Genomic DNA, 57,671 nt, shown 5'->3' with positions numbered 1-57,671 from the left:
GTTCGTTCGCGGACAGTATTCTCGGCCGACTAAGGTTCGAAACGATGAAGCCGAGACGAGCGAGAAGGACGAGATGTTCGCCCATCCGTTCATCCTGTGCAGCGTCAATTCCACGGAGCATCACCGCAAGACGCTCATGTTCGACTATGTCGAGCGGGAGTATAAATACAATGTGTTCGTCGATCCGATTATCAAATTGAACACGCCGGAGCAAGGGTTCTTCTTCCCGAGCGTGACGGACAACTATTCGGACGTTAATCGAGTCCTGTACTGTTCGGGGAAAGCGAATGAGCCGAATTGGCATTTTATCGATAAAGTATTGAATGCCGAGAAAACCGTGACGGCGTATGAAGAGCGGACGATGTTTGAGGACATCGTGAAGGAAGTAGCGGGAGAGGTGCTCGACGCTTCGACGATTGCGCAGGTATACGAGGAAATTCACCGGGTCATCGAGGAGCATGAGGGGGAAGAGGCTCCTAAGCTGGATTATACCGATGTGGAGCGCGTGCTGACGGTGAGCGGCATAGAAAATGTGACGAAGGAAAAGGTGGAGCAAGCGTTCCAGACGGTCGCCGACGACAAATATTATGAAATGAAAGCGAGCAGCGTCATTCCGAAGTTTACTTCGAAATCGATCAAGATCGAAACGAAGGTCGCGACGATTTCGATCAGCCCGCAGGATTTGAAATATGTAAGGCAAGTGAATTTTCAAGGCAAACGATGCATCATGATCGAGGTCGACGAGGATACGATCATCGAAGGGTTTACGCTAAATACGGAGACAATGTAGCTTTTTCTTTACCGTGAACACAGCCTCGGCGCTCATGCGCCGGGGCTTTTTATCGATGCGTCCACGACGGATCTATACTATTTCAAGTAAGATCTTTAATTAGTCAAGTGCCTAATGTATGCGCTTACTTCTATAATTTTCTTAAGAAGGAGGTGGTAAGCAGCGATCACGGAATATGGCACAGGCTAAGTTATATACTGCACAGCGAGACAGGCGGCAAGTGGTATGTAGGGAAGTAGTGGCATGACCAATCAATCCAATCACTTACTTTTGGGAGGGTAAATGATGTTCAAATGGAATAAGAAGTTTTTGACGGCGGTTCTTGCAGCTTCACTTAGCTTTAGCGCGCTTGCGGCAACGACGAATGCGGCGGCAACCGATTACTGGCAAAATTGGACCGATGGCGGCGGAACGGTCAACGCGGTGAATGGATCCGGCGGCAATTACAGCGTGAACTGGTCGAACACCGGAAACTTCGTTGTCGGCAAAGGCTGGAATACCGGATCGGCTTCCCGGACGATCAACTACAATGCCGGCGTCTGGGCGCCGAACGGCAACGGCTATTTGACGCTGTATGGCTGGACGCGGAACTCCCTCATTGAATATTACGTGGTAGATAGCTGGGGCACTTATCGTCCTACGGGAACGTTCAAAGGCACGGTGACCAGCGATGGCGGCACGTACGATATTTACACGACGCAGCGAGTAAACCAGCCTTCGATTGATGGCACGGCAACGTTCACCCAATACTGGAGTGTCCGGCAGTCGAAGCGGGCGACCGGCAGCAACGTCGCGATTACGTTCAGCAACCATGTTAACGCATGGAAAAGCAAAGGCATGAATCTGGGCAGCAGTTGGTCGTATCAGGTGCTTGCGACAGAGGGCTATCAAAGCAGCGGCAGCTCGAACGTCACGGTGTGGTAATCAGAAGGCGATAGGCAGGCAGCATAGGGGCGGCTGGGTATCCGGCATCGCCCCTGGCTTTTCTTTATTTAAAGGAGACGGGTCCATGCGAAAACGATTGGTTTTTCTACTAATCGCCATGATGGCGATCGCCAGCGCTTGTTCGCAAGAAACGCTAGAGAAAGCTGAATCGCCAGCTCAGAAGGCCGACGCGGCAGTCCGGCTTGACGGTATGGTTTTCGTTGAAGGCGGGGCTTTCAAGAATGCCAAGTCCAGCTATTATGGAAAAACGGTCACCCTATCGAACTTTTATATCAGCCAATACGAGGTTACGCAGCAAGAGTGGGTTGAGGTGATGGGAAGCAATCCCTCCCAATTCAAGGGCAGCGCTTTGCCAGTCGAGATGGTCAGTTGGTATGACGCTGTGGCGTACTGCAATAAGCGGAGCATAAGAGAGGGCTTAACCCCCTATTACAATATAAACAAGAGTAAACGGGACCCGAATAACAAGAGCGAGTACGATAGTCTGAAATGGACCGTAACGATCAATGCGGGAGCGAATGGCTACCGATTGCCGACTGCAGCGGAGTGGGAATATGCCGCAGGCGGAGGCCGGAAGAGCAAGGGCTACACGTACAGCGGAAGCAATAATGCAGATGAGGTGGCCTGGTATTGGCGGAACGCTGGAGACAAGCGGTTGTTGGGCGATTGGAATTGGCCGGCGATCGAGCAGAACCACAATCAAACGCAAACGATAGGCGGCAAGAAGCCTAATGAGCTGGGACTATATGATATGTCGGGCAATGTGAGAGAGTGGGTTTGGGATTGGTACGAAGACGAGGCAGCTGGAATTGCTAGCGGCGTTTACCGGGCGCTGAAGGGCGGCGGCTGGATGGGCGACGTAACCAGCATCGAGCTAACGTATCGGGGCAAGTTCGAGGCGAATGGATTCGGCCCGGATCAAGGGTTTCGCGTGAGCCGTGGCGAGTAGGTAACGAGCGGAAGGCCGAAGTATTTTATTTTATGAAATTGAGATAGACCTAGAGTCCTATATCAAGGGCTCTTTTTTGTCGCTTTTTGTCATATTGAGGTGATAGGGTGTGCTATACTTACTTTTAGCAAATGATGAGCGTTTTGAGGGGGATGAAGGTGCGTTTGATGTGGAAGAGAGGGTTGTCCGTCATTCTAGTGATGCTGATGGTGCTGGGCGGCGTGACGGGATTGCTGGCTCCTGGGCAAGCAACGAAGTCGGCGGCAGCGGCTAACGGCAGCTGGACCTATTGCGCGGATGAAGGGGATTATTGCTATTTTCAAGGTGAGCAGGAAGTGCGGTACGGCAATGGGGATTATGCGTCTGACATCTTCATAGGGGGAGTAGATTGCTCCAATACGGTGTTCGGTGACCCGGCGCCCGGAGTTCCTAAAGTCTGCGAAGTAAGAGACGTGCAGCTGGATAGCGCAATGAAGGTAACGACTAGCGCGGACCATAAGACGGTTACGCTAACGTTCAATGTGTTTGCGAAGCAGGCTATCGCTGATTTGAAGAGCGGCATTCTTATTAAAAAAGCTAGCAACGGCAGCGTATTCGCGAATCTAGATGCGGACGACACGGTGGCGATTACGGAATCTACTGCTGCGTCGAGCAAGCTTGTCATTACGTTCAAAGATGCGTTGGCGGGCGCGGATGACAGTGTCATCAAGATTCAAGCAGGGACGTTGATGGATGAATCCGACAATCCTTACGCTTATGACGTAGAGTCGAGCAGGATCGTATTCGGAACGGGCACGCCAGATGATCCTTATGAGATTGCGACTGCGGACGATCTCAACGCGGTCCGGTATAAGCTGGATGCCAGCTATAAGCTGACTGCAGATATTGACCTGGACGTGAGTCCGTATCGAGACGGAGACGGATGGGCTCCGATCGGTACGTTGATTGCTTCGTTCGGAGGCGTTTTTGACGGCAATGGTCATGTCATAACGGGACTAACGATTAACAGGCCGAGCGAGTCTTCCGTCGGGTTATTCGGTTCCGTCTATAATGGCACAATTAGGAATGTAAAGCTGGAAAATGTGTCCGTTACAGGCGATTTGTATGTAGGCGGACTTGCCGGCATTACGCAGTTCGGAACCGTCGAGAATAGCTCTACCACGGGGAGCGTTCATGGGACCTATTTTATAGGTGGGATCGTTGGCATGAATAGCTATTACACGCCGATCCACAGCAGTTACTCCACAGCCGAGGTTACGGGATCTGCGGACATAGGTGGTTTGGTTGGCGCTAACAATGGCGGCTTGATTGACCTTAGCTATGCTACAGGCGGTGTTCATGGATTAGAGCGTGTCGGCGGATTAGCCGGCAGCAATTACTCTCTTATTGATCATAGCTATGCCACCGGAGCAGTGAGCGGAACGGTTATGAGCACGGTAGGCGGTTTAATCGGCAACGAGCTGGGGACGACAACGGCGAGCTTCCATGGCTGGGACTCGGCAGGCTTCTCCCAAGGAAGCGTCTCCGGCACGACAAAGCTGAACAATGTCGCGCTTGGCATGGAGTACAGCGTGAATAATGGGCCTTATATTCCGATTATTACAGATGTGAACAGCGCTAATGCGGTCGACAACATTGCTGCTAATGCGGGGGACATCCTTCATGTCCGCGTGAAGGTGACGCCTGCAAGCGGGACAACCTTGACGGTCGGCCTTGCGGATATTAAGTCAGCGACGGCGCCGACGGCAGCTGCGCTGGGAACGGGCACGACAGCAGGCGCGACGAAGCTGAGCAATGTCACGAGCGCGATGGAGTATCGTGTGAATGGCGGCAGCTACACGGCGATTGCGGGTACAGCGGTTGATGCGATTGGCGTCAACGCGGGAGATGTTATTGCGGTTCGGATTGCGGCAACCGCGCAGCAGCCAGCATCGGAGGCTCAAACTTTGACGGTCGGCCTTGCAGACATTAAGGCAGCGGCGGCGCCGGTGACTGCGGCTTTGGGAGCGGGAACGAACGCAGGCACAACGAAGCTGAGCAGCGTCACGAGCGTTATGGCATACAGCGTGAATGGCGGCAGCTATACGTCGATTACGGGCACAACGGTTGATGCAATTGGCGTCAATGCCGGGGATGTTATCGCGGTGCGAATCGCGGCAACTGCGCAGCAGCCGGCATCGGACATTCAAACCTTGACGGTCGGCCTTGCGGACATCCAGCCTGCGGCCGCGCCGACAACAGCGGCATTGGCCGTTGGCGCAAGCGTTGGAACGACGAAGCTGACCAACGTGACGAGCGCAATGGAGTACGCGGTGAATGGCGGCGGCTATACCGCGATCACGGATACGTCCGTAGACAATATTCGTGCGAATGCTGGCGACGTGATTGCGGTTCGCGTGAAGGCAACCGCGCAGCAGCCTGCTTCATTCGCCCAGACCCTGACGGTCGACGCTGGCAATATTAAGCTGGAGACGGTTAGCGGCGGCGGTGGATCATCAACGCCAAACCCGAATGCGGAAGAAACGCCGAGCACGGATCCGAAGCCGACGGTCAGCTTCAGCGATATTGCTGGACATTGGGCAGAGGCTAACATTAAGCAAGCAGTGAGCGACGGTATCGTGAAAGGCTTCGTAGACGGCACGTTCAAGCCGAATCGAACCGTGACGCGCGCGGAGTTTGCGGTGATGCTGACGAATGTACTGAAGCTGCAAGGCGAAGGAGCGGAGCTGGCGTTCACCGATACGGCGAGTATCGGAGAATGGGCGCAGGCCGCGATTGCGCAGGCGGTGCATGCAGGCATTATTAACGGCTATGAGGACGGCAGCTTCCGTCCAGATGCCCCGATATCACGCGCGGAGATGGCTGTCATGCTCGCGCATGCGCTTAAGCTGGCGCTGAAGCCGGGGGGCGCAACCGGCTTTGCGGATGAGCAGGCGATTCCGGCATGGGCCGTCGATGCGGTGACAGCGATCAAGAGCCTTGGACTTGTACAAGGGAAAGGCAACAATGCGTTTGATCCGAATGGGCAGACGACGCGAGCAGAGGCGGTAACGGTACTGCTGAAGCTTCGCTCCAACTAGCTAATTTAGTGATGTTGCATGAAAGGGTGTCCCAAATGCCGCGATGGCAGAGGGACACTCTTTTCTCGTTGCAGCGCTTGGCGCAATGGGTGCGTTGCAGACTGCGCGGAGTACGCTGTGCCTAAGTTCGCTTTGATGCGTGCAACAGCTTGCCCTGTGCTGCTCATTGCAGTTCGTACAATGGAATCAACTCGAACGCGGAAGTGGGAAGGTGTCATTGCATTTTGCGCAACGGGAAAGGCTGCTTTCTATGTTTTGGGCACATCGAGTGTCTTATGGATCGATTCTCATTGCACGAACTGCATGGGGAACCTTCGGAGAAGGCCGATCGTACCTTTCTCGTTGTACAAAATACAACGTCAGGGCAGCAAGGGATTTGTTCATTTCGAATGGAATGATTATTATTGAAAAGTGGAAGATTGGGATTAGCAGGTCCGGCGGACTAAAGGTTAGTGTTAGATGCTAGGATGCTAGGTGCTAGATGTTAAGCGCTAGGCGCGATTAATCTAATTTGAAACAGAAGGAGTGTTACCCTTTGAATCTGGAATCGGTGATGCAGGAGCTAGAGTCGCTCGGCAAGGAGCGTACGAAGAAAATGTATATGTCCAATGGCGCGCATGAGCCGGTGTTCGGCGTGGCGACGGGCGGAATGAAGCCGATGGCTAAGCTAATCAAACGGAATCAGCCGTTAGCGGAAGAGCTGTACGCAACGGGTAACTACGATGCGATGTACTTTGCAGGCGTTATTGCTGATCCGAAGGTGATGACGGCGGCGGATTTTGAGCGCTGGATTGATACGGCTTATTTTTATATGCTGTCCGATTATGTGGTTGCGGTCACGCTCGCAGAGACGGATATCGCGCAAGAGGTGGCGGATCGCTGGATTGCCAGCGGCGAAGAGCTGAAAATGTCTGCCGGCTGGAGCTGCTATTGCTGGCTGCTCGGCAACCGCAAGGATAGCGAGTTCTCGTCGGACAAGCTTGCCGGCATGCTTGAACTAGCGCGCAATACGATCCACGATGCGCCCGAACGCGCGAAGTATGCGATCAACAATTTTATCTATACGGTGGGCGTGAACTACGTGCCGCTTCACGATAAGGCGGTCGAGACCGCAAAGGCAGTGGGGCCGGTAGAGGTTGGCGCGGATGCGAAGACTCGCAAGCTGCTGAGCGCTTCGGATAATATTCAGAAAGCCATCGACAGAGGGCAAATCGGGTTTAAGCGCAAGCATGTACGGTGTTAATGCGTTTTTGCTGAGCATTTCAACATTCTTCGGGGTGTCGGAATGCTTTTTTGCTGCTCGTTTGCTCTAACGGACTCTAGTGCCGCTATAATGCCCAAAAAGCAAGGTTCTCTGCTGTAACGGACTCCAGCGCCGTTATTGGGTATGTAATTGAGCATTTGCGTCACATTTGAGCGAAATAGCGGCATTTGAGTCCGTTAGGATTTGAATATGCCGATTTATCGTGAAATAACGGCTCCTGTGGACCGCAGTCAAGAAAGTAGACACCGTATTCTTGTGAAAATTTATGAAGCCTTCTTATAAAATTGCAGATCAAATTGAACTGGACTCAGATAGCCCAGCGAGCTGTGGATCCTCTTTCGGTTATAGAAAAACTCAATGTAGCGATAGAGCTCAGTATAAGCTTCTTGCTGCGATTTGAATTTTGGTGAGCAGTAGATCAATTCTTTCTTGAGAATGCTGTGGAATGACTCGATGCAGGCGTTATCATAACAATTTCCCCTGCGGCTCATGCTAGCAATCATTCCGCATGCCTTGAGTTTTGCTCGGTACTCTTTAGAGGTGTACTGTGTTCCACGGTCGGAATGGTGGATGAGGCCTTCCTTTGGCATCTTGGCCGTATAAGCAGCCTCAAACGCGCCCATGACCAGTTCCGTCGTCATGTGATTGTCCAACCGCCAGCCAACGATTTCACGTGTACACAAGTCCATGATGCTTGCCAAATACAGCTTCTGCCCTTTGCACGGGATGTAGGTGATGTCCGCAACCCATACTTTATTCGGCTGGGAAACCTTAAAGTTCTGATTCAAAAGGTTAGGCGCGATAGGGTGATCATGGTTCGAGTCGGTGGTGGTGACCCGAAACTTCCGAGAAACACAGGCTCGCAACTTCAGCTCCCTCATGTATTTGCCTACCGTTCGTTCTGAGATTGTGAGCCCTTCAAGACGCAGTTTAGCTGTAATTTTAAGTGCTCCGTAACGTCCTGAGTTATCCTTGAAGTGGTAGGAGATGCGCTTGACCACCTGCTCTTTACGGTACGCTTGCGAACTGATTTTCTTAGTTTTCCATTTGTAATATCCGCTCCGCGAAACACGCAGCACCTGGCACATCTTCTCCACCCGAAACTCGGAGCGATACTTTTCGATGAATTGGAACCTCAGTTCCTTTCCTTGCTGAAGATGTGCAGTGCCTTTTTTAGAATCGCCATCTCTTCGCGCAGATCCGCCAACTCGCGATCCTTAGACTTATTCTGTGCCTCCAACTGACGAATCTTCTCGGGCAAATTGACCGATTCGTTCTCGAACTGCCTAAACTGATTCATCCACTGATGAACCGTACTTTTAGCGATCCCTAACTCCTCACAAATGTCCGCTATCGATTTCGTTTGTTCTTGTACGTATTTTACCGTCTGTTTCTTGAACTCTTCCGTAAACCGTTTGCGATGCTCGCTCACTACAGACACCTCACTTTGCTGCGATTATTATCTTGTATCTCTCAGCATCGTGTCCACTTTTTATTCTAGCTTCACTGAGTCCGTTAGAGGGGGCAAGGGGAGAATCGAATCGCATGGGGCGAGGATCAGGCAGATTGGTAGGCAAGCGGGCAGGAGATTCGAAAGTTCGTCCGCGAAGTCGCTCGCGCAGCGCAGCTGCTCCGCTGTCATAACCTGCACATAGCCAAGCATAAACCATGTATAAGGAGACTAATCCGTATCCATGGGAGGGCAATGATGCACGAAAACAATGGAATCGATGCGAGCAATGGGAACGAAACGGACAAGGCAATCCATAAAAACGATGCAGCCAATACAAACCATGCAAACGATGCAAACAATGCGCCGCGCGTAGACAAATGGGCATCAGATCGGCCCGCATCGTATCATTCGCAAACGGTGGGCGAGCGTGGCCCCGTGCTGGAGCAGGATTCGGTGCTGCACGAGACGCTGGAGGAGTTTATCCATACCAAGATTCTTGAAAGGCCGGTGCACGTGAAAGGAGCGGGCGCATTCGGATACTTTCAGACCACCCATCCGATGGGTGCGTATACGAAGCTTTGTTTTCTGCAAAATCCCGGCCAGCAAGTACCCGTTACCGTGCGGTTCTCCCTTGCCGTAAGCAATCGGGGGACGCCGGATACGTCGCGGAATGTACGGGGCTTCTCCACGAAATTTTATACGCCGCAGGGCGTGTTCGATTTGCTCTGTAATCATATTCCTGTGTTTTCCGTACGGGATGCGATTCGTTTCCCTGAGACGATCAACGCATTTCTGCCATCGCCGAAAAACAATTTGCTCGATCCCGAAAGATTTTGGAGCTTCGTGGCGAGAGCGCCGGAATCGACTAACTTTGTGGTCTGGCTTTACTCTGACGTTGGTACGGTGAAGAGTCTTCGCCATATCCGGGGCCATAGCGTGAACACTTACGTTTGGCGAAATGCACAGGGTGTCCGCTCGTATGTGAAATACCATTGGATGCCGCTGGCCGGCGCGCAATATATCGATCGGCAAGAGGCTGCACGCTTGGCTGGCGAGAACCCGGACATCGCTGCTCAGGACCTTTATGACACGTTAGCGACGGGAAAAACGGTTGAATATGGGCTTTATGTGCAGCTGATGAACCCTGAGGACGAAGCCGCGCTTCCGTATGATCCGCTGGATGATACGAAAATCTGGGACGAAGCGAAATATCCGATGCAGCCGGTTGGCCGATTGGTATTGAACCGAAACCCAGATAACTATATGGAACAGGTTGAAAAAATAGCGTTCTCGCCATCCAACCTATTGGAGGGTGCGGAGCTGTCGGATGATAAAATGCTGCAGGGCCGCACCAATATTTATTCGGATTCGCAGCGCAGGCGATTGGGACCGGATTTCCGCAAAATCCCGATCAACCACCAGAAAAACTGGACGCCAGCGTCGCAGGAGACGAGCGGAAGCGGCAGATTCGTAGAGGGACGTCTTGTGCGTTCCGATATTTCGAAGCCAGACAATTTCTCGCAGGCAGGGCAGTTTTATCGCTCGCTCACGCCTGTGCAGCAGGAGCATTTGGTAGGCAATTTGGCTGCAGACCTGGCGGCTGTATCGCCTGGGACGCAAAGCACCGTGGTGGGCTATCTGTCTCAGGCTTCGGCGGAGCTCGGAACACGGGTTGCCCAGCAGATCAGCCTGCAAGGGAGATAAGAGGGGAGAGCAAGGCAAGAGAGCGGACACTTTGCGAAAAGTGCTCGCTTTTTTTTGTTTGTTCTAATACGCCAGAAGCCGTCCGTCATCATGCCATTGCCCATACATTTTATTCATGCGGGTTTGTTCAATAAACTTAGCTAATCGATTCTGATACAGCATTTCGTCCTTCTGCACAGACTGGATATTATGAATCTTGATCCTAACATAGAGGTCGGGCAACGCTTGAAAGTTGCGATAGAGCACTTCATCTGAACGCAATAGTGCCAAAATTTCCTCATGTATGACGAAGCCTTCGGCGCTCAGATCGGGCAGCACCTTTCTCCCTGATTCCGTCATGAGGCCCAGCTTCTCCAGCCGCCGAACGCGCTCCTTGTTCAGCTCGGTCCAGCTGCTCTTCTTCTTGCGCGGCGAAAATCGCTGCGCGGTTTGCCTGTCGTTCAGCTTCTTGGTTGTACTGTCGATCCAGCCGAAGCACAATGCTTCTTCTACAAAATCCAAGTAACCTGCGGAGGCAGGAACAGGATCGGCCGAGACTAACCAGCAGTAATCTTCCGCATCGTGATGAGTAGTGAGCCACTCCCGCCATTCCTGCCGAGAATGGACTTGAACGAGTTTGTTGATGATCATGCGAGGGATCGCTCCTTATCCTTGCTTTCTAGCGTTCACTATCTCCAAATAGTGAGCGTTGTACATGATGCCCAGCACGTTGCCAAACGGATCAATGACCGAAGCGGTGACGAATCCTTCCCCACGGCGAATGATCGGCTCGTATTCCTGTGCTCCCATAGCTTTCAAATTAGCAAGCGCGTCTTCTACATCGTCTACATGCCAGTACATGATGGCGCCACCGGGGCCAATGGTTGCATGCGGCGGAGCGAAACGGCGATCGATGAGCCCGAGTTCATGCTGGCGTTGCGAAACCTCGTAATGGTTGTAGTCTGCTCATTACTTATTTCCCCTTCCGTAGCTGGCTTTTCCTTTATATATCTGATTATAAGCTAGCGTTGTTGACACCTGTGTGTCAGTGTTTATTGCTGGTTCAAAGCTATGTGAAAAGTTGACATGATGTCCGATCATGATTGAAGATAAATGGATATAAACAATATCAAGGAGATTATGAAAGATGAACCTTATTTATTTATGGATTGAATCCTATGCTGTGTTTACAAAAACAGGGTTTCATTTCAGCAATGACTATAAGTTTGAATATAGTTCCGGCACGCTTAAGATCAAGGATTCGGAAGGACGGGCGCTCCCTAACGGGTTTTTCGAAAACAATTGCACGAATGTTAGTGTTGTTGTTGGAGACAACGGTGCTGGTAAAACATCGCTGTTGAAATGCGTGATGGATTGCTTGGCACTGGAAGAGGATAACATGCTAATTAGCTTTGCGGCGGCATTTCGTGATGAGTCAAGCTCGGAGATATACGTCTACAGTCAGAATCTATCGGATTTCAAAACCGATCATACCGAATGCAAGAAGGCACAAGTAAAACCGTTGGATCATAAAGATTTTCGAGAACTCATTCGGAAGACGAAGTTGATTTACTTAAGCAATGTATTGGATCTTCAAGATTACGCCTATGGTAAAAGAGGTGGAGTGTTCGATGGCTCAATCGGCGGATTGATGAGACGGGATTTTCAGAATAATAGGGAAAATCATCATATCACGCTAGAAGAGAACCAGATTTACAACTTCTTTAATAATGATATTTACAGACAAGTGGATTTTCTGATTCGTAATGAGCGGCATAAACCAAAGATGCAGCTGCCTTTTACAATTCCAAATTTCCTTAAAGTCTCTATTGTGAAAAGCAATGTTAATTTAAAAAATACAGAAGGTGCAATGAATATAGAGAGTTTTTCCAGATTTATAACAGAAAATCAAACGGAAGAAGTAACGCTTGAACATGAAAAAACAAGAGAACTATTGTATATGGTTCACGAATACGTAGGGAGCTTGCAAATGAGCGATACTGAAAAATGGTTTGACCAAATGGCTGAGCATATCCTCATTAACGGGATAAAAGAGGTCGCGCAATCCTACGTCCGGCCAGCAATTCGAATAGACGAGTGGGGCTGTTTGTTTGAAGCCTATGAACCTTATCAGGAGGGCGTCGATTCGGTTCTAGCGTATAGCAGTCGCTTTCTAAATCGAGCCATGAAAAAGCTGCTGGATGCTGGGTCCATTTACTTTGATCGCCTGAAACCTTATGCGGAGTTTATAGACTGGATCATAAGTCATAAGGATGCATTTGATATCGAGGTGGACCTTATTGACTCATCTGTGGCTTTTATAAAAATGCATGCGCTAGAGGCGAGCCACTCCCAATCCAAGCTGTTTCAAACGTTCTTCGAGCATTACATCCGAACCTGCCGTCCTTATTATTATTTAAACTTCTCATGGGAATTGAGCACAGGAGAGAGTAATTTGCTCAGCCTCTTCGCTCGCATGCACGCGGTTCTAAAGCCGGAGGTGGACGGAGGGCGAGGGACGAAGCTCGTGAATGATTTCATTAACGGTGAAGTGATGTGCGAGCAGGTATTGCTGCTCATTGATGAAGCGGATCTGTCCTATCATCCACGGTGGCAATTGAAATATGTAAGCGCCTTATTAGATGCGGTATCGTCGCTCTATTCCTATTACAAGGTTCAGATCCTGTTGACGACGCATTCTCCGCTCCTATTATCGGACATTCCTAAGAGCCAGGTTTTATATCTAAGGCAAGGAAAGGTTCACTTGAATACGGAGCATCAGGAGACGTTTGGGCAAAATATTTATACGTTATTTAATGACGCTTTCTTCGTAGACAAGACGGCAGGAGAATTTTCGGATCGGATGATTAGAAGTGTACATAGCGGGCTCGAAGAGCTGTTGGTTCAGATGAAGTCGAAGGAAGACGGAGCGCAAAGCGTTGAGGGCGGCATGAATGAAAGGCTGGATTATCTAGCGTACATCATCAGTATCATTGGCGAGCCAGTCATCCGAAAAGCTTTTGATGCCAAGCTGCAGCAAATCAGGGCAGCGTATCAGTCCTCGAAGCTGAAAGAAACGATAGCGCTCTATAATGATCTGTCAGTAGAAGAGCGAAATCAACTAATCGACCATATTATTAAGACGAACGATGGAAGGCAGTAAACGATGCGCAAAATAGTGATGTCACGCGACGCGGAGAGAAAACACCAGCTGTACTATAAGAAAAACATATTGCCAAAGCTAGTGGACAGCATAGGGAACTCCGAGATTCGCGATATGGTTATAAAATTCAATCAGCTGAAGCTAACAACGTATGTTCCCGTTCGAAGGTTTGTGAACCAGCATGCTCATTTCATCGGCTTCGTGAAAAACCGGTACAAACTGTTCGCTACGGGCAGGTTCGCCGACCTTGAGGAGCTGCAAACGTTAATCAAGCAGAAATTTCCCTTAATTAACCGAGTACTTCGAACGGATATAAAGGGGCAAAAACAAAAGCATAGGTACAGAGAGCATCTGAACAAGCTGTTCGGATACGGTCAGTTTAAAGTGATCGAGCTGTTCGATTACTTCAAAGAAAAAGCGCTGCAAAACACAGGACAACGAGTGTATGACACCAAGGTGGTTTTGCAAGAAATGGTCCGTTTGCTTGCAGGCGTCTATCCGAGTCAGGCAGGCGAAATTCATGCGAGATTATTGCCTGCAGGTCCGCTGCTTAAGGTAGATGAATGCAGACAGGCGTTTCGTAAGCTGCGCGACTTGGATATTACGATGGACAATTTTAAGCAAACCAACATTTTTCAAGCGGACTGGAACGATTACTGCTTTGTTATGGAAAGCGAGCTGAGGGTGTGTCCCTATTGCAATCGGCAATACATTACGCCAGTCTATTCGGATAATGGCATGATGCGGGCCGATATTGATCATTTTTTGCCGAAAAGCATTTACCCTTACTTCTCGATGTCTTTATACAATCTGGTGCCGGTGTGCAAATCGTGTAATCAATCGTTAAAGCGAGATAAGGCGTTTACCTTTAAACATCTAAATCCGCATGAGGAGCATATAGGCGACTATTTTACATTTCAAGCAGATGTGGTAACCAATGAAATATCGATTGTAGCAAACGATAAGGTAGACGAGATCAAGGAGCATGTAGAGACGTTCAAAATTGCGCCGCTGTATAACTATCATAGGAATCAAGTGGAGGAGCTTATCAAGAAAAGAATAGCTTATCCAGATGCCTATATAAAAAAGCTGTACGATGAGCACAAGGATATCTTTAATAGCGAACAAGAGGTCAAGCAGTTAATCGTTGGGTTCATCGAGGATAAGAGCAGAATAAACGACGAAGCTTTTTTAAAGTTTAGGCGAGACATTGCCGGGCAGGTAGGCTTTCTAAGTGCGTGCGATGAAGCCAAGATTGCCCAATTGAAGGCCCTTCGAATAAAGTAATGCTTTCCGCGCTCTAACGGACTCAGCTGCCGCTATAATGGCCCAAAAGGCACATTTTCCGATGTAACGGACTTCAGCGTCGTTATTTGGTGTGAAAATGGACATTTTAGCCGAAATGAAGTGATATAGCGGCATCTGGGTCCGTTACAATTGGAACATGCCTATTTATCTTTAAATAGCGGCATCTGAGTCCGTTGGAAGTTAGGAGTCTTAGAAGACCTGTCATGTATTAGCAGCGAGCATACATGCGCGTTATTCGGATTGTATAAAAATGTAATGCTATGATACTATTAGATTAAAATGGAATTGCGAACTAAAAATGTCGCATCGTAACAGCATGAAAGGAGAAAAAAGATGCATTCAAAAATACTGCCAATGAATTATCCGCCAATTACTTCATGGACTTGGCATGCTAATCTTTTATCGGTTATTACCAACTATAAAGAGACAAACAATTGGTTGTATAGCAACTATATTCAGCTTGTATGCGAGGCAGGCTATGTTATCGATTTCTTTCCGAGATCATCTGCAAAGCAGGATTGTCCTTGGACCTACAACCAGATTATAAGAAGAGAAACAATAGCGATGCTGACGAAAGACATTTGTCAGTTTTTTATTTCGTGTATTAATGAAAATAACTATATATTCGGCGTGTTTGAACAATCCTATTTTTTCAAAAATTGCGAAGAGCCGCTCATTCATGAATTGTTTATTTATGGGTACGATTTGGAAGAGAGGCTGTTTTACGTTGCTGACTTTACTTTCAAAGATACTTATTCTTATGAAACCGTATCGTTCGAACAATTAGAAGCGGCCTATCGGGGCATTGGCGAGGATCAAGATTATAACTTCGATGGGCGGGGCGGCATTGAGTTATTAAGCTTTTATAGCAAAACGCATTATGAATTCGATGTGTATTTCGTTGCGGAATCCATTAAGGAATATCTCAATGGAACGAATACTTCGGATCGATATCGCATGTATAAAAATTCGACTGCGGGCGAATACGGTATAAATGTTTATAAAGCATTTGCCGCATTTCTGAAGGAAAATCCTGATTTTACAGATTACAAACCTCTGCATCTTATCTATGACCATAAGGTTCTGATGCTCGAAAGAATTAAATTTATGGGCCTGCACGGGTTTCTGCGTAATTGGGAGGAAATCCACAAGCAGTACACGACCATTTATGAAAATATAAGAAATGCAAGAAATTTGTTTCTTAAGAAGTTATTCAGAAAGAGCGCTGCCATTGACGAGAGAATCATCGAAATTCTGCACGATGCGCACAACAAAGAACAAGAAGTGCTTCAGCTGCTGCTCGATCATTTGATCTATAAGGATGCCCCTTCCGATAAATACTGGAAGGATGTGACAGGCACGAAGTTGGGGAAAGAGTGACGCAGCTAGTTAGCGATTACCGATCCCCGTTCCGCCATTCGGACGGCGAAACGTTTTTCAGCTTCTTAAACATGCGGCTGAAATAATAAATATCGCTGAAGCCCGCCGCCAGCGCGATCTCGGAAATCGTGCGATGCCGGTCGCGAAGCAGGCTCTCGGATTTGTTGATGCGAACGAGATTGACGTATTCGACGAGCGACTTATCGGTCACTTGCTTGAACACGCGGCTAAAATGAAACCGGCTAAGCCCGGCAAGGCCGGCAAGCTGCTGCACCGTTAGTTTCTCCTGCGCATGCTCGTCGATATAAGCGAATACAGGGGCGAGCCGCTCCAGCTCTTTGAGCCGGGCGCGGTATTCGTCTTGTTCGTGTGCGGTCGCGGCGTAATGCCGGACGAGCAGCGTGAGCAGCTGGTACAGATGCGACTTGACCGATAGCTCATACCCGATCGTTTTGGAAGCTAGCTCCTCATTAATTGCGAGAATGCAGGCAGCAACGCGCGGATCGTCCGTAATCCGGTTCTGGAAGAGCAGGCGGTTTTGCATGATGGGCGTAATAAACTTCTTCTCGACCGCATCCGAGGCATGGCTGTTCAGCAGCGAGATGTCAACGATCATCGCATAATAGGACAAATCCTCGGACCGGCTGATGCCATAATGCAGCTCGTTGCTGTTCACAACGCACAGATCTCCCGCGCGGAAGGTAAAAGGAACGGAGCCGCATTCGATCGTCGCTTCGCCGGAAACAAAATATAGAAACTCAATATGCTCATGCCAATGGTGGCAGAACAGCGTCGCGCCGACCTCCATTTTCTCGGTATGTCGAGGATGGATTTTGATTGGGAAAGACGGGTCGGGCATGGGCATATGTTCGCGTAAAGCGGATAGGTTATTCACGTTGAATCGCCTCCGATGGCACAATCGTACAAAAACAAAGCATGCTTCTTCATGGTTCGTGCCGCTATTCTCATTATAATACGAAGTATAGTCGCAAAACGATAGCTTTGCCGTTCAGGGCAGCTGCGGCAATCACTTATGGAATCGAAGGAGCGTGCGAAACGAATGAACCCAGTTCGAATTGGCGTCATCGGAACAGGATCGATCTCGGAATGCCATCTGAATGCTTATGCCCGCAATGCGAATGCACGGATCGTCGCGATTTGCGACGTGAATGAGGAGCGCGCACGCAAGGTAGCAGATAAATATGGCGCGGACAAAGTATTTACAGATTATAACCAAATGTTTGCTGACTCGGATATCGATGCAATCAGCATCTGCACCTGGAACAATACGCATGCGCCGATCAGCATCGCCGCACTGGAGGCAGGCAAGCATGTGCTTGTTGAGAAGCCGCTTTCGCGCACCGTCGAAGAAGCGCTGGCCATCGAGCAGGCGGTTCGTACGTCAGGCAAGCTGCTGCAGGTCGGCTTCGTTCGCAGATATGATCCGAATGTGCAAATGCTGCGCGAATTCGCGGATCGCGGCGAGTTCGGAGAGATCTATTACGCGAAGGCGTCAACTATTCGCCGGCTCGGCAATCCGGGAGGCTGGTTCGCGGACGTCGAGCGCTCCGGCGGGGGGCCGTTGATCGATCTCGGCGTTCATATTATCGATCTGGTCTGGTATTTGATGGGCCGTCCGAAAGCAACGACGGTTAGCGGCAACGTATATGCCAAGCTGGGCAATCGCTCCAATGTGAAGCATTTGTCGTTTTATAAAGCTGCGGACTACGATGCTTCCAAGAACACGGTCGAGGATCTGGCAAGCGCGGTCATCCGCTTCGAGAATGGCGCCTCGCTCATGGTCGACGTAAGCTTCACGCTGCACGCGAAGAAAGACGAAGGATCCGTGAAGCTGTACGGAAACAAAGGCTCGTTCGAGATCGACCCGGAGGTGTTCATCGTGACCGAGAAGTACGATACGATTCTGAACATCGAGCCGCAGGTAGACAGTAAGGCAGGCTTCAGTGCCAATGCGGCGTTCCAGAACGAAATCGACCATTTCATCGATTGCATCGTCAATGGCACGGAGCAAATCAGCCCGGTTGAAGACGGCGTCGAGATTATGCGCATATTGAACGCGATTTACGAGTCCGCAGCCAAGGGTGAGGAAGTCCGCCTATGAAATTCGGCGTCAGCACGTATTGCTTCTGGCAAGCGATGCAAACCGGGGAGCTGGACGTCCTTCAGGCGATTAGCCTAATCGCGGAGATGGGCGGAGAGCATGTCGAGATCGTGCCGCTTGGCTACGACTTGATCGCGCATCCGGAGCTGATAGCGGCGATTCGAGATAAAGCAGCGGAGCATGGTTTGGACGTCTCCAACTATGCGATTGGTGCGAACTTCGCAGGCTTGGACGACGAAGCTTATGAGCAGGAGATCGAGCGAGTGAAGCGCCATGTCGACATTGCGGCCGCACTCGGAACCAAGCTAATGCGCCATGATGTGGCGAGCTCCGAGGATCGGTCGATCAAGCGTTTTCTCGCGGACCTGCCGCGGCTGGCAGACGCATGCAGGCGAATCGCGGATTACGCGGCAGGCTTCGGGATTACGACAAGCGTGGAAAACCACGGGTTTTACGTGCAGGCCAGCGATCGCGTACAAGCGCTGGTCGAGGCTGTCTGCAGGGACAATTTCCGTACGACGCTCGATATTGGCAATTTCGTCTGCGTCGACGAGGATCCGCTCGTCGCCGTGCGCAACAATATTTCGTATGCATCAATCGTGCATGTGAAGGACTTTTATCGGAGGCCGGCTTCGGTCGATCCAGGCGAAGGCTGGTTCAGCTCTTCGAATGGCACTCGCCTGCGGGGAGCGATCGTCGGCCACGGGGATTTGGATATTCTCGGTGCACTGCGCATCGTGCGCGCATCCGGCTTTGACGGCTATGCCTCGATCGAGTTCGAAGGCATGGAGCCTTGCGTACAGGCGACGAAGATCGCTTTGGACAACGTGCGCAGATTGTGGGAGCAGGCGAAGCGGATGGAGGGAGCGAATGAAGATGTCGGATATCATCAAGCCATGGAAAGTCGGGATTATCGTCGATAGCTTCAAGGTCGGCGTGCGCAAGGGCTTAGAGAAAGCGAAGGCGCTTGGCGCCGAAGGCGTGCAAATCTATGCGGTAGAAGGCGAGATGGACCCCACGAATCTGTCCGCTGCGGCGCGCAAGGAATGGAGGGCGTTCATCGAATCGCAAGGGCTGCAAATTTCCGCGCTCGTCGGCGATCTGGGCGGACACGGCTTCCAAGACCGAGCGGCGAATGCGGTCAAAATCGAAAAGTCGAAACGGATTCTCGACCTCGCCGTCGAGCTCGGCACGAACGTCGTCACGACGCATATCGGCATCGTGCCGGAAGACCGAAATGGCGCCGTATATGCGGCGATGCACGAAGCCTGCGAGGAGCTTAGCCGCTACGCGACGAGCATGAATGCGTACTTCGCGATTGAGACGGGACCGGAAACGGCTGCGCATCTGAAAAGCTTCCTCGACGGACTCGGCTCCAAGGGCGTATCCGTCAACTTCGACCCGGCGAATATGGTCATGGTGACGGGCGACGATCCGGCACAAGGCGTCTATACGCTGCGCGATTATATCGTCCATACGCATGCGAAGGACGGCATTCGCCTGCGCGAAGTCGACCCGCGGCTGATCTACGGGGCGCTAGGCTTCGATCCGCTCGACCATAACGTCATTGCCCAGCAAGCTGAATCGGGCGACGCCTTCCGCGAAGTGCCGCTCGGCACCGGCAGCGTCGACTGGATGGCTTACCTGCAGGCGCTGCGTGACATCGGCTACGACGGCTATTTGACGATCGAACGGGAAGTCGGCGCCAATCCCGAAGCTGATATTGCAGAGGCCGTCCAGTTCCTTAGAGCGAGAATGTAAGCAGGCGATACGTTGTAATGATAGTGAGGTCAACCCGTTGTGGGTTGGCCTTTTTCTTTTTGTATAGGGGCAGCTATAAATCACTCTTCGCGGACGAATGAATGGTATGATTAATGTAAAACTTGAATAAACACATTTAGGAGACTGATGCTAGATGAGCGAAAGAGAGATTATCAATCGGACTGAGTTGCCGATTACCATTCATAGCATTGCACAGGATCTGAGCCGACTTGGCGTAAAGGAAGGGGATACCGTTCTTGTACACTCCTCACTTTCTAAGTTGGGGTGGGTTTGCGGAGGTCCGCAAGTTGCTGTACATGGATTGCTGCAAGCAATTGGCACGTCAGGAACACTCGTCATGCCGGCACAAAGCAGCGATTGGAGCGATCCTGCTGAATGGGGGAATCCCCCCGTTCCTCCTGAGTGGATTGAAATTATTTACAAGGAATGGCCTCCGTTTGATCCAGCGCTAACACCGACGAGGGGAATGGGGCGGATCGCTGAGGTGTTTCGGACATTCCCGGGGACACTGCGGTCGCAGCATCCACAGGTCTCGTTTTGCGCGAACGGAAATCATGCGAGGATGATCATCCAGGACCATCCGTTAAGCCCTCAGTTCGGAGTACAAAGTCCGCTTGGCAAACTATACGATTTGGATGCAAAGGTGCTCCTGCTGGGTGTGGGTTATGACAAATGTACAAGCTTTCATCTGTCAGAGACTGCTTTAGCCGGCATGCCAACGAAGCAGATGGGGGCCGCAATTGTAGAGGAAGGCAAGCGCGTCTGGAAGTGGTTTACGGACTTTGCTTACGATGCGGAGGACTTTGCCTTGATCGGAGAGCAGTTGGAGCAGGCAGTCGACGTTCAGCGAGGGAAGGTCGGGATTGCTGAAAGCAGATTGTTCGGGATTAGAGACGCAGTAGACTTTGCTAGTCAATGGTTGCGGGTCCATCGCAAAACGTCTACCTGACTGTGATTCGCACGGCCAGAGTGGGCGTGTGCCCGAATGAAATATTTTTAAAATTCTGTCCCGCGAACTTTAGAGAACACCATGGTATCTCTTAATGCGCCTGCCACATCACACTTTTCGTTACGGAGAATGCCTTCCAAAGTGAAGCCCAAACGCTCGGCGACTCGGGCGCTCAATAGATTAAGGGAATCACAGCGAATCTCAATGCGATTGGCTTGTAACGCTTGAATCGCATAATTCGTAATCGCTTCTACCGCTTCGGTGATATACCCTTGTTTGCTGAAAGAGGTGCTGACCCAGTAGCCGATTTCAAACTTACGCGATTGCCAATCAATCCGATGAAGGCCGCTGCCACCGATGAATTGTCCAGTTTCCTTCAGGAACAGCAGGAGCCGAAAATCGGTACGCTCCAAAAATTGCAGCCGGGATCGTCGAATACTTATTTCCGATTCTTCCAACGTAGGGATGGTTTGTGCCCACGGCATCCAAGGACGCAGTTCCTCTATACTCTCGATTACAGCCGCGTTCACAGCCTCCCCGTCTCCCCATAATGGGGCGCGTATTAGCAGACGGTTACTCTCCAAGCTCTCAGGTATCGATAAAAGAATGGGATTAGTAAAATTAGCGTCCATGTGCTCACTCCCTTAAAATATTTCTAATAACATAGCATAGTGGAAATTCGCTTTACCCTAGAAAAGTGACCGCCCCATCGAGGCGGTCATTTGCTGGTTATTCTTCAAACACGGTAAACATCCCCGTCATTTCGGGAGAGTGATCCTTGAACCCGTACTGCTCATAAAATTTATCGTTGCCATGCGAAGCGAACAGGCCGACGAAGGCAATGCCATTTTTGTATTTGCGCTTCTTGATGAAAGCAAGCAATTGATCCACGATCATTTTGCCAATGCCCTGCTTCTGGTGCTCCGGTAACACAGCCACGTCCTGTATATAAAAATACATGGCGCCATCGCCAACGATGCGTCCCATGCCAACTACCTTCCCATCGCAAACGACTACTGCGCCGTAAACGGAATTGGCGAGAGATTGCTCAGACATTTCGGTATCAAGCTTGCCCCAGCCGACAGCGTCCCAAAGCGATTTATGCTCGTCCACCGTCGGAGGCCGTTCAATGATTTCATACCCCATATCGGTTAGCTCCTTTCTTGCTCTATGTTGAAGCATAGAACGATTTTTGAATTTCAGCAATGGATACCTATTGGTTTGATTTTACACTATTTGTATCCAATGTAATGGACTTGCATGTTATTGACTTGGCTCTCGTATATATGTTTCGATGAGTCATCGAAATGGGGGGAGCGGGATGTGGACGAGGGCTGCGAGCGGTTTCCTGAACATCGAGATGAATGGGATGAATCCGAGCGATCCAATTGAAGGTGCCACAATAAAGATAACGGAGCATCGAAATCCGAATAAAGTAATCAAGACGGTCGTGACGGATAAGGACGGGCAGGTTCCGGACGTTGAATTGCCCGCGCCGGCAGCGTCTCCCAACGCAGATTGGGACCCGCATACCAAGTACGATCTACTCGTGGAAATCCCTTCAGTGGATGGGCATGCCCGCGCATCCTATACCTACGCGAAGAACGGCATTGAAATTTATGACGGACGAACGACGAATAATCATGACGAGCTTAGTTATATTATGGGGCTAGAGACAGCGATGCAGGATGGGCGCGCGACATTCGCAATCAATTTGCCAGATTCTACGATTGCCGACCAAGAAAGCATGGTTTATCAAGATCCGGACCAATTCGCGGATAAAACGAGCCCCGGTGTCTTCTCGCCTCTGATTAGGAAACCGTTCGTTCCTAGCTATATCAATATTTATTTGGGGCGAATTAACCCTTATGTCCCGCGCGTGTCCATCAACAACAAGAAAGTGATTAAAGATACGTTCAAACAGTATATCAAAAGAGTGTGCGCAATCGAGTTCGGCGGGATAGCCAAGCTGTCGGAGCAAGCGATTTATGCCAATACGCTAGCCGTCATCTCGTTTGTGCTCAATCGGATGTACACCGAAGTTTATGTCGACAAAGGGTACCCGTTTACGATTACGAATTCAACCGCATTCGACCAGCACTATCCGGCGGGCGGGTTTACGAACCAGCGAGTGGATGAAATCATCGATAAAATATTCGATCAGTACATTAAAAAAGGCAAAAAGGTTCAGCCGTACTTCTCCCAATATTGCGCGAAGCATCCTTGCCAAAATAAAGGGATGTCGCAGCTGGAAAGCAATAGGATGGCGCTGAATGGACGTTCCTATATGGAAATTTTAAAGCGGTTTTATGGAGACGATCTGACCATCGAGAAGGCGGAGAAGGTTACCGTCATTCCGAACTCCTACCCCGGTCATGAGTTGAAGAAAGGGATGACCGACCCCGCGGTTGGCGCAATGAAGGGCTTCCTCAACGTAATTCGCAAAAGTTACCCCGCGATTCCGCAGCTGAACGCAACCGATCTGTTCGATGAACAGACGGAGAAGGCGGTGAAGAAATTTCAAGAGATCAACAAGAAGAAATTGAAGGTGGCGAACGGGATCGTGAATGAGCCGACGTGGCGATTGATCGGGGAAAAGTATTATTTTCTTGGCGGTCAGCCCTAACGGACCGAGCAGCCCTTATATGATCATAATTAGCCCCATTTCTGTTCTAACGGACCGAGGAGCCGCTAATTGACCAAAATCGTCCTTACGAGACAGCAAAATAGCTAAATAACGGCTGTGGGGTCCGTTTACATTATGCAGCGGGCACTTTTGGAGGGGGATAGCGGCTCTGAGGTCCGTTAGCGTTAGACAAGAGGGTGTCTCAAAAGCAGAACTGCTTTCGAGACACCCCTTATCAATTCCTAGGTCGCGCCTTATTCCTGCGAAATAATCAGCTCCAGCGCACCCTCCAAGCTGTAAGGCCCGAACGCCACAGGCAGAATGAAGTGGTCGCCCTTGCTCAGCGCATAGTTCTCGCCTTGCACGCGAAGCGTTCCACTTCCTTCGATGACGCTGGCAATCGTATATTTCGGGTTCGCAGGCAGCTGCGCCACGCCGGATACAACCCATTTTTCAACAGTGAAGAAGTCGTTCGATACGAAAGAAGTGACCGTGATGCCTTCGGCTTCGTGCGTGCTGTACTGCACAGGTACGTAAGCTTGCGGAATGGACGTAACGTCGATAGCCTTGTCCAAATGCAGCTCGCGCAGGTTGCCGTCCTTGTCGCGGCGGTCATAGTCGTAAACGCGGTAGGTAGTATCGGAGCTTTGCTGCGTTTCCAATACGACGATGCCTTTGCCCAGAGCATGAATCGTTCCGCTAGGGACGTAGAAGAAGTCGCCAGCCTTTACCGGCACTTGTGTCAGCAGCTCGTTCCATTGGCCGTCCTGCACCATTTGGACAAGCTGTTCCTTCGTTGCCGCCTCATGGCCGAAAATAATCGTAGCACCCGGCTCGGCGTCAACGATGTACCAGCATTCCGTCTTGCCGAGCTCGCCATTCTCATGCTTGCCGGCATATTCGTCATCGGGATGGACTTGGACCGAGAGGTCATCGGAAGCGTCCAAAATCTTAGTAAGCAAAGGGAATACAGCTGAGCTCGACTGGAACAGCTCGGGGTGAGCGGTCCACAGGTCGCCAAGCTTTATGCCTGCATAAGGGCCATTCTTGACAACGCTTTGGCCGTTCGGATGCGCGGATACCGCCCAGCATTCGCCCGTCAGGTCATTTGGAATATCATAGCCGAACAATTGCTTCAGCTTCGTGCCGCCCCAGATGCGTTCTTGAAATACCGGTTGAAGAAAAACTGGCTGATTCATCGATTTAAAATCTCCTTCTCGTTCAGAATGAATAAGGGATATGGATGAGAGCAGCGGCTCCAATGAGTCCTGCATCTTGTTGAAGTGCGGCGGGAACGAGCTGCGTGTCGCGACCCGATGGATTCAGCGCATAGCGCTTGATATAGTCGGACACGGCATCGAACATAGGCGCGCCGACCTGCGAAACGCCGCCGCCGATGACAAGCAGCTCCGGATCAAACGTATTAATGAGCGATACGCAGCCGATGCCGATGTAGCGGAATGCACGGTTTACGATTTCTTCCATTCTACCATCTTGTCCGGAGAAAGCGAGGTCGAACGCTTCCTTGGACGTAATAGAGCGGCCAAGCAGTTCGCTTGCCGAGCGGGCAATAGCGGTACCGGAGGCGACGAATTCCAGACAGCCCTGTTGTCCGCAAACGCAGGTGCCAGCCGCAGGATCGATGGCCATGTGCCCGATGTCTCCCGCGTTGCCTGTCGCTCCGGTGATCAACTTGCCGTGACTATATATACCCGCGCCGATGCCGGTGCTAACGGTGATATAGATAAAATGCTCGGCAGCTTGCGCGGCGCCGACCCATTTTTCCGCTAAAGCGGCAGCAGTCGCATCGTTCTCGAAAACAATTTCGCTAGAAAAATGCTTCTTGAAAGCAGCAACGACAGGGAATCCCCACCAGCCCCGCATGTTAGGGGGCTCGGCGATGATGCCCAGCTTCGTATTGAGCGGGCCCGGCGCGCCGATTCCGATGCCCAGAAGGTCGGATGGCTGTAATCCTTTATCGTTCAGGAGCCCATTCACAGCCTCGGCAATGCGATCGACCATCTCCGATGGCAGCAGCGTTTGGTCCGTAGGAAGCGAAGTTTTGGCTAGCACCTGTCCTTCGGAATTCACGAGGCCGATCGCTGTTTTGGTGCCTCCGATATCAATGCCAATTGCATAACTCACAGCAATAACCTCCAGCTTGTTTTGGTTTCGCTACTTGACAAACTTGACAAATAAGTTTGTTGTAAAGTAAAGTTAGGCATAGTTTATCATGTTTCGGAAGGATTGAACAGAACCGATGGCACGAAAGAAGAAAGTTTCCATGCAGGATATTGCCGATCAGCTGAATATATCGAAAAATGCCGTGTCGCTCGCTTTGCAGAACAAGAAAGGCGTCAGCGAGGACATGCGGCAGCAGGTGCAGCAAACGGCGAAGGCGCTCGGCTACGGCCAGTTCGCCGAAAAGCCTGCTTCGAGCGGCAACGTGCTTGTGCTCGTGCCGGAGCGGATTATGAGCTACGAGGACAATGACCATTTTCAATTTTTCCACGATATGATCTGGGGGCTGGAGAAAAGCATCCGCAAGAAAGGGATGAATGCGGTAATCGCGCCGATCGATCGCGAGATGGAGGCTGGCCTTCAGCTGCCGCAGCATTGTACGGCTATTTCGTACCAGGGCATTATTTTATTCGGAATCGTGGACAAAGCGTACGCTAAGCTCGTATGGGAGCTGGACGCTCCGCTGGTCATGCTGGACTCGTACCACCGAGAGCTGCCTTGTCCCGTGGTTGCCTCCGCGAATATGGAGGGCGCGTGCGAAGCGGTATCCGAGCTTATCCGGCTGGGACATCGCGAGATCGGGTTTATCGGCCCGGCCAATCTGACGACCAGCCATGAAGAGCGCTGGTTCGGCTATTGGAAAGCGATGCAGGAGCATGCGCTTCGGATTGATCCCCGCACCGTCATGACGTCTTCGCCGAGCTTTGAGCATACGGAGCAGGAGATCGGCCTGTTTTTGAACGGATTGGGCGAACAGCTGCCGAGCGCGTTCTTTTGCGGGAACGACCGCATCGCGTACCTACTGGCGCGACAGCTGCGGAAGCGGGCGATCAAGGTGCCGGAGCGGTTATCGATCATCGGGTTCGATGACCTGAAGTATCAAGAGGAGAGCGGGCTGCGAATGACGACGATGCGGGTGGACAAGGAACGGATGTGCGATGCGGCGGCTCAGCTGCTTTTGTCGCTGACAGGACCAAGCCGTGAGATGGTACGGGTCTACATTCGGCCGACGCTCATTGTACGGGATTCGGTGCGGGAGCATAGCGCAATACGGTAGTCTTCGATATCAAAAAAAGGCTAGAGCCCCGACAATCACAACCCGGGCTTTAGCCTTTTTAAGTCCGTTGATTTGTTCGCAAAATCATTAGTTTGTATATATTAACATATAAGTAAAATACTGATAGAATTTATATAGGATTAGACGGGATTTGATCACCCTTGGATGATCCTGATCACCGGTATAATATGGATCCATATTTGAATGTCGGAGGTTGTTCGTCACTAACATTCGATTCGTTTTTTATAGAGAAAAGGAGTGGAAATTATGCGTAAACTTAAATTAAAAGGTTTAGGATTATTTGCCGCCGCCATTTTGACTGTGACAACGGGATTTTCAACAAGCGCTTTCGCTTCGTCAAGCGTTAACTTGGCAGAAGGCAAGACGGTAACGGCTTCATCTTATGAGGGTGCAACGGTTGACCCTAGTAAAGCGGTAGATGGAAATACGGCAACGAGATGGAGCTCTAATTTCAGCGATGACCAATGGATTGCTGTCGATCTTGGCGCATCATACGCCATAGATGAAGTTAAGCTGAATTGGGAAGCAGCTTATGCTTCGGTCTATAATATCGATGTATCTGACGACGGCACGAATTGGAGAAACATATATACGAAATACGATGGTCAAGGCGGAATTGAAGATCTGACAGTGCTCGGGACGGGCAGATATGTAAGGGTGCAGGGCGTACAGCGTGCGACAAGCTATGGCATTTCCCTCTATGAATTTGAAGTCTATGGCACGCCGGGAACAAACATTGGAGCGAATAAGCCAACAACAGCTTCTTCTACGCTATTGTGGACCTCTGTCCCTTCGTATGCCGTTGACCAAAATAGCAATACGAGCTGGTCGCCTGCAACCACTGACTCAAACCCGACCATTACGGTAGACCTGGGCAGCACGCGCACGATTGCAGGCGCGAATATTAAATGGGGATATGGCTACGCGCCCCACTACAAAATTAGTGTTTCGAACGATGGCGTAAACTGGACGAGCGTAGCCGAGGTTACGAATAATAGCGGCGGAATTGATTTTAACAGCTTCTCTGCATCCGGACGTTATGTGCAGCTGTACGCCTTCGATCGTACACCGGATTACTTTATCGTACATGAGCTTCAAGTTATCGGGAGTTAAGAGCTGGAGAGAACGGAGCCGCCTGTTAGATAAGGGTGGCTTCTTTTCTTTCGTTTCTCCTTACGAGTTAGCCTCTGCTTGAGTTATTGGATTATATCATGATGGATAAGGAGGAACTATCAGTCTTATCTACCATATTCGAGAGCCGGCATTAATAGCTGCGTACTTGTCGGGACGGGGAGATATGAGAAAGATTAAACGATTCGCAATCGCGGGTGGTTGCCTATTGTTAGTCGATGGTACGCCGAAAGATAGGTTTAGAAACCTGCTAACACATTAGGATCGGCAGACGCTTAAGCGGTTGCTTCGTTTTACAATATAACCACATGCTCATGATATTCTTCTAACACTTCCCCTGTAATCTTGCTCCATATGGACATAACATAACGTAGAGGCAGGGAATTGAAATGAAGATTGGGAAATCCGCAGCAGTAATCGCATTATCGGCAAGCTTGCTTTTGCAGGCAGGGACAGTTCTTGGGGCAAGCGCAAGCACGACGACGGGATACGAGCCGCTTAGGAAACAAATGGACAAGATTCATGCGACGATCACTTGGGATAACGATGATCTTTCGGCGTTGATCAAGCTGGAAAATGGCATTGCAGGCACATTTACCGTTGGTGAACGCGAATACCGTTTGGCGGGCAAAGGCTATAAGCTCTCCAAGGAGGTTAAGCTAATTAACAATTCCATTTACATTCCGTCGGAAGCGTTAAAGCAAATTTTGGCTGAAAATGCGAAATTCCGCAACCCGCAGGATGTAATCTCGACATTTGCTGTTAAGGCGCAAGTGGAAACCGCAGCGGTGGAAGACGGCGAGGATGCGGCGGACGACCCGGCGATCTGGCTTGATCCCGCTAATCCGTCCAATTCCAAGCTGATTGCGACGAACAAAGGCGGCGGCGTGCTCGTTTACGATCTGAACGGCAAGCAGCTGCAAAACTATAAAGTTGGAAAAATGAACAATATTGATGTCCGCTATGACTTCCCGCTGGGCGGCAAAAAGGTTGATATCGCTGCAGCAACCAACCGTTCCAAAAATACGATAGACGTGTTTTCGATTAACGGTACAACTGGCGAGCTGAAGGATATCGTAGCAAAGCCGATTGTTGCGAAGATGGAAGAGGTGTATGGCTTCAGCCTTTACCACAGCCTGCGCAGCGGCAAATATTATGCGCTCGTTCTGGGTAAAAAGGGAGAGTTCGAGCAGTATGAGCTGTCAGATAACGGCCAGGGCAAGATTGCAGGCAAGCTGGTACGCGAATTTAAGCTCGCGACGCAGTCGGAAGGCCTTGTGGCGGACGATGAGTACGGTACGATGTATATTGCCGAAGAGGATTACGCGATCCACAAATACGCAGCAGAGCCTAATGGCGGCGTGAAGCCGCTATCCACGGTCGACATTGCTGACGGGCGCAGACTGCAGGATGATATCGAAGGCCTCACCATCTATTATGGCGCAGACGGCCGCGGTTACCTGATTGCTTCCAGCCAAGGCAATGACACCTATGCGATCTATGATCGCCAAGGCAGCAACAAGTATATAACGAGCTTCAAGATCAAGGCCGGAGAGAAGATTGACGGAACTTCGGTTACGGATGGCATCGATGTTCTAGGCTTCGGGCTTGGCGAGCAATTCCCTTACGGCATCTTCGTCGCACAAGATGATTCCAACATGAATGGCGACAAGGAATTGAATCAGAACTTCAAAGTTGTCGCATGGGAGCAGATTGCGCAAGGCGGACCGATCCAACTGCTTATGGAGAAGGAAAATGCCGTCGATCCACGCAAGCTTGTTAAGCGCGACGCCAAATAATTCATAATTGCGAATTCCTCCACAAATATATGCGAACCGTGCTTCTGCCGCGTGCAGAAGCACGGTTTTTTTCGCATGCGTATTCAAGTAAGAAGGAGAGTTACAAATTATTAACATACCGAAAACATACCCGTAACGATTACCTTATATTGTATGATTTGGATCGTGATATAAAAGGAGGAATTATTGTGTCCAAGCTTTACAAGAGGTTGATAGTGGCAGGAATGATCATTTCTTTGTCGTTGGGGTCGAATGCACTGGCTAGTGGATCCCAGCCGGTCTATGTCGAGGCTGATGTGGAAACGGATGCCGTCAGCAATGGGGATGACGCTGCAGATGATCCGGCAATCTGGCTTCACCCTGATGATGCGGAAGACAGCACGATCATCGCAACAAACAAAGCAGGCGGCTTGCTGGTGTATGATCTGGAAGGCCATCAGAAGTTTTCCTATGCGACTGGTAAAATGAACAATGTTGATGTCCGTTACGATTTTCCATTAGGCAGCAAAAAAGTGGATATCGCAGCGGCAACGAATCGGACGACCAATACCGTGGATATCTACGCGATCTCTCCTGTTACGGGCGCACTTACCAATATTTCTGGAACGCCAATTCATTCCAACATGGGCGAGGTTTACGGCTTCAGTTTATATCACAGCCAACGCACCGGTAAATTCTATGCGTTGGTGCTTGGTAAAGCCGGAGAATTCGAGCAGTACGAGCTGTACCACAATGGAAGCGGAAAAATTAATGGAACGCTGGTTCGCTCATTCCAGCTTGGCTCGCAATCCGAAGGGATGGTCGCTGACGATGAGTACGGCAAGATCTACATCGCTGAGGAAGACGTGGGCATCTGGAAATATAATGCCGAGCCTAATGTTAGTAACAGCGCTGTTCAGGTAGCAGCGGTTGATAATCAGAAGTTAACGGCCGATGTTGAGGGACTTACTCTGTATTACGGAGAAGATGGCGAAGGCTATTTGATCGCATCCAGTCAAGGCAGCAACAGCTACGCGATCTTTGACCGTGAGAATTCCAACCCATACCTTGGCAGCTTCATGATTGGGGACGGCGATGATACGGATGGCACTAGCGATACGGATGGCATTGATGTTCTTAACTATGATCTCGGGGATGAATTCTCGAACGGTTTGTTCGTTGCCCAGGATGACGAGAACATGGAGAATGGCGTAGCTATCAACCAGAACTTTAAATTGGTTGAATGGGATAATATTTCGGATGAATTCTCATCCCTTGTCGAGACCCTTGATTCCGTTGATCCGCGTGAGCTTGAAGAGCGATAATGAAGAGTTTCATAGCCGTCAAAAGGTGGGCGTTGTCCATCTTTTGGCGGCTATTTATTATTCATGCAAAACTTTTCCGGCTGAGAATAAGGCGAGGTAAATAACGCTTGCCTGCTTTATTGGATACTCGTAAGGAGGGATAAGGATAGGGATAGGGATAGGGATAGGGATAAATAGTTGACACTAGTAGGTTATTGTCATAGGATTGCATTTATATTCTATTTAGTGTATAAATATACAAAAAAAGATGAGGTGGCCCGTTGAATCACTTGTTATCCTTAAAAGAACTAAGCAAAGATGCCCTTCAGTCCATCATCCTCACGGGGATTGCGATCAAGAAGAACCCTCGAAAATACAATCAGGCATGTGAGCGTAAAGGTCTTATCATGCTGTTTCAAAAAACCTCGACACGAACGAATCTATCCTTCCAGTCAGCAATTAATCAATTGGGTGGTTACGCCGTTACATTGGATTGGGACGCTAGTAACTTCAGCATTTCTCCCATCCAGTATGAGGCGCGGTACGTATCAAGCAACAGCGACATGATCATGGCCAGATTAAAGAAGCATGCGGATTTGCTCGAATTAGCGAAGTATGCCAAGGTTCCAGTCATTAATGGATGCTGCGACAAATACCATCCCTGCCAAGCGCTAGCCGATTTGATGACCGTATATGAAATAATCGGTACGTTCTCGGGCGTTACCATCACTTATGTTGGCATCCACAATAATGTGGCTAATTCCTTGATAGCGGGCTGCGTCACTTTAGGCATCAAGCTTCTCCTCGTGACCCCGATTATTAATGGACCTTCATGGGATGAAGAGTTGATGCGGGATGCGTATGCAAGCGGTTATGTTGAGAACGTAGATAGCCTGACCGATGCGGCGGCTAGGTCTGATTTTGTTTATACGGACACATGGATTGATATGGAGTTTTTCCATGAGGAGCATTACCAAGATGAGAAAAATCGCAGATTGGAGCAAATGCTGCCGTTTCAGCTGAACAAGGCTAATCTGCGAGGGCACACGCCATATATCATGCATGATATGCCGGTTCATCCGGGGTTTGAAATTGAAGAGGAACTGATCGAATCAGAACGATCAGTGATTTATCAGCAGGCGGAGAACCGGATGCATGTGCAGAAGGCGCTGCTGCTTTATTTATTGACTGAGAACAGTGAATAAAATGAAAGGGGGCCACATGGCCCCCCTAAGTTAATATTCCGAATGATCCTGAGCAATAAACACCGTTCCAGCGGCAGTCCATCTATCACATAGCTGTTCACCGCCGACATGGATTTCATTTCCCTCAAATCGAATCAACACAGGCGTATCATGAAGGTAGCATTCGAATTCCGACTTGGGCAGCAATCGTTTTCTGCCGCCGTCCGGGGTGATCAAATAACCATTGGCGATCTCGATCGATTGGTCTAACGCAGCATTAGAATAGATTCCGTTCGGATAGCTGATCGCAACGGGTTCTACAAAAGATAGATTCGAGAACCGAAGAAGCACATCCACATAGACAGGCCACGTTCCAGCCGTAATGTCCAGTGCTAGCTTGGCGAAGGGGGCCGAATCAAACAGTTTTTTTGCATATGTCCCGTAGTCTTGCAAAAACATTTTGTATCCTGCTGCACCTGCTGGCCGATTTGTATAATACGGTCGATACCGGTCTCTTTCCCATATACGTTCAAGGAAGGCGGTTCCACGATCCTGGGTTAGATAGTCGATCGTATCGTTCGTATTCTCTCTATGGAAATAAATGAGCGACGGCTGAAGCGGAGCAATGATCGCATAGAGCTGATCAATAAACGACTTAAGATGGTCATAAGGCGCATCGGCCAGAATAAAACTATAGATTTGAAATTGAAAAATGCTGCTGTCCAGAATAACAATCTCATCGGACTGCATGTGTTGCTGGACGAAATGCTCCCATTTGTCCAGCGCCGCCTTTCTGTAACGATCCAATGAAAATGTCCACGCATCGTATTGGCTGAGGTCATGATGGGCTTCACTTCCGAGCGCATCAAGGTGATGCCATTCGAGTTCAAGCAAGTCTATTCCAACGGAGCGGTTGCGGTTTATGATAAACGCATCCAATATGGCTGCGGCATGCGGATGACGAGCGATGAACGCGTCGTACTCTGGCTTCTCCAGATACGCTTCATAAAAGAATAAAGTCGGATGAGGTCTGGCGACCTCGTGAATCCACCTCGCCTTATGCCCGTTGCGTTCTAGCTGTGTGAACAAAATGCCGGCGTTTGTCGATTTTCCGGTTGAGGGAAGACCCTCCATTAGTATTAATTTGGATGGAATCATGTTGAAATGCTCCTTGTCTACCAATTTCCAATTCAGGTACTTTATGATACTATATTATCTTTGATCATAGGAATGGGGGCGGACAGCGAGATGAGCAATCTTTTGCAGGTTAGAGTAACGGGAATATTGGTGGAGAGTGGCTGCATCCTGTTGGTTAAACAAAATGTAACGTCTGACCGCAAGTGGTCTTTGCCGGGCGGGAGAGTGGAGCAAGGAGAAACGCTTGAAGAAGCAATTGTAAGGGAAATTGCAGAAGAAACAGGGTTTATCACTACGGTTTCCAAGCTATTATATCTATGCGATAAGCCAGATGCATCGCCTTCTCTCCTTCACATAACGTTCCTGCTGCAACGGATTGGCGGAAATCTGCGTCTTCCTTCTAATGAGTTTGATCATAACCCAATAAGCGACGTCGCCATGGTTCCCGTTCATGAGCTTGTTGCACATGGATTCACCGAGAAATTTATGGATATTGTCCGAAATGGATTTCCGGAGTCTGGCAGCTACCAAGGCATGAAGTCCAACATTGGCTTGTGAGGAGGTGACAGCGATGCAACATATCTACGTCGTGCGGCATTGCAAGGCAGAAGGGCAAGCCCCGGATGCGCCGTTAACTGCGGCTGGTGTACAGCAAGCGGAGCAGCTTGCTGCATTTCTGTCAGGGAGATCTATCGATTATATCGTTTCGAGTCCATATGAAAGGGCTTGCCGTACCATAATCCCGCTAGCAGACCAGTTGAGCATTGAAGTCGCTGTCGATGAGCGCCTGATGGAGAGAGTTTTGTCGAATACGAACCATCCCGATTGGCGCGGCAGGCTGCTTCGAACATACGAGGAGCTGGATTTATGCTATGAGGGCGGGGAATCCAGCAACGCGGCGATGAGTCGTGCTATTGATGTCGTTAGGGAAGTGCTGAGGAGCGGGCATCGCAATGCCATAATCGTATCCCATGGCAACCTGATTTCGCTGCTTCTCAAGCATTTTGATGATAGAATAGGGTTTAGGGAATGGGAGTTGATGTCTAATCCTGACGTATTTCAGCTTTCATTCGAGGATGATGCTCCTATTATCCAACGAATATGGACAGAATGATCATAAAAGAACGAATAATCTCTAAGGAGTGAGGAAATATGAATTTTTCGGTCGTGTATCGCATTATTTTGCTGATCGCATCCGTATACCTGATTACGGTCACGACGCAAACATGGCTGATCGTGCTATTGTCGATATCGGCATTGGTTTCGTTGGTTACGTTGATTGCTGGATTTGTGAAACGAAAGTAGGCAGGAATATCTGCTTCAGTAAGCCCCTAATCGGGGCTTTTTTAATTGCTTCTAAATTGACTACCGATTGGAGTAGACGTCATGTATATTAGAACCATCGAATAATGGTTTTTCAGAGGGAAGGTTGGGGAGTATGGACAGCGTTATGTTTCGATCCCTCCAACAAGAAGTCGATGCATTCAAACAATGGGCAAGCGGCGTAACTGAGAAGCGTGGAGAATGGGAAACGGAGTATTTGGAGTGGAATAGCATTTATAATGCGGCTCAGAGCGTTATTGGAGACACTTCTTTAGAAGACTGGAATGCAGCGGTTTACGAACTGGTTTTATATAGTTTAGCTAGGGACAATGAAGTTGAAAATATACTACAGATGCAGGTTCAACATCCCGAAGTTTTAGTGGCAGTAGCCAATAAAGCACTCGCCTATACGGATAGTGAAGCAAGGTGGCAGATTGCCCATGCGCTAGGTGAAATAGAGGGAAGGAATGAAGAATCTATATATTTGTTATCTAGGTTTTCCGAAGATAACGTTGAATATGTAAGACGAAGGGCTTTAGCGGCTTTGGGTAGGAGACAGCGTTAAAAATTAAACCTCGAACGCTGCGAACGGTTCGGCTTCGAGACAGAATGGGAGCGTAGGTATGTTCAGAAACTTTATCCTGTGCAACTTCATCCCAATGACACCCAATTACTTGATCTACGTGAAGGGTTTATATGATAATGCGTATAACGGTTCGCGGAAGTTTCCGGACATCTGCCTCGACAGGGATGGCTTGTTATCCCTAGACGGTTTCCAAACCCGCTTTGAGGAATTATGGCACTCTTATTGCTCGGAACATCCGACATATGAACGGGATTATCAATTCGAGTCTCACTATAATCAGTTGTTTACTCCCGACGAGTTGGGCCAAGCCTGTCAAGAAGCGAGCTGGAGGCTGTTTTTATCCTGGTGGTGGCAAGGGCAAATCGGCGGGAAGGCCATGCTGGAAAGGGTCTCCGATCTTTATATCGAAGAAATTTGGCGCGGACTGGATAAGCAGCTTTCCTCGCTTCCGAAGGTAAGAGATTCGGTTCGATATGAGATCATCATGATTTATGACCGTCCCTTCTCGCATTTGCCGATGAATTTCGGGACGTTCCATTTTCAAACGCTGGATGCGTTAATGCCCGTTTTCAAAAAAGATGAAATCGTAGCAACGATACTAACAAACATAAGGAGCTCTGAGCCATGAACATTACCGTAAACGAAAAGGATGGCTCGCGAGTAGCCGTCATCTCAAGCGATAGCCTGATTATTAAGAATGTGGATGATGCGCTGGATCTGTTAGCCGACGTCCATTATAATCACGGGTGCGATAAAATGCTGGTGAGAAAAGAAAATATCGTGGAGGATTTCTTTGAGCTGAGCACGAGGCTGGCGGGGGAGATCCTGCAAAAATATACGAATTACCAAATGGCCATCGCCATTGTCGGCGAGTTTGGCAGCTATAACAGCAAGAGCTTGAACGACTTCATCTACGAGTGCAATCAGGGCAAGAAAATCGTATTCCGCTCGACGGAGGAAGAGGCGCTAGAGGCTCTTCATAGCATCGATTAGGCGAGTGAAAGGCAGAAGCCCCCTTCTTCATAAAGAGAAGCGGGCTACTTCTTCATACATGGGGCGTTGGCGCATGTGGGTGCGGTATAAGCAGATCGCATCAACGTCCCACTCAAGCGAACTATTAAAGTCTAGCTGCGGCGCGACGAATTCCTCGCTCCCGATGTAGCTGCGAGCAATGGTCAGATGGGGACTGTAGGGGCGAGTCTCTGCCGAGAACCCGAGAGGGGCTGTTGCATGGACGGTTGCCTGATGAAGCTGGCGCAGCGAATCGAGCTCGCCGCCGAGCCCAATCCAGAGGACACGGGGCTGTTTCGACAAACCGAACGCGCCTACGTCTTGAAGGGTTAAGCGGAAAGGCTGCAGCGCACCGGATTGCGTTACGGAGGACAAAGCTTCTTGCAGTTTGGGCAGCTGCTTCGGCTCCGTATCGCCGAGAAATTGCAGCGTAATATGCAGATCGGCTTCATGCGTCCACTTGCGAAACGATCGCGTGTCACGGAGTGCGTTCGACCAGCCGCCAATCACCTTTTTCAAAGCTACCGGCAGTGGAACCGCAACAAACAGGCGCTGGGGATCCGGTGACGAACCAGATGATGGAGCGTTCATATAGGACTTGTCCTCCTTGGGCATAAATGCTAACTTTTTTCTATTGTAGCCTTCTGAGGCGCGAAGCACACTTCATAAATTACCCTATAGAAACGATGTTGATGATGAAAATTGAATTGGCAGAGCAGATGGTTGAATTTCATGTGGAATATGGTCCCCGCAAAAAAATATCGCTTCAAATCGAGCCTTCGGGACTGATCACGGTCAAAGCGCCGAATGGCGCGATCGACGAAATGATCATGAGCGCCGTACGGCAGCATGAGAAGTGGATCTTGGAACGGTTGGCTTTGATCGCCAAAGCGAAGGAAGCGCCAAGAACGAGAGAGTATCAGGATGAAGGCAAATTTCTTCATCTCGGCCGTTATCATCAGCTTCATGAGCTGATCGAGACGGAGGGGCGGAGCGAGGATGAGCTGAAGCTCCAGCTGAAAAAGTTTTATTTTGCAAGCTGTAAGAAGGTCGTTCTGGAACGGATCAAGGATTACCAGAAGCAGCTGAAGGTAACGCCCAAGTCGATTGAGATCGTCGAGTCCCGGACCAAATGGGGGAGCTGCAGCTCGGATCGCAAGCTCACCTTTAATTACCGCCTGGCGATGGCCCCGGTCGAAGTGATCGATTACGTCATTGTCCATGAGCTATGCCATCTAACGCATATGAACCATGACCGCTCCTTCTGGCGGCGCGTAGGAAGCATCATGCCGGATTATAAGGATAAGGAAGCTTATCTGGAACGGTACGGACAGGCGATGACGCTGTAGATGAAGTCCTGGAGAAGGTTCTCCGGGGCTTTATTATTTTAATGGAGAACCCTAACATGAATCTTATTCGATTATCTCCCTCATTCAATTGCTTGACGAATGGTAAATAGCGTCTCTAACGCGGCCATTCTTTTTTGGAGTTTATGGATGTTAATTTCGCCGTTCTGTGAATCGTTCAACAGAGGTCCCATAATTCGAAACATACAGGCTTTTAACAAATAGAGAAAAAGGCCGTCGGGCATTTCCTGCGGTACATCGCCGTCGCAATAGATGGTTAGGGTCGAACGGATTCGAGCTAATGAAGCGGACTCGGAAAAATCCCATAAACAAGTCCAATACAGGAATTGAGCTAATGCGTAAAGTTCATTGTCATATTCGGGCGTGAAATCAATGATCGTTTTGATAGTATGATCACAGAAAACGATATTTCCGGGTCCCAAATCGGCATGTATGAGTTGTTTGGGAGCGCGGTTGAAATAGTCGACATGCTCCGATAAAACGAGCTGTGCACGCTTCAATAACCACCGAACCCTCTCATCTAGTTCAAACGTTTGCAAGAACTCTTCAACCTTACGGCACATGAACGCGACGGACTTTAATTTATCCCAATTGTTTACTTCTTCTATCTCCGTTGCTGCAAAAGGAACTTCTCGAAGGATCTGATAATAGGTATATAAATGCTTGATAATCGAACAAAATTGCTCATCGGTATACGTTTCAATAGCCTCGCCAGGGACAAATTCAATTAATGTATAACCGGATTTGGTCATTAACTTATTTGTTTTTGTCGGAATAATGCTTCCTTGGATCAAGCCGTGGTTCTTTAACACGGTTTGAGCCTTCTGATACGCGTTTAAAAAATCCAACCGATCCACCTGCTTCAACACATAGCTGCGTTCGGCTGTGACGATTTGATAGCATGGGCCGCTTTTAGATAGGTCCCGCAATGCCAATACGTCATTAATGCCATATTCACTATTCAATAGTTGCTGGAAAGTCATATTGGTTGAAACTCCTTCCACTGCCTTAATGGTTGCTCATCCCACATTTGCACTTCAAAAAATCTTCCGCCTTAATATACGTCTTCTGCATTAAGGGGTAAGACTTCTGCATCCTGAGCAATGATCCGAAGCGGTTTATCTAAATTTCCTGACCGAACCCTACATTCAATAGTACTACGATTATCCAAAAATGTTCATTATCAGATGATTTTCGTCATAAAAGGATATTTACATTACACCCCTATAGAAATTAGGTGATCTAACACATGATGTGGGTGAATCGGGGGCTGTTGTGCCAACGATTGGTATTTTAGGCGTGGTTCACGATGATGAGCTTTGAAGAAGCATGCAGGAAAACGTATCTTATGCATAGTTGGAGCAGACCACAATTATGTGCTGCATGAAGCGCTGCTGGCTATGGAAAACATTCAGCTTGTGTACCCTTTGCGAACATAAGGAACAAATCCGGCTCTCGTGCGTCTATTAAATGACGGGTTGATGGTATTCCTCATTAATAGACTGGAAGAAAAGGAGCTCATTATGTTCAAAAAGGTTAGTTTACTCGTTGTTGCGCTTGGCGTGCTGTTTGCGAATAGCGCTTTTGCTTACAATGTTCAGCTTAAGCCGTTCAAGGATGAGCAGAACGATTATGCGCGAGAATCGATTTATACATTGTCTGCTTTAGGCATCATTAACGGCTACGAGGACGGAACTTATCGCGCGAATGCAGACCTGTCCCGAGAAGCTTTCGTTAAGCTGCTGGTGATGGCTAGACAGCTGGATACGTCCGCCGCTGTCGGGAAGACGCCCGTGGATGTCGCGAAGACGCGGTGGTCCGCGCCGGTTATTTCGGCTGCCTATGCGCATCAATGGATCGATAGCTTGCTAGATAAGCAGGGAATGTTCCGTCCGGCGCAGACGATTACGAGACAAGAGGTCGCGATGCTCGTCGGGAAGGCGCTGCTGGAGTCTGAGACGGAGCAGACGCGCCAGCAATGGCTGGGCGGGGATTGGAAGACGGAGCGAGATGCGCGGGCGTTCAAGGATCAATCGTCGATCAATGCGGCGATGCAGCCTTATGTGTATTATGCGGCGAACCGCGGCATGATGGAGGGGGACCCGTCGGGGTTTAAGCCGAATGCTCCCCTTATTCGCAAGCAGGCGGCAGCGGTCATTTACCGGTTGATCGATGATCGCGTATCGGGGCAAAAGGTTGATTTTACCGGCTATTATGCGATTCAATCGTACCCGGCGATTCAACAGATGAATAAGCTTGCCCATGTCATCTTCGGCTGGTCGCATTTGTCGTATAGCACGGCAGGGACTGCTGGGCTGGACGTTAGCACAACGGTTAATAAGATTCCAGCGGGTTATGAGGAAGCGATTGCGGCGGCGGATGTTGCGCAAGCGTCCAAGGAGCTGATGGTTTTTTATGACGGCAGCAATTTGAAAGATTTCCTTAAGGATGAGCCGGCGCAGCAGGCATTCGTCCAGTCGCTGCTAGCGACGTTGAACAATTCAGCGTACGGGTTCACTGGAGTGAGCATGGATTTCGAAGGGCTGAAGGAAGCGGGAAGCGCTCCGGACTATGTTCGTTTTTTGCAAAAGGTGAAGGATCAGCTCGGTACTGCGCTCACGCTGTCGGTGGCCGTTCCGCCGATCCAATATTATAAAGGCTATGATCTCGCGGCGATCGGCAAGCTGGCGGATACGGTGATCCTGATGGCTTATGATTTTACGCATAGCGACAGCAAGCTGCCGTCGGCGCCATTGCCGCTCGTGAACGACACGGTTGCAACTGCGCTCCAATCGATTCCGAAGGAGAAGCTTGTGCTCGGCATTTCGAAACAGGCGAACCAATGGATTACAAGCGGCGGCGGCGTAACCGGGAATGTGCTGAGTCCGGCGATTGCAGATGTGGAGAAAAGGCTCGCGATGCCGGGCGTGACCCGCACATGGGAGATGCCATACTTCCTGGCTAAAGCTACGTTTAAGGATGAGCGCGGCAGCCACGAGCTGTATTACGAGGACACGCAGAGCATCGCGAAGAAGATATGGGTGGCGAAGTTTTACGAGCTGAAAGGCGTTTCCTTGTGGTTTATGGGGAACTACACGGCATCGGATTGGACTTTGGTCGGCGAGCAGATGGCGAAGTAGAGAAGGTAGACTTTTCTGGCATATTCTGTTACCCTCTTCTGTGGCATAATTTCGTAGAATCATGAACAGAGACGGGGGAGCAGCATGAACAAGGAAGAGTTGGCTCGAGAGATTTATCGTACGGCGCATCTTACAGGGGTATTCAAGCTGCGGTCTGGCAAGGAATCGAATCAATATTTTGACAAATACTTGTTCGAGTCGAATCCAACGCTGCTTGCAGCAGTCGCTGAGCATATGGCGCCGCTTATTCCAGCTGGGACCGAAGTGTTAGCCGGGCTCGAGATGGGCGGCATACCAATCGCAACGGCATTGTCCTTGAAGACGGGCATTCCTGTCGTATTCGTTAGGAAGAAGGCGAAGGAATACGGCACATGCAAGCTCGCCGAAGGGACGGATATTCAAGGCAAGAAGGTTTGTATCATTGAGGATGTTGTTACAACAGGCGGACAAATTCTATTGAGTGCCGAGGACTTGAAGCGGTACGGCGCACAGGTGAAGGATGTTGTGTGCGTCATTGAGCGGGAACAGGCAGGACGGACGAATTTGGAAAATGCCAACCTAGCCTTCCACTCCGTGCTGAAGATGGACGAGCTTTTGTCGGCTGCTGCTGGAGCGTAGCGGGGATGCGTCCTCGCATACGCTATTATATGAGATGAGTAAGGCGGGGCAGAGAGAGATCTCTGTTCCGCTTTTTTGTTAGGGAAGATAAATCTGCTCTAATCGGGAGCGCAGCGCGCTAGAATGGGAATAGGGCAGATTTTTATGCCCTAATCGTGCATGCAGCGTGTTGGAAGAGGGATAGGGAATATTTTTGTGCTCTATTCGGGCACGCTACCAGCTGGAAGGGGAATAGGGAATATTGTTGTTCGCTATTCGGGCGCGATGCGAGCCGGAAGGAGAATAGGGAATGTTTATATGTCCTATTCGCAACCTAATGCGCGCCAGCCTACGTATTTTTCGAATAAACAAAAAATCCGCTGCGCTTCTCCCAACCCGACGCCGACCAGAAGCCATTGCCAATGGCATTGTCTTCAATCACGAAGATGTGGCACTTGTCGATACCCTCTCGGCTTAGCTGCTCTAAACTAGTCTGAACCAATCGATGGCCAATTTTCTGATTTCGGTAGTCTGGGTTTACGGCAACATGATAAATAAAGCCCCGTCTGCCATCATGCCCGCATAGAATCGTTCCGACGATTAGACCATCCTGCTCCCATACGTAACTTAATCCTTGGTTCCGTTCGAGATACCGCTGAATGTTTTCCTTGGAATCGGCGTTGCTTAACGCTAGCCCTTCGATGCTGCTCCACAGCTGAAGCATAGGCTCGTAATCCTGAATGGTCATCTCTCTGATCTCGCTCATATGCAATCCCCATTTACATCAAAATTTATAATTTTATTATTCGCGAGAAGCGCCGAGAATCCTGTCCTTGTCAACGCCGCGTAATGTTCTTGCTGTGATATAATGGGAGTAACTAAGGGAGGAGTGGCCAAATGGATTTTAATCAAATTGATCAATTAAAAATGGAGTTAGATGAATTGCGGCCATTGCCGACGGCTGCTGTACGAAATTTGGAAGAGGTATATCGGGTAGAATGGACCTACAATTCCAATGCAATCGAAGGAAACACGCTTACTCTATTGGAGACGAAGCTCGTGCTTGAAGAGGGATTAACCATAGGCGGTAAAAAGCTGCGAGAGCATTTTGAGGTAGTCAATCACTCGGAGGCTATCTCTTATGTACAGGATTGTGGTCAATCGCAAGATGGATTTGACAGAGTATGTCATTAAATCCATTCATCACTTGGTTCTAAAGAACATTGAGGATGAGAATGCCGGGCAATATAGAATGATTAATGTGTACATATCGGGTTCGCAGCATACTCCTCCGCATTTTACTGTGCTTACAGAAAAGATGCAGCAATTAATCGAATGGTTTAATGAAAATCAAACAGCATTGCATCCCGTCCAGCTGGCTGCGGAGTTCCATTTTAGGTTTGTATATATTCATCCTTTTTCAGATGGAAACGGACGTACGGCGCGGCTCTTAATGAATCTCATTTTGATGAAATTCGGGTATCCGCCAGCCATCGTGAAAGCTGCTAACGAGGCTCGTCTAAGCTATTATGAAACTTTGGAACTGGCGAGCGCGGCTCACAATGTTGAACCTTTCGTAAGCCTGATTGCAGGATGTGTAGCGGATAGTTTGCAGCGGTATATTGGTGCAGTGAAATGACAGAAGGAGCCGTCCCACCCCGGGAGGCTCCTTTTTTGTCGCGCATGCGCATTCGCATATTTTTTCCTACAATTGGCACCCTATAGGGATGTTATACGATTCGGAGGAAGAAGCGAGGGTGGTGGATTGATGAGCGAAGCGCCGACCAAAATCAATATTTTGCAGTTATTTATGATATTCGCGCTAATGAATGGTCTTGCTGATCATGTCATTATTAATCCGATGCTGCTAGATGCTTCCGGCCGGGATGCTTGGATCACAGTCTTATTGACAGGCGCTTTATTCGTGCTGTGGTCTCTGCTCATTACGTGGATGATGCGCAAATCCGGCCAGGTGAAGTGGCAGGATTGGATTGCGAAGCAGACGCATCCGATTGTATCCTGGATTCTGCTTCTGCCAGTAGGCGTGATGCTTTATCTGATTGGCGCGACGACGGTCATTCATACGAGCAAATGGAATACGGCAAACTACTTGCCCGCGACGCCGGGGCTGATCATCGTCCTGTCGCTCATCTTGATCTGCCTCGTGCTGGCACTATGGGGGATGAGCACGATTGCCATTACAGCGGGCATGCTGCTCCCAATCGTCACCTTGTTAGGGATATTCGTCAGCGTATTCAATGCGACGGAGAAGGATCATCGGCTGCTGAAGCCTGTTCTTGAAAAAGGCTGGTCGCCTGTTGCCGATGGCATGCTTTATGCCGCGGGCGGTTTTGTCGAGATCATCCTGCTGCTGCTGCTCCAGCATCGGCTTGTACGTAAAGTGAAAGCATGGCAGGTGTTACTCTATAGCTTGTTTACCGTGCTGATCATGGTCGGGCCGATCATCGGGGCGATTACGGAATTCGGTCCCACCGAAGCTGCAAATCAGATGACGTCACCTTACGAGCAGTGGCGGCTGATCAAAATCGGGCAATATATCGAGCACGTCGACTTCTTTTCGATTTTCCAGTGGCTGTCCGGCGCCTGCATCCGCGTTAGCCTTGCCGTCTACCTGCTTGTCGATATTGCGCCATTCAAGCGGAATTCCCATCGGCAATGGGCTATTGCGGCTATTATGCTAAGCTATCTCGTCATCGCGCTGTTTCCGCTTAACGACTACTCGTTCTATGAATGGATGTATCGCATCTACATGCCAGTTTCGTTCGGTATTATGTTTACGGTTTCGATTATTTGGATGGGCATCACGTTGGTTGCTAAGCCCATGCGAAAAGGGGAGTCTTCATGACGACGACAGCGAGCCAGACAGCGAGCCAGCCGAATCAGGCATGGTCGGAGGAGCGGCTGCGGGAGACCTACCAAGGCTCCGCCGATGTCTATATCGATGCCTGCCGATTCGGCCAGAGCGAGCATGTGAACGTCATTTTGCTCTATGCGAATGGATTGTGCGATGGCCATCATGTGCAGGAAATCGTGCTGCCCGCGCTGGGCAAGCATTTTGACCAGCATGCTGACGGAGCCTCCGGTCTGGAGCAGCTGATCTCGCGCCTGACGCTGGTATCTATTTCGGAGCAGCCAACTGTCGAAGAGCTGGATGAATCCATTTTTGAAGGCGATCTGATCTTGTTCTTCACAGAGGAGAATCGCTGCTTTCGCATGTGCATCAACCACCGCCCGCAGCGGAGCCCGCAAGAATCCAGTACGGAGATTTCAATTAAAGGGCCGAAGGACGGATTCATCGAGGACATGTACACCAACATCGCCTTGATTCGCAAACGCGTCCGCAGCCATTCGCTATATGTAAAGCCGTTTACGCTGGGCGTACGTACGAAGACCAAAGTATCGCTTCTTTATTTCCACGATATTATTAATCCCAAGATATTGGACGATGTCTGCAAAAAGCTGGACAAATTTGAATCGGACGGCTTATACAGCATCAACCAGCTTGAAGAGTCATTGACGGGGTCCAAGCTTAAGCTGCTCCCTTTGATGGACTACACGGGAAGGCCGGATTTTTGCGTCAATGCTTTGCTTTCCGGCCGATTCCTCATCATCGTCGATGGCAATCCGCTCGTGCTGATCGGCCCCGCCGGACTGTCCTTGATCTTAAAATCGCCGGAGGATGTCCACTTCAACTACTCGTATATTACGTTCGCCAGATTGATTCGGGCATTCAGCCTGTTCCTGTCCGTATTTCTGCCAGCGCTGTGGGTTTCCTTGATGGCGTTTCATCAGGATCAGATTCCGTTCCGCATCATGGCGACGGTTTCGGTCTCTCGGTTAGGGCTGCCGTTCTCTTCTCAAATTGAAACCTTCATCCTGCTTATGCTGCTCGAAATATTCCGCGAAGCGGGCGTGCGCTTGCCCAGCGCCATCGGTCAAACCCTGACGTCCATCGGCGGCTTAATTATCGGCGATGCAGCCATTCGCTCAGGGCTTGTTTCGCCCTCCGTCGTCGTCATTGGGGCCATAACCGCGGTTTCCGGCGTTACGCTCGTCAATCAGTCGCTAAGTACAGTCGTTAGCATATTAAGGCTGTTTTTCTTCGGATTGGCATGTTATCTCGGCATGTACGGCGTGATCTTGGGCATCGTTATTTTTGTCGCCTATATGGCGAGCCAACGCTCCTTCGGGATGAATTACCTTGCGCCGCTATCGCCGCTCAATATCCGTGAAGTGATGATGTCGTACCTGCGAGTGCCGTGGTTCATGCTGAAGCGGAGGCCGACAACCTTGAAGACGCAAGATGAAGATCGGTAAGGGAGTAGATAATCATGCGAATCGTTCGGCAGATGGGGCTGTATTTTCTGCTCCTGGCGGCCATGCTCCAGCAAGGCTGCGGAAGTTCAAGAGATATTCAGAGCTTGGCGTATGTCACAGCGCTTGGGATCGACTATGTGGACGGGAACTACATCACCTACGCCCAAGTGCTTAATTTTTCCAACATTGCGCGTACCGAAAACAACCAACTAGGCAAGAAGGTGCCGACCTGGGTCGGCAGCGGGCAAGGCAAGTTGATGTCTGATGCGATCTCCGGCGTAACGGCAACCTCCCAGTTTCCGATGTTCTGGGGACATCTGAAGTCCGTTGTGATGACCGAAAGCGTGCTGCAGCGCGGGGTGAAGGAAATTTATCAGACGTTGAACCGATATCGGGAGGTCAGGTACAACATTTTGGTCTATGGTACGAAGGACAAGCTGTCCGATATCTTGACTCAGACATCCTTGTTCAATTTATCCCCGCTCGACACCATCATGTTCACAGGCACGCAGTTGGGCAGCCCAAAGTCCTTCCTGTTGCCCGTGAACGGCAATCATGCCATCGCCAACTTGAATGAGCCCGGCAATTCGGCCATAATGCCATCCATCTCGACCACGAAGCAGTTCTGGAAGGAAGATCAGAAGAGCAAATCCATGTTCGAATTGTCCGGTGCCTACTTCTTCGAAGATAGTCGCAGCGCCGGCTGGATGTCTGTTGAAGACCTGAAAGGCATTCGATGGGCCAATCGAAGACTAGCGCAGGCGCCTTTGCAGATTCCGTACAGTGAATCGAACAATGCGGTTATTATGTTCGCTCATCCGCATATGAAGATCAAACCTGTAGTGGGCCAAGCAGGCGCGCAATTTGACTTGCAATTGAAGGTCAACGGCACCGTTTACGAATCGCATAATCGAACGGTCAAGGAGTTGGAGCGCATGGCCGAGCAAGCGATCGAGAAGGAAATAAGGGAGACGTACAAGAAAGGGCTCGCCAAGCGAGTAGACCCTTTTCAACTGGAGGAGGCGCTGTATCGCAAGAAGCCTGCGGCGTTCTATAAGCTGACGAAGAAAAGCTCGTTTTTCTTGGACGAGAAGTCGTTGCGGAACGTGAAGGTTCAGGTGAAGGTGCTTAGTACGGGGAAGTATAAGGAGGAGATACGGTAGGGGTCGAGTGTGGTAGAATATGGGGGTGAATGATTGGAGGTGTCCCATGAAGCAAGGGCTCTACGAGCAAATCATCAACTATGGAACGTTGAAGCAGTTGGCTGCGTTGGATTCGTCCGCCTATGATATTGGGACGGAGCCGCTTGATCCCGAGGAGGCGCGGAAGCTGCTCTCTAACTATATTGCTATCGTAATCCGAAGGGCGCTTAAGGTCGTACGTGAAAATTCGGATACCGACGAAGAGGCGGTGCTCGCTCAGGTTCGGGCATGCAACGATATTATTGCTACGCTGAGAAATAGCATGGATCAGCAGGATTATGAGGAGCTGCAGCTACACGAGCAAGGGGAGATTTTGACCTACGTGTATGCGAAGCTGAACTCCATTCGTGCGGTTAAGGAGGAGAAGGTTTTACGCCCGACGACCCCTCTTTCGCAAAGCTCTCTATTTACGGGCTCGCATTCGGAGCCGAATATGCTCAGTGAATTGAAGCATGAGATTGTAACAGCGGATCGGGTCGAGTTTTTAGTTTCCTTTATCAAATGGAGCGGCCTTCGCTGTCTGATCGAGCAGTTGGAGCAATTTACGGCTAGAGGCGGACAATTGCGCATCATTACGACCACCTACATGGAAGCGACTGATTATAAGGCGGTTATGGAGCTGAGCAAGCTGTCCAATACCGAAATTAAAATCTCGTATGATAGCAGTCGCACTCGGCTGCATGCCAAGGCGTATGTTTTCAAACGGGATACCGGGTTTACGACGGCTTATGTCGGTTCCTCCAATTTATCGAATCCTGCGCTCACCAGCGGGCTAGAGTGGAATCTTAAAGTAACCGAGAAGGACTCGTATGATGTACTGAAAAAGATCGAGGCGACCTTCGAAAGCTATTGGAATGATCGGGAGTTTACGACGTTTCTGGCATCGGAGCCTGAGCATGACGAGCAATTGAAGCAGGCCCTTGGCAAGCAGAAGCTGAATGACGGCAATCAGGAATCGATGGTGTTTGCGTTTACGATAATGCCCTACGACTACCAGAAGGAAATTCTCGAGAAGCTGGAAGCAGAACGAGCGCTGTACGGTCGAACCAAAAACCTGCTCGTAGCCGCTACTGGCGTGGGCAAAACCGTGATTTCGGCATTTGATTATAAACGGTATGCCCAACGCCACCCGCAGGCGAGGCTGTTATTTGTGGCGCATCGCGAGGAAATTCTCAAGCAAAGCATGGACACCTTCCGCTTTATTTTGAAAGATCTGAACTTTGGCGAGCTGCATGTAGGCAGCCATCAGGCGAAATCGCTCGACCATTTGTTTATTAGCATCCAAAGCTTGAATTCGATTAAGCTGACAGAGCGTACGACAGCGGACTATTATGATTTTATTATTGTGGATGAATTTCATCATGCGGCGGCACCTTCGTACCAGAAATTGCTCAACCATTACCAGCCGAATATTCTATTGGGATTGACTGCGACGCCTGAACGGATGGATGGTAAAGATATCGTTCGATACTTCGATGATACCATTGCTGCGGAAATTCGGTTGACGGATGCGATTGATCGGAAGCTGCTTTGTCCGTTTCAATATTTTGGCGTAAGTGACCATGTTGACCTCTCGCAGGTGAAATGGTCCAGGCGAGGCTATGACCTGCATGAGCTTGATAATTTGTACACGAACAACAAGATTCGCGCAACCCAAATCATGAATAGCCTGACGAAGTATGTGACGGATATGGATGAAGTGAAGGGGCTCGGATTTTGTGCAGGTGTGGAGCATGCGCTGTATATGGCTAAAGTTTTCAATGAAGCGGGGCTTCCGTCGGTCGCTTTGCATGGCGGTTCGAGTGACGAGGATCGCGATCAGGTAAAACATAGACTAGTAAGCGGCGATATTAAAATGATATTCGTCGTCGACCTGTATAACGAAGGGGTCGATATTCCAGAGGTCAATACGGTGCTCTTTCTTCGCCCGACTGAAAGCCTGACCGTGTTTTTACAGCAGTTAGGCAGGGGACTTCGATTAGCCGATGGGAAAGAGTGTCTGACGGTGCTTGATTTTATCGGACAGGCTCATAAGGATTATAACTTCCAAGAGAAGCTTAGAGCGCTGCTAGGAAAGACGAAGCATTCTGTTCAACATTATGTCGAGCATGGCTTCTCCAGTCTTCCAAGGGGCAGCTTCATTCAGTTGGAGAAGGTAGCTAGAGCGCATATTCTCAGCAACTTGAAACAAGCAACCAATAACCGCAGAAGCTTGATTCAGCGCATCAAATATTTCGAAGGCGATACAGGGCTCCCGCTCACGCTGGGCAATTTTATCCGTTATCATGGCATGACGCTGCATGAGCTGTACGGGGGACGAACAGGCAATCGCTGGCTGCGGGGGTTAATGGTCGAGGCGGGATTGGGTGACCCTATCGAGTTTGATCAAGGTGACTATTTAGTCAAAAGATTGCCAGCGTTATTACATCTTAATTCTCGAAGACTGCTGCAATTCCTGATGGGCTACTTGTCCGGCGAGAAGCAGGTAACAACGGAGGAAGAGCAGCTGATGCTGAACCTGTTCTACTACACCTTCTACCGATCGGAGCCGAAAAAGCAGGGATTCGATAGTATTGAGCAGGGAATAGCTTTCATTGTTTCTTGTAAGGAATTCAAGGAAGAGATTATTGAAATCTTGCAATATAACGCGATGCATATTGATTTTGTTGATGAGTCGAATGATTTTCCGTTTGCTTGCCCGCTAGATTTGCATTGCAAATATTCTACGGATCAGGTACTGGCGGCGTTCGGGCTGTGGAATACGCATAAAGCGCCGGCGTTTCGTGAAGGCGTCAAATATTTTGAAGATAAGGGGACGGATATTTTCTTCATCACGCTTAATAAGTCAGACAAAGATTTCTCGCCATCTACGCTTTATGAGGATTATGCCATTAATGAACGGCTGTTCCACTGGCAATCGCAGAGCCGAATTTCAGAGGAAACGAAAACGGCGCAGCGATACATCAATCATCAGCGGACAGGCAACCGAATTACTTTGTTTGTTCGGGAGTATAAGGATGAGAACAATTACACGATGCCGTTCACATTCCTTGGGGAAGCGGACTATGTGAGGCATGAGGGTAATAAGCCGATCAGCTTCGTGTGGCGGTTGAAGAAGGAGATGCCGCCTGCACTAGTACCGGCAGCCAATAAAGCGATTGTTTAGGATGTGAAGAGGATGATTGAAGTAGCCGCAGCCATTATTGAAAATGAGCGGGGTCAAATCTTGATCGCAAGGCGGAAGAAAGGGAAATCCCAGGAGGGCATGTGGGAGTTTCCGGGCGGCAAGATTGAGCAAGGCGAGTCGGCTGAAGCTTGTCTTCGGCGAGAGCTTTTGGAGGAGATGCAGATTGAGATTCGCCCTTATGCGTATTTTGGCGTAAACGATCATTATTATGGGGCTACGCATATTCGATTAATAGCGTACATAGCGACTTATGTTAGCGGCGTGATCACGTTGGTTGACCATGATGATTATCGGTGGGTTAGGCGGGAGGAGCTGGGGGAGTTTGATTTTGCTCCGGCTGATGTGAGGTTTGTGGAGGCGTTGATGGGAAGAATGAATGATTGACTCGAAAAGAGGGGGGTTCCCTCTTTTTTTCACTAGGGGTGCGAAACCGCCGATCGGGTGCAAATAGGGAAGAAAAACCTTCCCTATGTGTGCGAAACCGCCGACCGAGGGCGAATAGGGAGAAAAACCTTCCCTATGTGTGCGAAACCGCCGACCGAGGGCGAATAGGGAAGCGAAACCTTCCCTATGTGTGCGAAACCGCCGGCCGAGGGCGAATAGGGAAGCGAAACCTTCCCTATGTGTGCGAAACCGCCGGCCGAGGGCGAATAGGGAAGCGAAACCTTCCCTATGTGTGCGAAACCGCCGACCGAGGGCGAATAGGGAAGAAAAACCTTCCCTATGTGTGCGAAACCGCCGGCCGAGGGCGAATAGGGAAGCGAAACCTTCCCTATGTGTGCGAAACCGCCGACCGAGGGCGAATAGGGAAGAAAAACCTTCCCTATTCTTTTCTCCCTCCTACAACCCAACCGGCAACCCGCTCGCATACATCACCCGACAATCCGTATGCGCTCGCAGCGACTCCATCGTCTCCGCCCGCGGCGACGCATAAATCACCGGATAGTCCACTTCCTCATACTCCCCGCGTATCGCAAAAGCGAGACGTTCCTCGTCCAGTGAAAACTGAGCATCCACACCCTGCTTGTTCCCGCGCGCATCAAGCCGAATCCACCGATCTAACTCCTTCATATACACCGCATTGAGCGCGTGTACCACATAGCCGGTATCCGGTGTATCGCCTAGCGTAAGCCGCTGATAACAGAACCCTGCGGGTATGCCGCGGGCTCTTAGCAATGCGCATAAGAGATTGGATTTGGCATAGCAAATCCCTTCGCGGTATTGCAGCACATCTGAGGCGCTGCATGTAATGCGCGAGCTCTGAATGTCCCACGAGTGCGAGACGGCATCGCGAACGAATTCGAACGCATTTTTCGCATAGGTAATGTCGTCGGGCGACTGGCTAGCCAACTGCGCCGCTAGCTCCTGAATGGAAGCATGGCTGTAATTGACGTATTCACTTTCAACGAGATAATCTTCTATTAAACTGGATTCACGATTCACGATAATCCCCCTAACATGAGTGCGAGATGAGGTTTACATCGAACAGATGGTTACATACATCGAACCTTCTGTCTCATGTATGTTCGTATATTTATACAACAAAACGATTATATATCCAAAACGATCCATCCATCAAGCGCTTATCGCTTCGCTCCGATCATTTTATTTTGCCGTATACGACCGCACCTCTGGGCGATTATAATGTTTGAGGCTATGCCTTATACTTTCTAAGCACTTACCAAGCAACATGAGGAGGATCAACATCTCAATGACGACAATTGCTCAAGCCTATAAAAACTGCCAAAGCTGCGGCATGCCGCTCGCGCGTGACGAACAGAAGGGCGGGACCGAGCGGGATGGCTCGAAAAGCGCCAAATATTGCAGCCACTGCTACCAGCATGGCGAATTTACGATGCCGGATATGACGGTGGAGCAGTGCGGGATTTGGTGAAGGGGAAGCTGGGCGAGTTCGGGTTCCCGAAGTTCATAAGAGGCTTCTTCACGCGGGGCATTCACAAGCTGGAGCGTTGGTCGAAGCAGTAGCAGCCAAAGCCAATCAGCTTGCAAGGATCTGGATATACTATATAGAGGGCTTCCCCGCAACATGGCGGATGTCGGATTAGAAGGAGGGCCCTCACGAATGCAGAACCGCATCTGGAATGTCGGTCTTATTATACTTGCGATCACGTTCGCGGGATTGCTGTCGGCTTTCGCGATCACGATTTTACATACACGAGAGCTGGCGGAGCAGCTGGAGCATAAGAACGGACCGGCGGCGTCCATCGATCAAATGCGGGTTGCGCTCATTTCGCAGGAGCTGGACAATCCGTTCTGGCGCTCGGTGGAGACAGGCGCACGGACAGCAGCAACCGAGTATGGAATGGAGCTAACCTATATGGGGCCGCTGCGGATTAATCCGTCGGAGCAGTCACGGCTGCTGGAGAAAGCGATTGCCCAAGGGTTCGACGCGCTGCTCGTTCAAGGGCTGAACGATCCGGTATACGCTCGCTTGATCGGGCGAGCATCGGCGAGCGGCATACCGGTCATTACGATCGATGCGGATGAGCCGGGCAGCAAACGATTGGCGTATGTCGGGACGGATAATTGGCAGGCGGGCGAAGCGATGGGGCAGCTCGTCACGCGAATGGCGGGCCAGCAAGGACGAATCGGCGTGCTGCTCGGCAGCGAAGCGACGAATATGAAGCTGCGGCTGGCGGGATTCCGGAGCGTTGTGAATAAAACCCCCGGGTTATCCATCGCAGACGTGAGAATCTCCAATATCTCGCGGCTGCAGGCAACGGAGCAGACGACGGATATGCTGAACAAGCATCCGAAGCTGCTTGCGGTTGTTGGGTTTAGCGCATTGGATGGCGTCGGTATCGCCGAGGCGGTGGCGAAGGAGCAGGCTAGCGATCAGCCCCGCGTGTTCGCGTTCGACGATTTGGCGAATACGCGCCAAGCGATTCGGGAATGCCGGATCACGGCCGCTCTTGTGCAGCAGCCTGCTCGGATGGGGCAGAAGGCGATCGAGCTGCTGCATGATTATATGCAAAATGGCGAAGTCGCGGCGGCGATTCATTTTACGAAAACGAATGTGCTGGATGAGCTGGGGGCATGCCGATGACGATAAGGACGAAGCTGCTCCTTATTATTCCGCTGCTCGTATTGCTCGCAAACACGGTGACGTTGTTTCTGTTCCAAAGCTCGACCGTCGTCCAGCGCGGTTATGACCGGATGATGGATCGGGTACTGGCTTATAGGGAAGCTGTTCAAAATGCAGAGCGCTCCACGCAATCGCTATATAGCTATCTGCTGGACCCGAATCCGCAAACGCAAGCGGAAGCCCGCCGACAGCGCGATGCGTTGTTGCACAGCCGCGAGCGAATAGGCGCGCTCGGACAAGATGCTGCGCGTGCGTCTACAGCCGCCAACTTCCTTCACTTGCTAGATGTGCTGAAGCGGCAGCAACTGGCGGCGGAATCGGCCTCTGGAGCGGAGTCGCCAAGCGTTGCGCTGTCGCTCTACACCGAGGTGGAACAGACGGAAGGCTTCGTACGGGAGGACGGCCAGCGGTTGATTGATCTGGAATTGAGCAGCGACCAGCCGGTATTCCGTGAGATTCAGCTAGCGAACGTTCGCATGAACCGATTGGGCGCTGCGGTCATCGCGATTCAGACGCTGCTCGGCGTTGGGCTTGCCTTCTGGGTGTCTCGCAGCGTGACGGAGCCCGTGGGAAGGCTGGTTCGCATGGCGAAGGGGATCTCGGAAGGGCGGTCACAGCAGGAGCTGGAGCCGCTGCCCCCTGTAACGAAGGACGAGCTGGGCGTCATGACAGGGACGTTTCTCCAAATGGTTGCCTCGCTGCAAGAAGCAGCAGAGCGCGATAAAGGCAGGCTGGAGCAGGAGCGATTAGTGAAGGAGCTGGAGCTGCAGTCGCTGCAAAGCCAAATCCAGCCGCATTTTCTGTTCAACTCGCTGAATGTCTTATCCAAGCTCGCGCTGCTGGAAGGGGCGGAGCGGACGTCGGATCTGATCGTGTCGATGTCCAAGCTGATTCGGTACAGGCTGCGCAAAATGGACGAGCCCGTCACGCTGCGCGAAGAGCTCGGGCATGTGATGGAGTATGTGACCATCCAGCGCGCGCGGTTCCAAAATCGGGTGTCGTTCGAGACGGACATCGATGACACGACATTATCGGCTCCGATTCCGGCGTTAACGATTCAACCGCTCGTCGAAAATGCGTTCGTCCACGGCATTGAGCAGCTGGAATCCGGCGCTGCCATTCGGCTTTCGATTCATCGCGATGGATTGGATGTCGTCGTTGCGGTAAGCGATAACGGTGAGGGCATAGATGAGGAGACAAGACAAGCTTTGCTGCAATTAAGCTATGCTCCGCATAGGCCTGGTGGCGGCCTGGAGGAGCGGTCGCTGGCGCAGCCGGACCAGTCTCAGAGACAGCCTAAGCCGTCCACGGGCATTGGGACGCGCAATGTATTTCGACGGCTTCAACTATTCAGCGGGCATAGTGAGAATACCGTGGACATAAAAAGCAAGATCGGAGAAGGAACGACGGTTACCATCCGAATTCCTTGGCTAGATGAGGGGGATAAAGTCGATGTATCGCTTGCTGATCGCGGACGATGAGGCGCTGGAGAGAGAAGGGCTGGAATGGATCGTGAATCGGATGCTGCCCAATCAATTCGAAATTATCCATGCCGAGAACGGGAGAAGGGCTATTGAGCAGGCTGAGGAGCGCCGACCGCATATCGTGCTGATGGATGTCCAGATGCCGGGCATTCAAGGGCTGGAGGCGCTGCGCGAAATTCGGAGCATGCTGCAGGACGTTAAGCTGGTGCTGGTAACGGCGTATGATTCATTTGCGTATGCGCAGGAGGCGATTACGCTCGGCATTTCCGAATATATCGTCAAGCCGGCTAGCCGGGATCAAATGGCGAAGCTGCTTACGCGATTAGTGGAGGAGCTGGATCGCGAGCGGGAGAAGCGGGGGGAGCAGCTGGAGTTGAAAAGCCGGATGTCGACGATTCAGCCGCTCATCGAGAACGAGCTGGCGCTAATTCTGATGGTCGATCAGGCGATGGGCACGAGCCCGGAGACGTTAGCGGAATGGCTGGATTTTCGGCTGGATAAACAAGGGCGCTGCCTCGTAATAGCCTTCCCCGGCCATGATTCCTCCCTAGATCGGGGCCAGCTCTATGAGACGATTCGCCGATTGGCGAAGTCGCAGACGAGCTGCATTGTGAGCTCCATTCTAGAGCATCATCTTGCTTTGTTCGTTCATCAGCCGCAGGCTGCGGAGGATGGCGAGGAGGGGCTGAGCCGGTTGGCGGAAAAGCTGGCTGAGGCAGCACGGGCGCTGCTGCATATTGCGCCATCGATCGGTATCGGCTCGTTGCGAAATGGTGCGGAGGGCTTGCGCCACTCGTATTTTGAAGCAGTGTTCGCGTCCACTTATCCAGGCCGTGAAGGGCAAGTGTGCCTGTTCGATGATTTGAAGCAAGGCAAGCAGGATGCGGCATTGGCGGATGGAGTCGAGCTGTCGGAGGAGCGCCAGCGCAGCTACGTGCTGTCAGCCTTGAATCGCATCCGCGAGCTTCGCGAGGAGCAGACTGCGACCGTCATGGACCGGGCCATTGCTTATATCCTCGAACGTTTCACAGAGGAACTGTCGCTGGAGGATGTGGCGGAATATGTCCATCTGAACCCTTTTTACTTCAGCAAAGTGTTTAAGCAGCATGTCGGCGAAAATTTCATCGATTATTTGACCGGGCTTCGGATCGACAAAGCGAAGCGGCTGATCGAGGACAAGCAGCTGATCCTGAAGGAAGTATGCTATCAAGTCGGCTACAAGGACCCGAATTATTTTAGCCGCGTGTTTAAGAAGGTGACCGGCGTCACGCCGTCTGAATACCGTGCGCTGCCTCGATAGGCGTAATGTGGAAGTCCATGTTCATGAGACATGGACTTTTTTGCGCCTGCAGCACAGAATAATGCGGGTCGGTCTCGCCGAATGACCGTTATTCGTGATGCATGAATAGCTGTGCGGGAACAGCGCAAATTAGTGAAGATGATCGCAACACGGCTGCTTTCGAATCGATGCTATACTAAAAATCGCTTTCCAAGAAAGGTTGTCCTTCGGCAGTACGGAGGATGGGATATGCGCTGCAAGCAACGATTTTGAAAACAGAAAGGAATGCATAGATTATGGCACAAACGATAAAAGCGTCAGCATCCGAACCAAACATGCGTTACGTAACGCTCGTGTCCATCATTGCCGCACTGGGCGGGCTGTTGTTCGGCTTCGATACGGCGGTTGTTTCGGGCGCAATCGGCTTCATGCAGGACAAATTCGATCTGAACGGCGTTCAGACCGGCTGGGCTGTATCGAGCTTGATTATCGGCTGTATCGTCGGCGCTGCTGCGTCAGGCTGGCTAAGCGACCGGTTCGGACGTAAAAAAGTACTGATCGCCGCAGCGCTGCTGTTCACGATCGGTTCGATTTTCTCGGCTATACCAGATACGTTCACGGGCTATATCATTGCTCGGATGATCGGCGGGCTTGGCATCGGGATTACCTCCACGTTATGCCCGCTATATAATGCAGAGATCGCGCCCGCGCGCTATCGCGGACGGTTGGTTGCGTTCAACCAGTTCGCAGTCGTTACGGGTATTTTCCTTACGTACTTCATCAACTCCGGCATCGCTGGCGCTGGCGACGACGCATGGGACATCTCCACGGCTTGGCGCTGGATGTTCGGCGTCGGCGCGATTCCGGGCATTTTGTTCCTGGTTATGCTATTCTTCGTGCCGGAGAGCCCGCGTTGGCTGATCAAGCAAGGCCGTCCGGAAGAGGCGCTCAACATCTTGCTTCGCATTCACGGAGAGGATGCGGCCCGCCAGGAAGTATTGGAGATCAAAGCGTCGTTCAACGAAAAGCAAGGCTCCATCCGCGAGCTGTTTAAGCCCGGACTGCGTTTCGCGCTCATTGCGGGCGTCGGGATTGCTGTCCTGCAGCAGATTACGGGGATTAACGCGATCATGTACTATGCGCCAGAGATTTTGAAATCGACCGGAGCAGGCACGAACGCTGCGCTGATCCAAACGATTCTCGTTGGCTTTATCAACTTTGCCTTTACGATTTTATCGATCTGGCTGATCGACAAGGTGGGACGCAAGGCGCTGCTGCTCGTCGGTTCGTCGGTTATGGCGCTTAGCCTGTTGTTCATCGGCATCGTGTTCCATAGCGGACACGCTACAGGCCCGTGGGTGCTGGTGCTGCTGCTCGTTTATGTCGCGGCATTCGCCGTTTCGCTCGGCCCAGTCGTCTGGGTGCTGCTTGCCGAGATTTTCCCGAACCGCGTACGCGGCATAGCGATTGCCATCGCATCGATGGCATTATGGGTAGCGGATTACGTCGTGTCCCAGTCATTCCCGCCGCTGCTGGATTCCGCTGGACCAGCGGTCACGTACTGGATCTTCGGAGCGCTGTCGCTCGTGACGGTTATCTTCACATGGAAGTTCATTCCGGAGACGAAGGGCAAGTCGCTTGAGGACATGGAAGACGTATGGAATGAAATGAGCCGTAAGGGTTCGACGAGGGGTTAAATCATAA

52 protein-coding genes and 1 pseudogene (1 of these 53 cut by a window edge) are annotated in these 57,671 nt (G+C 50.4%); 39 read left to right on the top strand and 14 right to left on the bottom strand.

What is annotated here, in order from left to right; genetic code table 11:
- The 5 genes from PAECUDRAFT_RS13225 to PAECUDRAFT_RS13205 form a co-directional block, all read left to right on the top strand.
- On the top strand, nt 1-790 hold the 3' portion of the coding sequence (locus tag PAECUDRAFT_RS13225) for a DUF4317 domain-containing protein (protein WP_006038600.1). 380 nt of this gene lie to the left of the window's left edge; 790 of the gene's 1,170 nt are visible here — the last part of the coding sequence; its start codon lies beyond the left edge, outside the window; the stop codon is at nt 788-790.
- Nucleotides 791-1,075: 285 nt separating this feature from the next.
- Nucleotides 1,076-1,714, top strand: a complete 639-nt coding sequence (locus PAECUDRAFT_RS13220; RefSeq protein WP_006038599.1) for a glycoside hydrolase family 11 protein — start codon at nt 1,076-1,078, stop codon at nt 1,712-1,714.
- Between the two features lie 85 nt (nt 1,715-1,799).
- Nucleotides 1,800-2,684: a formylglycine-generating enzyme family protein gene (locus PAECUDRAFT_RS13215; protein ID WP_006038598.1), complete on the top strand. Its 885-nt coding sequence runs from the start codon at nt 1,800-1,802 to the stop codon at nt 2,682-2,684.
- 167 nt (nt 2,685-2,851) lie between these two features.
- The gene (locus tag PAECUDRAFT_RS13210) at nt 2,852-5,764 is read left to right on the top strand and encodes an S-layer homology domain-containing protein (protein ID WP_040712438.1); all 2,913 of its coding nucleotides are present in this window, start codon (nt 2,852-2,854) and stop codon (nt 5,762-5,764) included.
- Nucleotides 5,765-6,299: 535 nt separating this feature from the next.
- On the top strand, nt 6,300-7,007 hold the full coding sequence (locus tag PAECUDRAFT_RS13205) for a DNA alkylation repair protein (protein WP_006038596.1): 708 nt from the start codon (nt 6,300-6,302) through the stop codon (nt 7,005-7,007).
- 284 nt (nt 7,008-7,291) lie between these two features.
- On the opposite strand, the gene PAECUDRAFT_RS13200 is transcribed toward PAECUDRAFT_RS13205, so the two are convergent.
- Both PAECUDRAFT_RS13200 and PAECUDRAFT_RS13195 read right to left on the bottom strand, forming a co-directional pair.
- The gene (locus tag PAECUDRAFT_RS13200; RefSeq protein WP_233516762.1) at nt 7,292-8,152 is read right to left on the bottom strand and encodes an IS3 family transposase; all 861 of its coding nucleotides are present in this window, start codon (nt 8,150-8,152) and stop codon (nt 7,292-7,294) included.
- An 11-nt stretch (nt 8,153-8,163) separates the two neighbouring features.
- Nucleotides 8,164-8,460, bottom strand: coding sequence for a transposase (locus tag PAECUDRAFT_RS13195; protein WP_006038594.1), 297 nt, complete (start codon nt 8,458-8,460; stop codon nt 8,164-8,166).
- Nucleotides 8,461-8,736: 276 nt separating this feature from the next.
- On the opposite strand from PAECUDRAFT_RS13195, the gene PAECUDRAFT_RS13190 reads away from it, so the two are divergent.
- On the top strand, nt 8,737-10,185 hold the full coding sequence (locus PAECUDRAFT_RS13190; RefSeq protein WP_006038593.1) for a catalase: 1,449 nt from the start codon (nt 8,737-8,739) through the stop codon (nt 10,183-10,185).
- Between the two features lie 63 nt (nt 10,186-10,248).
- On the opposite strand, the gene PAECUDRAFT_RS13185 is transcribed toward PAECUDRAFT_RS13190, so the two are convergent.
- Together PAECUDRAFT_RS13185 and PAECUDRAFT_RS13180 are read right to left on the bottom strand one after the other, a co-directional pair.
- Nucleotides 10,249-10,815 (bottom strand): YdeI/OmpD-associated family protein, encoded by a 567-nt coding sequence (locus tag PAECUDRAFT_RS13185; RefSeq protein WP_006038592.1) that lies wholly within the window; start codon nt 10,813-10,815, stop codon nt 10,249-10,251.
- Between the two features lie 15 nt (nt 10,816-10,830).
- The gene (locus PAECUDRAFT_RS13180) at nt 10,831-11,025 is read right to left on the bottom strand and encodes a VOC family protein (protein ID WP_006038591.1); all 195 of its coding nucleotides are present in this window, start codon (nt 11,023-11,025) and stop codon (nt 10,831-10,833) included.
- 1,129 nt (nt 11,026-12,154) lie between these two features.
- Here PAECUDRAFT_RS13180 and PAECUDRAFT_RS26120 point away from each other — a divergent pair.
- From PAECUDRAFT_RS26120 to PAECUDRAFT_RS13165, 3 genes are all read left to right on the top strand, one after another.
- The gene (locus tag PAECUDRAFT_RS26120) at nt 12,155-13,327 is read left to right on the top strand and encodes an AAA family ATPase (protein WP_199558755.1); all 1,173 of its coding nucleotides are present in this window, start codon (nt 12,155-12,157) and stop codon (nt 13,325-13,327) included.
- A gap of 3 nt (nt 13,328-13,330) precedes the next feature.
- The gene (locus tag PAECUDRAFT_RS13170) at nt 13,331-14,614 is read left to right on the top strand and encodes an HNH endonuclease domain-containing protein (RefSeq protein WP_006038589.1); all 1,284 of its coding nucleotides are present in this window, start codon (nt 13,331-13,333) and stop codon (nt 14,612-14,614) included.
- 354 nt (nt 14,615-14,968) lie between these two features.
- Nucleotides 14,969-16,015, top strand: coding sequence for a hypothetical protein (locus tag PAECUDRAFT_RS13165; protein ID WP_006038588.1), 1,047 nt, complete (start codon nt 14,969-14,971; stop codon nt 16,013-16,015).
- 16 nt (nt 16,016-16,031) lie between these two features.
- On the opposite strand, the gene PAECUDRAFT_RS13160 is transcribed toward PAECUDRAFT_RS13165, so the two are convergent.
- Nucleotides 16,032-16,910, bottom strand: a complete 879-nt coding sequence (locus PAECUDRAFT_RS13160) for an AraC family transcriptional regulator (RefSeq protein ID WP_006038587.1) — start codon at nt 16,908-16,910, stop codon at nt 16,032-16,034.
- Nucleotides 16,911-17,075: 165 nt separating this feature from the next.
- Between PAECUDRAFT_RS13160 and PAECUDRAFT_RS13155 the strand changes: the two genes are divergently transcribed.
- The 4 genes from PAECUDRAFT_RS13155 to PAECUDRAFT_RS13140 all read left to right on the top strand — a co-directional run bounded on the left by PAECUDRAFT_RS13155 (nt 17,076) and on the right by PAECUDRAFT_RS13140 (nt 20,868).
- Nucleotides 17,076-18,137 (top strand): Gfo/Idh/MocA family protein, encoded by a 1,062-nt coding sequence (locus PAECUDRAFT_RS13155; RefSeq protein WP_006038586.1) that lies wholly within the window; start codon nt 17,076-17,078, stop codon nt 18,135-18,137.
- A complete protein-coding gene (locus PAECUDRAFT_RS13150) occupies nt 18,134-19,060 on the top strand; it encodes a sugar phosphate isomerase/epimerase family protein (RefSeq protein WP_006038585.1) in 927 nt (308 codons plus the stop codon). The genes PAECUDRAFT_RS13155 and PAECUDRAFT_RS13150 overlap by 4 nt, the downstream gene beginning before the upstream one ends.
- Nucleotides 19,014-19,898, top strand: coding sequence for a sugar phosphate isomerase/epimerase family protein (locus PAECUDRAFT_RS13145; protein WP_040712432.1), 885 nt, complete (start codon nt 19,014-19,016; stop codon nt 19,896-19,898). The genes PAECUDRAFT_RS13150 and PAECUDRAFT_RS13145 overlap by 47 nt, the downstream gene beginning before the upstream one ends.
- Nucleotides 19,899-20,052: 154 nt before the next feature.
- Complete coding sequence (locus PAECUDRAFT_RS13140; protein ID WP_006038583.1) at nt 20,053-20,868, top strand: aminoglycoside N(3)-acetyltransferase; 816 nt, start codon at nt 20,053-20,055, stop codon at nt 20,866-20,868.
- Nucleotides 20,869-20,915: 47 nt separating this feature from the next.
- Here the strand turns inward: PAECUDRAFT_RS13140 and PAECUDRAFT_RS13135 are convergent, their stop codons facing one another.
- Together PAECUDRAFT_RS13135 and PAECUDRAFT_RS13130 are read right to left on the bottom strand one after the other, a co-directional pair.
- On the bottom strand, nt 20,916-21,500 hold the full coding sequence (locus PAECUDRAFT_RS13135) for a GNAT family N-acetyltransferase (protein WP_006038582.1): 585 nt from the start codon (nt 21,498-21,500) through the stop codon (nt 20,916-20,918).
- A 97-nt stretch (nt 21,501-21,597) separates the two neighbouring features.
- Nucleotides 21,598-22,014 (bottom strand): GNAT family N-acetyltransferase, encoded by a 417-nt coding sequence (locus PAECUDRAFT_RS13130; protein ID WP_006038581.1) that lies wholly within the window; start codon nt 22,012-22,014, stop codon nt 21,598-21,600.
- A 175-nt stretch (nt 22,015-22,189) separates the two neighbouring features.
- Between PAECUDRAFT_RS13130 and PAECUDRAFT_RS24700 the strand changes: the two genes are divergently transcribed.
- The gene (locus tag PAECUDRAFT_RS24700; RefSeq protein ID WP_006038580.1) at nt 22,190-23,494 is read left to right on the top strand and encodes a peptidoglycan-binding domain-containing protein; all 1,305 of its coding nucleotides are present in this window, start codon (nt 22,190-22,192) and stop codon (nt 23,492-23,494) included.
- 254 nt (nt 23,495-23,748) lie between these two features.
- Here the strand turns inward: PAECUDRAFT_RS24700 and manA are convergent, their stop codons facing one another.
- Both manA and PAECUDRAFT_RS13115 read right to left on the bottom strand, forming a co-directional pair.
- Complete coding sequence (gene manA / locus PAECUDRAFT_RS13120) at nt 23,749-24,693, bottom strand: mannose-6-phosphate isomerase, class I (protein ID WP_006038579.1); 945 nt, start codon at nt 24,691-24,693, stop codon at nt 23,749-23,751.
- A 22-nt stretch (nt 24,694-24,715) separates the two neighbouring features.
- Nucleotides 24,716-25,639 (bottom strand): ROK family protein, encoded by a 924-nt coding sequence (locus PAECUDRAFT_RS13115; RefSeq protein ID WP_006038578.1) that lies wholly within the window; start codon nt 25,637-25,639, stop codon nt 24,716-24,718.
- A gap of 115 nt (nt 25,640-25,754) precedes the next feature.
- On the opposite strand from PAECUDRAFT_RS13115, the gene PAECUDRAFT_RS13110 reads away from it, so the two are divergent.
- The 5 genes from PAECUDRAFT_RS13110 to PAECUDRAFT_RS13090 all read left to right on the top strand — a co-directional run bounded on the left by PAECUDRAFT_RS13110 (nt 25,755) and on the right by PAECUDRAFT_RS13090 (nt 32,231).
- Nucleotides 25,755-26,792: a LacI family DNA-binding transcriptional regulator gene (locus tag PAECUDRAFT_RS13110; RefSeq protein WP_006038577.1), complete on the top strand. Its 1,038-nt coding sequence runs from the start codon at nt 25,755-25,757 to the stop codon at nt 26,790-26,792.
- A gap of 267 nt (nt 26,793-27,059) precedes the next feature.
- Nucleotides 27,060-27,926: a discoidin domain-containing protein gene (locus PAECUDRAFT_RS13105; RefSeq protein WP_006038576.1), complete on the top strand. Its 867-nt coding sequence runs from the start codon at nt 27,060-27,062 to the stop codon at nt 27,924-27,926.
- 407 nt (nt 27,927-28,333) lie between these two features.
- On the top strand, nt 28,334-29,743 hold the full coding sequence (locus tag PAECUDRAFT_RS13100) for a phytase (RefSeq protein WP_006038575.1): 1,410 nt from the start codon (nt 28,334-28,336) through the stop codon (nt 29,741-29,743).
- A gap of 182 nt (nt 29,744-29,925) precedes the next feature.
- On the top strand, nt 29,926-31,047 hold the full coding sequence (locus tag PAECUDRAFT_RS13095) for a phytase (protein ID WP_407636293.1): 1,122 nt from the start codon (nt 29,926-29,928) through the stop codon (nt 31,045-31,047).
- A 260-nt stretch (nt 31,048-31,307) separates the two neighbouring features.
- Entirely contained in the window at nt 31,308-32,231 is a 924-nt protein-coding gene (locus PAECUDRAFT_RS13090) for a Rossmann-fold NAD(P)-binding domain-containing protein (RefSeq protein ID WP_006038573.1), read from the top strand.
- A gap of 30 nt (nt 32,232-32,261) precedes the next feature.
- Here PAECUDRAFT_RS13090 and PAECUDRAFT_RS13085 read toward each other — a convergent pair whose 3' ends face one another.
- Nucleotides 32,262-33,368: a P-loop NTPase family protein gene (locus PAECUDRAFT_RS13085; protein ID WP_006038572.1), complete on the bottom strand. Its 1,107-nt coding sequence runs from the start codon at nt 33,366-33,368 to the stop codon at nt 32,262-32,264.
- A gap of 90 nt (nt 33,369-33,458) precedes the next feature.
- Here PAECUDRAFT_RS13085 and PAECUDRAFT_RS13080 point away from each other — a divergent pair, with 90 nt between their 5' ends.
- The 6 genes from PAECUDRAFT_RS13080 (at nt 33,459) to PAECUDRAFT_RS13060 (ending at nt 36,249) form a co-directional block, all read left to right on the top strand.
- Nucleotides 33,459-33,905, top strand: coding sequence for an NUDIX hydrolase (locus PAECUDRAFT_RS13080; protein ID WP_050794349.1), 447 nt, complete (start codon nt 33,459-33,461; stop codon nt 33,903-33,905).
- Between the two features lie 13 nt (nt 33,906-33,918).
- Entirely contained in the window at nt 33,919-34,461 is a 543-nt protein-coding gene (locus tag PAECUDRAFT_RS13075) for a histidine phosphatase family protein (RefSeq protein ID WP_006038570.1), read from the top strand.
- Nucleotides 34,462-34,499: 38 nt separating this feature from the next.
- Nucleotides 34,500-34,652, top strand: coding sequence for a hypothetical protein (locus PAECUDRAFT_RS25895; RefSeq protein ID WP_006038569.1), 153 nt, complete (start codon nt 34,500-34,502; stop codon nt 34,650-34,652).
- A 133-nt stretch (nt 34,653-34,785) separates the two neighbouring features.
- Nucleotides 34,786-35,235 (top strand): HEAT repeat domain-containing protein, encoded by a 450-nt coding sequence (locus PAECUDRAFT_RS13070; RefSeq protein WP_006038568.1) that lies wholly within the window; start codon nt 34,786-34,788, stop codon nt 35,233-35,235.
- A gap of 58 nt (nt 35,236-35,293) precedes the next feature.
- Entirely contained in the window at nt 35,294-35,884 is a 591-nt protein-coding gene (locus tag PAECUDRAFT_RS13065) for a hypothetical protein (protein ID WP_006038567.1), read from the top strand.
- Entirely contained in the window at nt 35,881-36,249 is a 369-nt protein-coding gene (locus PAECUDRAFT_RS13060; RefSeq protein WP_006038566.1) for a DUF4180 domain-containing protein, read from the top strand. The genes PAECUDRAFT_RS13065 and PAECUDRAFT_RS13060 overlap by 4 nt, the downstream gene beginning before the upstream one ends.
- Nucleotides 36,250-36,276: 27 nt before the next feature.
- On the opposite strand, the gene thpR is transcribed toward PAECUDRAFT_RS13060, so the two are convergent.
- A complete protein-coding gene (thpR, locus tag PAECUDRAFT_RS13055; RefSeq protein WP_006038565.1) occupies nt 36,277-36,858 on the bottom strand; it encodes an RNA 2',3'-cyclic phosphodiesterase in 582 nt (193 codons plus the stop codon).
- A gap of 104 nt (nt 36,859-36,962) precedes the next feature.
- Between thpR and PAECUDRAFT_RS13050 the strand changes: the two genes are divergently transcribed.
- Entirely contained in the window at nt 36,963-37,616 is a 654-nt protein-coding gene (locus PAECUDRAFT_RS13050) for a M48 family metallopeptidase (protein WP_006038564.1), read from the top strand.
- 80 nt (nt 37,617-37,696) lie between these two features.
- On the opposite strand, the gene PAECUDRAFT_RS13045 is transcribed toward PAECUDRAFT_RS13050, so the two are convergent.
- Nucleotides 37,697-38,617 carry a phosphotransferase gene (locus PAECUDRAFT_RS13045; RefSeq protein WP_006038563.1) on the bottom strand — a complete coding sequence of 307 codons (921 nt, stop codon included), beginning with the start codon at nt 38,615-38,617 and terminating at the stop codon, nt 37,697-37,699.
- Nucleotides 38,618-39,157: 540 nt separating this feature from the next.
- On the opposite strand from PAECUDRAFT_RS13045, the gene PAECUDRAFT_RS13040 reads away from it, so the two are divergent.
- Together PAECUDRAFT_RS13040 and pyrE are read left to right on the top strand one after the other, a co-directional pair.
- Nucleotides 39,158-40,774, top strand: a complete 1,617-nt coding sequence (locus PAECUDRAFT_RS13040) for a glycosyl hydrolase family 18 protein (RefSeq protein WP_006038562.1) — start codon at nt 39,158-39,160, stop codon at nt 40,772-40,774.
- 84 nt (nt 40,775-40,858) lie between these two features.
- Complete coding sequence (pyrE, locus tag PAECUDRAFT_RS13035; RefSeq protein ID WP_006038561.1) at nt 40,859-41,392, top strand: orotate phosphoribosyltransferase; 534 nt, start codon at nt 40,859-40,861, stop codon at nt 41,390-41,392.
- Between the two features lie 328 nt (nt 41,393-41,720).
- On the opposite strand, the gene PAECUDRAFT_RS13030 is transcribed toward pyrE, so the two are convergent.
- A complete protein-coding gene (locus PAECUDRAFT_RS13030) occupies nt 41,721-42,137 on the bottom strand; it encodes a GNAT family N-acetyltransferase (protein ID WP_006038560.1) in 417 nt (138 codons plus the stop codon).
- 131 nt (nt 42,138-42,268) lie between these two features.
- On the opposite strand from PAECUDRAFT_RS13030, the pseudogene PAECUDRAFT_RS13025 reads away from it, so the two are divergent.
- The 6 genes and pseudogenes from PAECUDRAFT_RS13025 to mutT all read left to right on the top strand — a co-directional run bounded on the left by PAECUDRAFT_RS13025 (nt 42,269) and on the right by mutT (nt 50,482).
- Nucleotides 42,269-43,010: pseudogene (locus PAECUDRAFT_RS13025) on the top strand (Fic family protein).
- A 129-nt stretch (nt 43,011-43,139) separates the two neighbouring features.
- The gene (locus PAECUDRAFT_RS13020; RefSeq protein WP_006038557.1) at nt 43,140-44,237 is read left to right on the top strand and encodes an endospore germination permease; all 1,098 of its coding nucleotides are present in this window, start codon (nt 43,140-43,142) and stop codon (nt 44,235-44,237) included.
- Entirely contained in the window at nt 44,234-45,709 is a 1,476-nt protein-coding gene (locus tag PAECUDRAFT_RS13015) for a spore germination protein (RefSeq protein WP_006038556.1), read from the top strand. The genes PAECUDRAFT_RS13020 and PAECUDRAFT_RS13015 overlap by 4 nt, the downstream gene beginning before the upstream one ends.
- Nucleotides 45,710-45,723: 14 nt before the next feature.
- Nucleotides 45,724-46,872, top strand: a complete 1,149-nt coding sequence (locus PAECUDRAFT_RS13010) for a Ger(x)C family spore germination protein (protein WP_006038555.1) — start codon at nt 45,724-45,726, stop codon at nt 46,870-46,872.
- 46 nt (nt 46,873-46,918) lie between these two features.
- Complete coding sequence (locus tag PAECUDRAFT_RS13005) at nt 46,919-50,077, top strand: DUF3427 domain-containing protein (RefSeq protein ID WP_006038554.1); 3,159 nt, start codon at nt 46,919-46,921, stop codon at nt 50,075-50,077.
- A gap of 12 nt (nt 50,078-50,089) precedes the next feature.
- A complete protein-coding gene (mutT, locus tag PAECUDRAFT_RS13000; RefSeq protein ID WP_006038553.1) occupies nt 50,090-50,482 on the top strand; it encodes an 8-oxo-dGTP diphosphatase MutT in 393 nt (130 codons plus the stop codon).
- A gap of 456 nt (nt 50,483-50,938) precedes the next feature.
- Here the strand turns inward: mutT and PAECUDRAFT_RS12995 are convergent, their stop codons facing one another.
- Nucleotides 50,939-51,541 carry a transglutaminase-like domain-containing protein gene (locus PAECUDRAFT_RS12995; RefSeq protein WP_006038552.1) on the bottom strand — a complete coding sequence of 201 codons (603 nt, stop codon included), beginning with the start codon at nt 51,539-51,541 and terminating at the stop codon, nt 50,939-50,941.
- A 268-nt stretch (nt 51,542-51,809) separates the two neighbouring features.
- On the opposite strand from PAECUDRAFT_RS12995, the gene PAECUDRAFT_RS12990 reads away from it, so the two are divergent.
- The 5 genes from PAECUDRAFT_RS12990 (at nt 51,810) to PAECUDRAFT_RS12970 (ending at nt 57,664) form a co-directional block, all read left to right on the top strand.
- The gene (locus PAECUDRAFT_RS12990) at nt 51,810-51,992 is read left to right on the top strand and encodes a zinc ribbon domain-containing protein (protein ID WP_006038551.1); all 183 of its coding nucleotides are present in this window, start codon (nt 51,810-51,812) and stop codon (nt 51,990-51,992) included.
- Between the two features lie 189 nt (nt 51,993-52,181).
- Nucleotides 52,182-53,165 (top strand): substrate-binding domain-containing protein, encoded by a 984-nt coding sequence (locus PAECUDRAFT_RS12985; protein ID WP_006038550.1) that lies wholly within the window; start codon nt 52,182-52,184, stop codon nt 53,163-53,165.
- The gene (locus tag PAECUDRAFT_RS12980) at nt 53,162-54,685 is read left to right on the top strand and encodes a sensor histidine kinase (RefSeq protein WP_006038549.1); all 1,524 of its coding nucleotides are present in this window, start codon (nt 53,162-53,164) and stop codon (nt 54,683-54,685) included. Before PAECUDRAFT_RS12985 ends, PAECUDRAFT_RS12980 begins: the two co-directional genes overlap by 4 nt.
- Entirely contained in the window at nt 54,657-55,988 is a 1,332-nt protein-coding gene (locus PAECUDRAFT_RS12975) for a response regulator (protein ID WP_006038548.1), read from the top strand. Before PAECUDRAFT_RS12980 ends, PAECUDRAFT_RS12975 begins: the two co-directional genes overlap by 29 nt.
- Nucleotides 55,989-56,263: 275 nt before the next feature.
- Entirely contained in the window at nt 56,264-57,664 is a 1,401-nt protein-coding gene (locus tag PAECUDRAFT_RS12970; protein WP_006038547.1) for a sugar porter family MFS transporter, read from the top strand.
- Nucleotides 57,665-57,671: the final 7 nt, after the last annotated feature.

It is taken from the genome of Paenibacillus curdlanolyticus YK9 (assembly GCF_000179615.1).
GTDB lineage: Bacteria > Bacillota > Bacilli > Paenibacillales > Paenibacillaceae > Paenibacillus_T > Paenibacillus_T curdlanolyticus.
Note: the sequence above shows the minus strand (reverse complement) of the source record. Positions and strands in the feature narration are given on the sequence as shown.

Coding starts and splice junctions, on each gene's coding strand:
- PAECUDRAFT_RS13220 (WP_006038599.1), top strand. CDS start 1,076: ATGTTCAAATGGAATAAGAAGTTTTTGACGGCGGTTCTTGCAGCTTCA.
- PAECUDRAFT_RS13215 (WP_006038598.1), top strand. CDS start 1,800: ATGCGAAAACGATTGGTTTTTCTACTAATCGCCATGATGGCGATCGCC.
- PAECUDRAFT_RS13210 (WP_040712438.1), top strand. CDS start 2,852: ATGTGGAAGAGAGGGTTGTCCGTCATTCTAGTGATGCTGATGGTGCTG.
- PAECUDRAFT_RS13190 (WP_006038593.1), top strand. CDS start 8,737: ATGCACGAAAACAATGGAATCGATGCGAGCAATGGGAACGAAACGGAC.
- PAECUDRAFT_RS13185 (WP_006038592.1), bottom strand. CDS start 10,815: ATGATCATCAACAAACTCGTTCAAGTCCATTCTCGGCAGGAATGGCGG.
- PAECUDRAFT_RS13180 (WP_006038591.1), bottom strand. CDS start 11,025: ATGTACTGGCATGTAGACGATGTAGAAGACGCGCTTGCTAATTTGAAA.
- PAECUDRAFT_RS26120 (WP_199558755.1), top strand. CDS start 12,155: ATGAGCGATACTGAAAAATGGTTTGACCAAATGGCTGAGCATATCCTC.
- PAECUDRAFT_RS13170 (WP_006038589.1), top strand. CDS start 13,331: ATGCGCAAAATAGTGATGTCACGCGACGCGGAGAGAAAACACCAGCTG.
- PAECUDRAFT_RS13165 (WP_006038588.1), top strand. CDS start 14,969: ATGCATTCAAAAATACTGCCAATGAATTATCCGCCAATTACTTCATGG.
- PAECUDRAFT_RS13155 (WP_006038586.1), top strand. CDS start 17,076: ATGAACCCAGTTCGAATTGGCGTCATCGGAACAGGATCGATCTCGGAA.
- PAECUDRAFT_RS13150 (WP_006038585.1), top strand. CDS start 18,134: ATGAAATTCGGCGTCAGCACGTATTGCTTCTGGCAAGCGATGCAAACC.
- PAECUDRAFT_RS13145 (WP_040712432.1), top strand. CDS start 19,014: ATGTCGGATATCATCAAGCCATGGAAAGTCGGGATTATCGTCGATAGC.
- PAECUDRAFT_RS13140 (WP_006038583.1), top strand. CDS start 20,053: ATGAGCGAAAGAGAGATTATCAATCGGACTGAGTTGCCGATTACCATT.
- PAECUDRAFT_RS13135 (WP_006038582.1), bottom strand. CDS start 21,500: ATGGACGCTAATTTTACTAATCCCATTCTTTTATCGATACCTGAGAGC.
- PAECUDRAFT_RS13130 (WP_006038581.1), bottom strand. CDS start 22,014: ATGGGGTATGAAATCATTGAACGGCCTCCGACGGTGGACGAGCATAAA.
- PAECUDRAFT_RS24700 (WP_006038580.1), top strand. CDS start 22,190: ATGTGGACGAGGGCTGCGAGCGGTTTCCTGAACATCGAGATGAATGGG.
- manA (WP_006038579.1), bottom strand. CDS start 24,693: ATGAATCAGCCAGTTTTTCTTCAACCGGTATTTCAAGAACGCATCTGG.
- PAECUDRAFT_RS13110 (WP_006038577.1), top strand. CDS start 25,755: ATGGCACGAAAGAAGAAAGTTTCCATGCAGGATATTGCCGATCAGCTG.
- PAECUDRAFT_RS13105 (WP_006038576.1), top strand. CDS start 27,060: ATGCGTAAACTTAAATTAAAAGGTTTAGGATTATTTGCCGCCGCCATT.
- PAECUDRAFT_RS13100 (WP_006038575.1), top strand. CDS start 28,334: ATGAAGATTGGGAAATCCGCAGCAGTAATCGCATTATCGGCAAGCTTG.
- PAECUDRAFT_RS13085 (WP_006038572.1), bottom strand. CDS start 33,368: ATGATTCCATCCAAATTAATACTAATGGAGGGTCTTCCCTCAACCGGA.
- PAECUDRAFT_RS13080 (WP_050794349.1), top strand. CDS start 33,459: ATGAGCAATCTTTTGCAGGTTAGAGTAACGGGAATATTGGTGGAGAGT.
- PAECUDRAFT_RS13075 (WP_006038570.1), top strand. CDS start 33,919: ATGCAACATATCTACGTCGTGCGGCATTGCAAGGCAGAAGGGCAAGCC.
- PAECUDRAFT_RS25895 (WP_006038569.1), top strand. CDS start 34,500: ATGAATTTTTCGGTCGTGTATCGCATTATTTTGCTGATCGCATCCGTA.
- PAECUDRAFT_RS13070 (WP_006038568.1), top strand. CDS start 34,786: ATGGACAGCGTTATGTTTCGATCCCTCCAACAAGAAGTCGATGCATTC.
- PAECUDRAFT_RS13065 (WP_006038567.1), top strand. CDS start 35,294: ATGTTCAGAAACTTTATCCTGTGCAACTTCATCCCAATGACACCCAAT.
- PAECUDRAFT_RS13060 (WP_006038566.1), top strand. CDS start 35,881: ATGAACATTACCGTAAACGAAAAGGATGGCTCGCGAGTAGCCGTCATC.
- thpR (WP_006038565.1), bottom strand. CDS start 36,858: ATGAACGCTCCATCATCTGGTTCGTCACCGGATCCCCAGCGCCTGTTT.
- PAECUDRAFT_RS13050 (WP_006038564.1), top strand. CDS start 36,963: ATGAAAATTGAATTGGCAGAGCAGATGGTTGAATTTCATGTGGAATAT.
- PAECUDRAFT_RS13045 (WP_006038563.1), bottom strand. CDS start 38,617: ATGACTTTCCAGCAACTATTGAATAGTGAATATGGCATTAATGACGTA.
- PAECUDRAFT_RS13040 (WP_006038562.1), top strand. CDS start 39,158: ATGTTCAAAAAGGTTAGTTTACTCGTTGTTGCGCTTGGCGTGCTGTTT.
- pyrE (WP_006038561.1), top strand. CDS start 40,859: ATGAACAAGGAAGAGTTGGCTCGAGAGATTTATCGTACGGCGCATCTT.
- PAECUDRAFT_RS13030 (WP_006038560.1), bottom strand. CDS start 42,137: ATGAGCGAGATCAGAGAGATGACCATTCAGGATTACGAGCCTATGCTT.
- PAECUDRAFT_RS13020 (WP_006038557.1), top strand. CDS start 43,140: ATGAGCGAAGCGCCGACCAAAATCAATATTTTGCAGTTATTTATGATA.
- PAECUDRAFT_RS13015 (WP_006038556.1), top strand. CDS start 44,234: ATGACGACGACAGCGAGCCAGACAGCGAGCCAGCCGAATCAGGCATGG.
- PAECUDRAFT_RS13010 (WP_006038555.1), top strand. CDS start 45,724: ATGCGAATCGTTCGGCAGATGGGGCTGTATTTTCTGCTCCTGGCGGCC.
- PAECUDRAFT_RS13005 (WP_006038554.1), top strand. CDS start 46,919: ATGAAGCAAGGGCTCTACGAGCAAATCATCAACTATGGAACGTTGAAG.
- mutT (WP_006038553.1), top strand. CDS start 50,090: ATGATTGAAGTAGCCGCAGCCATTATTGAAAATGAGCGGGGTCAAATC.
- PAECUDRAFT_RS12990 (WP_006038551.1), top strand. CDS start 51,810: ATGACGACAATTGCTCAAGCCTATAAAAACTGCCAAAGCTGCGGCATG.
- PAECUDRAFT_RS12985 (WP_006038550.1), top strand. CDS start 52,182: ATGCAGAACCGCATCTGGAATGTCGGTCTTATTATACTTGCGATCACG.
- PAECUDRAFT_RS12980 (WP_006038549.1), top strand. CDS start 53,162: ATGACGATAAGGACGAAGCTGCTCCTTATTATTCCGCTGCTCGTATTG.
- PAECUDRAFT_RS12975 (WP_006038548.1), top strand. CDS start 54,657: ATGTATCGCTTGCTGATCGCGGACGATGAGGCGCTGGAGAGAGAAGGG.
- PAECUDRAFT_RS12970 (WP_006038547.1), top strand. CDS start 56,264: ATGGCACAAACGATAAAAGCGTCAGCATCCGAACCAAACATGCGTTAC.